Source organism: Microcoleus sp. B13-B6 (genome assembly GCF_036705405.1).
Lineage (GTDB): Bacteria > Cyanobacteriota > Cyanobacteriia > Cyanobacteriales > Microcoleaceae > Microcoleus.
Genome location: NZ_JAUBUJ010000001.1, coordinates 55,636 through 113,306, shown reverse-complemented (window position 1 = coordinate 113,306; position 57,671 = coordinate 55,636). Strand labels below are relative to the sequence as shown.

The following is a 57,671-nucleotide window of genomic DNA, read 5'->3' as shown; positions in this document are numbered from 1 at the left end:
GTATAACTCAGACCTCTATCTCCCAATCTTCCAGACGCAAACCCTCAACACGGCTGAACTCGCGGGTATTGTGAGTTACAAGAATTAGGTTGTTGGCAAGAGCAATAGAGGCAATCAAGAGGTCATTAGGGCCGATAGGTGTCCCAGATGCAGCTAGCCCGGCGCGAATTTGACCGTAAATTAGGGCAGACTGGTCATCAAAAGGCAAACTTACAAACTCATTGAAAAAACGTTCTAGTCTAGCTAGATTGCTATCTTGACGAGAACTTTTAAAAGCACCCCAGTAAAGTTCTGCTTTAACTACAGAGCATATTGCTACATCACCTGACCGAATCATTGCTAGTCGGCGAGATACCGATGAGTTGCGGTCTGGATTTAACAAACGGATGCAAGTATTGGTGTCTAAAAGATAAATCACAGCAATTCTTCCCGGATTTCATATTCCAACTGATCGGGACGAACAAGCGGTTCTCCTTCCCAACTTCCTATTACTGTCTCAAAAAAACCGGGAGACCAGCCTAAATCTTCCGGTTTTTTAGCCTCAGTTGCTGGTGTTATGCGCTGGAAAACTACAATAACTTCTAAATCTGTATCTTTTATCCCAACCGGGACTTGCAAATGCAACATCCCGTCTGATCCGACGTGCGATCGCACTTTAATGCTTTGCATAACTCTTGCCTCCTTAAGTTTGTAGTGAAAATTAATCTTGTCAGGACTTACGCATCTATGCCCAAGAAACCGGGTTTTTTACCGAATCTGTGGGTGAGTGCGAAAGATTTTCGTAAAAAAACCCGGTTTCTGACCACCCGTGCGTAATTCCTACTTGTAATAACCTCAATCTTCATCCCACTTATCTTTAACTGCTTTGCCTTTTAGATTGAGAAACTCAACTGACTGTAATAATTCTAATCCGGTCACTCAGGCTACCTCTATGTTAATGATAGGATAACTTTTGCTCTCCATTCTAACTGATATCTTGCACCATTCTCAATTAGGCTTTTATGAACAGGCAAGATGCCTGTTCCACAAGAACATTGAATTTTTGTGGAACAGGCATCTTGCCTGTTCTTGAGAATGGTGCAAGATATGAGTTCTAATCAATTTACTCCTCGGTTGCTGCGCCAAACCGTATCGAAAAAAGGTCGATCGCACCCAGCCAACCCCAGCAACCTGAACCGCAGGTGAGGCAATCCCCCTGCAGCCCCCGCTTCTCGACGCGGTACAATAAGTGCAATCATACTTAACGCTTATATTGAAAAAGTTACACACAACGCCACAGGAGACAACTGACGCATGGGTAAAGTAGTTGGCATTGACCTCGGAACAACAAACTCAGTAGTAGCCGTCATGGAAGGCGGCAAACCGGTTGTGATTGCCAATGCAGAAGGGATGCGGACAACTCCCTCGGTAGTCGCTTTCACAAAGGAAGGAGAACGCCTTGTGGGACAGATGGCCAGACGCCAGACTGTTCTCAATCCGCAAAACACCTTTTACGCCGTCAAGCGGTACATCGGACGCAAATATACCGAACTGACTCCAGAATCAAAGCGCGTCCCTTACACAACTCGCCGCGACGAAAACGGGAACATCAAAATCAAGTGTCCCCGCCTGAAAAAAGATTTTGCCCCAGAGGAAATTTCGGCGATGGTTTTGCGGAAACTGGCCGATGAAGCCAGCCGCTATCTGGGACAAGAGGTAACGGGGGCTGTAATTACTGTTCCCGCTTATTTCAATGACTCGCAGCGACAGGCGACGCGAGATGCTGGACGAATTGCCGGACTTGATGTCAAACGGATTTTAAATGAGCCGACGGCGGCTTCTTTAGCTTACGGTTTGGAGAGGCGAGAAAGTCAAACTATTTTAGTGTTTGATTTGGGCGGCGGTACTTTTGATGTGTCGATTTTAGACGTGGGAGACGGAGTATTTGAAGTCAAAGCAACTAGCGGCGACACTCAATTGGGCGGCAATGATTTTGACTCCAAAATTGTGGATTGGTTGGCAGAACAATTCTTAGAAAAAGAAGGAATTGATTTGCGACGCAACCGGCAAGCTTTGCAGCGCTTGATCGAAGCGGCCGAAAAAGCCAAGATTGAACTGTCGGGAGTCGGTGTCACCGAGATTAATTTGCCATTTATCGATGCGAATGAAGACGGGCCTTTGCATCTGGAAACGCGACTAACTCGCGGTCAATTTGAGGGGCTGTGCACAGATTTGGTGCAGCGGCTACGGCGGCCGGTGAAACAAGCTTTGGCTGATGCAAGTTTGAGTCCTTCTCGCATTGATGAAGTTGTGCTAGTCGGCGGTTCGACTCGCATTCCTTTGGTGCAGGAAGTTGTTCGCAGTTTGATCGATCGAGAACCGAATCAAAATGTGAATCCCGATGAAGTTGTGGCGGTGGGTGCGGCAATTCAAGCGGGTATTTTGGGTGGGGATGTCCGCGATGTGCTGCTGTTGGATGTGACGCCGCTGTCGCTGGGTTTGGAAACTATCGGCGGGGTGATGAAAAAACTGATTCCTCGCAATACTACTATTCCCGTCAGGCGATCGGACATTTTTTCCACTGCTGAAAACAACCAAACTGTGGTAGAAATTCACGTCATCCAAGGGGAACGGGAATTAGGCAGAGATAATAAGTCTTTGGGACGGTTTAAACTAACTGGAATTCCGCCGGCACCGCGAGGGATTCCGCAGGTGCAAGTAGCTTTTGATATTGATGCTAACGGGATGCTGTTGGTGACAGCTTTGGACAAAACTACCGGCAGGGAACAAAGCATTACTGTGCAAGGTGCTTCGACGCTGAGTCAGCAGGAAGTGAATCAAATGATTCGCGATGCGGAACAGTTTGCTCAAGCTGATAAGTTGCAGCGGGAAAGGGTAGAAAAACGCAATCGCGCTGAAGCTTTAGCTTATCAAGCTGAGCGGCAGTTGCGAGAAGTTGCGCTCGATCGCGGAATGCAGTTTGCTCAAAGAAGCCGCCAGCGAATTGAAACTTTAATTCGGGAATTGCGAGACAGTTTGGAACGCAATGATGAGCGGGGAGTTGACCAAGTTGGTTCGGATTTGCAAGATGCTCTTTACGATTTGAGCCGGGAAGTTTCAGCTTTTGCTGATGATGACGATGATGATGATTTCTTTGAGTCTGTGAAGCGGACTTTTACGGGCGACGGTACCAAGCGGCGCAGCGATGACAACAGCTATTATCAAAATGCTAAACCGTACAGGCGATCGACTGTCGATCCAATTCCCGATCGTCCCTACGATCGCACCGGCGATCGAATGGGCGATCGAATGGGCGATCGAATGGGCGATCGAATGGGCGATCGAATGGGCGATCGTAGAAGCAGTGCTAATCGCCCCACTCGCCCTTATCAAAATCAAAGCGACGATTGGGATGATGACGACGATTGGCTCTAATTAGTGGTTAGTCATTAGTCCCTAGTCATTAGTCCCTAGTTTGAAGCAGGGAAGCAGCATGACTAATGACTAATGACTAATAATTAATGACTAATGACTAATGACTAATAACTAATGACTAATGACTAAATATGCAGAATTTTCGCAATTACTATCTAATTTTGGGAGTGCCCAAAGATGCCACGGCTGATGAGATAAAAAAAGCCTATCGACGGCTAGCCAGACAGTTGCACCCTGACGTAAATCCAGGGGATCAATCTGCTGAAGATAAGTTTAAGGATATTAATGAAGCTTATGATATTCTTTCCGATATCGAGAAGCGCGCTCAATACGATCAGTTTAGTAAATTCTGGAAACAAAAGGGATTTCAAGGAAAGCAAGGGGTGCGACTTCCCAATTTCAAAACTTGGGGAAACACTAAAAATACTCGCAAAAAACCGACCGAAGATGTCGATTTTAGTGATTACTCGGATTTTAATAAATTTCTCGATCAAGTGCTCGGAAGGCGCCGAGAAGTGAGGATGGCGACAGCGAATGATACACAGGGAGTAGCCTCCTCGGAACCGTGGAGTACGGCTTCTAAGAAAACGAGTTATGTGGCTAATTCTCGCCCACCTAGAAGGGATTTTGACGATCGCGAAATGCGACGAGAAACAGACGATCGCGAAATGCGACGGGAAGCAGTCGATCGCGAAATGCGACGGGATGTGGACGATCGCGAAATGCGACGGGAAGCAGTCGATCGCGAAATGCGACGGGAAACAGTCGATCGCGAAACGAGAAGAGACATTGAGGCCAGGCTAACTCTGCCTTTGGAAAGGGCTTATTCGGGTGGTACTGAGCGAATTCGTTTGGAAGATGGGCGAGCGATCGAGGTGACTCTGCCTCCTGCTATGGTATCAGGCCAGCGGATTCGCTTGCGAAATCAAGGTATGGGCGGCGGGGATTTATATTTGAAAATCACGGTTTCTCCCCATCCATTTTTTCGATTGGAAATGTCGGATATTTGCTGCGAATTGCCACTGACTCCCAGCGAAGCGGTGTTGGGGGGAGAGGTGGAAGTACCGACGCTAGACGGCTTGGTAAAGATGAAATTGCCACCGGGAGTAACGTCTGGAAAGCGGTTGCGACTGGCTAACAAAGGCTATCCAACAGGAAATGGCGATCGGGGCGATCAATTGGTAGAAATTCAGGTGTTAATCCCCAAGGAAATTAGCGAGGAGGAACGGGAATTGTACGAAAAATTGCGGCAGATAGAATTTTTTAAACCGCGTCAAAATTTGTCGGTTTAATTCTGTAGCGTGCAATGCACACCAGAAGTTTGGTTGCTATAATCTAGTAGGGTGCGCCTCCCGCACCTGAAGACTTAACTATTACAAATTTACCCTTACCAATATGTTCACATTCATCAATCCTAAAACTGATTTTGCTTTCAAAAAAATATTCGGTTCTGAAAATAGCAAAGACATTCTCAAGAGTTTTTTGAATGCCTTGCTGTATGACAGTCAGCCCACCATCGAAAGTTTGCAAATCCTCGATCCTCATTCACTACCGCTAATTCGAGGTCTTAAGGATACTTACGTCGATATTAGAGCTCAGTTAAATGACGGCACAAATGTAATTATCGAGATGCAGGTTTTGAACGTAGAGGCTTTTGAAAAGCGGATTTTGTACAATGCAGCCAAAGCTTATTCAACGCAATTAGAAACAGCAGAACAATATGTAATGTTGAATCCAGTGATTGCCTTGACCATCACTGATTTTGAGATGTTTGAGGATTTTAGGAAAGTAATTTCGCGGTTTGTCCTGAAAGAAAGAGAGTTCTTGAGCGATTATCCTATTTTCGATTGTGAATTGGTTTTTGTTGAGTTACCCAAGTTCCAAAAAAGTTTGAACGAGTTAGAAACATTAACCGATAAGTGGATTTATTTTCTCAAAACTGCTAGGGACTTAAACGCAGTACCTGCAACAATGGAAGAGGTGCCAGAGATTAGTCAAGCATTTGCAATAGCGACTAAAGCTAATTTGAGCTATGACGAATTAAGCGAGTTGCAAAAACAGGAAATTTACATCCAAGACCGTCGGGGAGAAATCACTAAAGCCGTCAGCATAGCAACAGAAAAAGGCAGACAAGAAGGAATTAAGGAAGGACAAATAGCACTGATTGTTCGTCTGTTGGAACGCCGTGTAGGTGCTGTCACTCCCGAAGTTCAAAGTCTAATTGGGGAATTGTCGATCGACCAATTGGAAAACTTAGGAGAAGCCTTGTTAAATTTTAACGACATATCAGATTTAACAGCTTGGCTGCAAACACAAGATTTACCCGCAGAATAGCCGTTAGCGGAGCCCTCGAAGAGGATCGCACTTTCAGCAATCCCGGATCGCATAAGTAAAATTACTGTTGTGATTATTCCTGAACTAGCAGAGAATTAAGACTAAGGTAATTTTCCCACAATCAGGAGCAGTCTGCCGCGATGACTCAAATGCCCCCTCAATGCAACAATCTGCAAGAGCAAGTTGACTCTTTACTGCAACTGCTGCGTCAGGAATCCTCTTTGCGACAACAAGATATCACGGCGGTACAAGCTTCTCTGAAAAAGGCAATTTCTCCTGAGTTTGAAATTGTGTTTGCTGGCGCTTTCAGTGCGGGAAAATCCATGCTAATTAATGCTTTGCTGGAGCGGGAATTGCTCTACAGTGCAGAAGGGCACGCGACAGGTACTGAATGTTATATCGCCTTTGCTGAGCCGGAAAAAGAGCGGGTTGTTCTCACTTTTTTGAGCGAGTTTGAGATTAGCCAGCAAGCTTCTGTGCTTTGCCATCAGTTAGGTTTAGCTACTGAACTTAATATTAATCAAACAGATGTAGTGTCGCTGTTGTCTCAGGGATGTAACATAATTATTGAAACGGAAGGCGGCGAAAATAAATCCGAGGTTGCCAAAAAAGCTAAGGCTTTGATGCTGCTGTTAGAAGGTTTTGAGGCAAATCGCGATCGCATCCAAACTCTCGAAAACGCTACCTACTCGATGGAACAGTTTAATTTTTCCAATCTCAAGGAAGCTGCTAGTTATGCCCGTCGCGGTAGTAACAGCGCTGTACTCAAGCGAGTTGAATATTACTGTTATCATCCGCTGCTGCAAGATGGCAATATTATTATCGATACGCCGGGAATTGATGCACCAGTGCAACGGGATGCAGAATTGACTTATGATAAGATTGAAAGCCCGGATACTTCGGCGGTTGTGTGCGTTTTGAAAGCGGCTTCGTCTGGGGAAATGACGACGGAGGAAACCGAGTTGATGGAAAAGACACGGGGAAATCCCGGAATTCGCGATCGACTGTTTTACATTTTTAACCGCATTGACGAAACTTGGTACAACACGCAACTGCGACAGCGCTTAGAAAATCTGATTAATTCCGACTTTCGCGATACTGCCAGAGTTTACAAAACTAGCGGATTGTTGGGATTTTACGGGAGTTTGATTCGAGGGACAACAGGGCGCGATCGCTTTGGTTTAAATACAATCTTTGCCAGCAGTCAAGGGCGAGTTTCGGGAGATGATAAATTAGATTCAGATTTTTTTAGTAATAGTGAAGAAACTCCGCAATTTGTTAGTGAATTTAATCGCTACTGTGCGAATTCCGGCAAACTGTCTCCGAGCAAATTTCGCATTTCAGTGAACAGCTACGAAACACCCAATGAAAACTACGTGCGGATTCTTGCAGAACAAGGACAACCATTAATTGCTCAATTAATTCAAGATAGCGGCATCGAAGATTTTCGCACAGCCATCACCCGTTACCTCACAGAAGAAAAACGCCCGCAACTGTTCAAAAATTTAGCTGACGATTTAGAAGATTTGTGCATTCAACTGCGGAAACATTACCAAACAATTCAGCGGAATTTGGACAGCCAGCCCCGCGAAATTGAAGCAATGAAAGCACAGGAACTTTTGCGACTAAATCAAGAGTTGCAGCAAGTCGGACAGGATTTTCGGGAACATATCGCCGAAGAAGTCAATGAAATGATTATGAACAGATGCGATATTTTCGATATAGACTTTCGGCAACTGCAATCTCGGATGATCCGGCGCTTGGATGAATTGTTAGACGGATTTTCTGTTGAGGCGGCTTACGGACGCACTTTGCGGAATCATCCCCGCAATGCCACAGCACCTTTAATTGCTGTTTTAGTTGAAGCGCTTTATTATTTAGCGAATCAGTTGGAAGATATTTTAGTAGAGGCTACTAAGTCACTGGTTGATAATTATTTTCAGTATTTGAAAGATAGCGTTCGCAAGTCGGAATACTATCGATTACTCTATCGGTTGTTAGGGAACGACGGGGGAATTGAACAGCAGTTAGAGGAGTTATCAAAGCGGGTTTCTGATGCTTTGGTAAATGCGGCGGGCGTTGAGTGCGATCGCTACGTGCGAGAAAGTCCCCGTTTTTACGACGAAGGCACATTTTCAATTTATCAATTCCGGGAAACTTTGCAGCAAACTTCTCAAGGTTTCGACTGCGAAAACATGGTGGACGCCCAACCGGCAATTAGGCAATTATTGCGGCTAGATTTTGAGCCAAAAGTATCTAGAACTATTCGGCAAACTTTCCGCCAAACTGTCAACCAAACCCTGAAAGAGCATTTGTTGCCGCTGGCCCAAAAGCAAGCTGATGATATTTTACAGAAATACAGTCAAGCCCGCGATTATTTGGAGCAAACTTTGGCACAGGAAGCGGAGGAAAAGATTGCTGGGAATCTGCGGCGGCAAGCTGAGAATGAGCAGAAGATTCAAGAGTACGATCGGGCGGTTTCTGGGATTAATAGTTGTTTGCAGGCGATGAAGTTGCACGAGCATTTGTTGCCTGTAATTGGACAAAATGATAGCGTGTCGGTGGATGGTGAACAATTGGAATCGGAATGGGGGTAATTGAAATACCGGGCGAATTACATTCGCCCGGTATTTTTGCTTGGTTTGTGTAGACGCGATTTTCCTCGCCCGGTATCTATTCAAACTAAATAATACTTGTACAAGTTTCACCAAAAACCCTTATAATTACAATAGCCAAAACCGGAAATAAAAATGAATGATAACTTTGATTCACTGAAACGTGACGATGTGGTGTCTGTATATTCGGATCACATTTTAGTCACCAACCGCACCTTTACAATAAGTGAGTTTATTGCAGCGATGATGACTCTAATAAAAGCTCAAGCGGGATGGACAGAATTAAAAGAAACTTGGTTTAGAGAAGGAATAGATTGTAAAATACTTAAGCCTGGTGCGAAGAGTTGGCAAAGAGGAAAAGTGAGAATTACTTTAGAGTTTCAGCCTGAAGAGCTTGAAGTTGGAGAAATTGCCGAAACTGGAAAATCAGCAGATACTAAAGTTGTTTCTCCTCTGGAAGATTTGCGTCAAAAAATGCCTAAAGAGAGTTAGCAAAACAAGATGACTAAAACCCCTAGAATCCCCATTCCCCCAGAAGTCAGAAAATATGTATTTACTCGCAATAAATACCAGTGCCAAAGCTGCGGCCAAACCAAACTAGAAACCCAACTGACGATCGATCATATCATCCCCCTAGCGCGCGGCGGCAGCAACGACATCAGCAACTTGCAAACCCTCTGCAGCGCCTGCAACCAAAAGAAAACCGACAAACTAGACCCGCGCTTCCGCCGTCACTTTGACCTTTGATATTTAACAGTATTAGGACTTACACACCGGACTCCAGAAACCGGGTTTTTTTACGAAAATACTTCGTTGCAAACCACAGATTTAGTAAAAAACCCGGTTTCTTCGATCGAAATGCGTCCCGGACTAAATTATTCATCTCTCTCTTCTCTTCCTCTGCGTACTCTGTGCCCTCTGCGGTTAAAAAATCCTACCATCTATAATACCGATAAGGATCATCCCCCTTCTCAAAATCCGTTCTGTAATCCCAGTGATAAAACTCCCGACTCGAACCGCTAAACACAGATCCATCCGCCTTAAAACTAGCCCCTAAATTAGCCAAAATCTGAGCATTTGCCCTGGTTTGCCGCCAGCGAGTAAAACGCAAATAAGTCTTAGTATCAGCATTCAAACTATCCGGTTCAATCTGAGAAAAAATCGCCACACCCTTGCCAACTTTGACCCGACTTAACAAACCGTCAGCACCGACTTCTCCCCCAGACTTAATCAACCAAGTATCATAAAAAGAGCGCGATCGCAAATCTGAGGCACTAACCCCCTTCACCTCATCCCAACTCGGAACCGCCAGCGAACCCCCAAAATCCTGCGCTTGCTGCAAACCCACGCCCAAACCCGCAGCAGGCACTTGACGCGGCAAGAAAAACGCCTTCCCACCAGCATTCAAATAACCGCGCAAATCTGCATCTTTCAGATTCGATTCTCTCCCCACAATCACCAAACCAACATCATTAGAAAGCGAACTAGCGCGCTGATAAATTACCCCCAAACTGTCCAACTTTTGGGCATCTTCATCTCCCCCAATTAAAACCACTTGTTCCGGCTTTCCAAGTACCGGAGAATTCATGCCGTAACTCACAATTTGTTGCACTAACTGCGCCGCCCCAGCATCGACAGAATAATGGTCTTCCAAATCCAACTCGTTTAAAATCAGCCGCCCTTTTCCGTAATCCAATTCCATCAGCGGCGAATAAGCTAAATCAAACTCAGATTCCAAAATGGGGCGCCAACCGCTGCGGTGCGGCTTCTCAATAGAAGCGCTACTGACACCGCCGCGATTTCCCCAACGCCAGCCGTACCAATGTTTATTTGCCTGAGTCAAATTAGGGCCAGTTTGGATCGTATTTGGATAAGCTTCAAGCAGCGTGCTTTCCCCCACCCAATCCCGCAAATCTTCACTGTCTAAACCGCTAATTGCGGGATGGCTGCTGTCAACTGGATAAGCGCGGCGGCTGACATGGCCGGCAACCCGGAAACCCGTATTCTCCAGCCATTCCCGGCGCTGAGGAAACACAATGGCTTTGCCGCCGTTTTGCACAAAACTTTCTACACTTCCCGGCAAATTTTCCCCGCTAGAAAATGCTTCCCTACCGATAATTAATAGCGAGGAGACTTGCGAACCATTCCACGGTACAAGCTGATAACCTAATTGTTTTAACATTGCCGATGTTTTGCCCGCTGGATCGAAAATTGTCACCGAATCTTTGATGTTGGATTGTTTGGGAAAAACGCGGAAAGCAAATGTATCAGAATGCGATCGCTCGCCCACTCGCGCAGTCAAGCGAATTTCGCCGTCAGCCTTGCTAGAAATGGTATTTGGCAATTTTACGTCTATTGGGAAAAACAGCGTTCCTGCCGCCTCAATCCTGCCTTTTCTATCGCCTTTTTTTACTTCTTTACCCCCCACCAAAACCCGCCAATTAAACGAAAATTCTTGCGCCGTCCGCGTATCGTTAATTAACACTACTTGCTTGGCCAGTTTTCCGCCCACAAATAAATTGTGATCTTTCGCAGTAAAAACCGGGCTAGCACCAGCAATCCAAGCCAAAGTCGAGCTATTATTATTCATAATTGCCTCGCCCCCAGGATGAACCGTATAAGCTTCTGGCTGGTAATAATTCAAAAGATTATTCGATACTTGCTTCAAATAAACTCCCCGGCGGCCCGGTTGAAATGCCCCAATATCCACCTTTTTTCTGCCAGCTTCGGAAACTTCCCAACCATGTCCGTCATTCCAAGGAATCATCCCCCCAGACATTCCAAAAGTCCGCCAACTCCGCCAAGTATTTGTACTGAATAACTGCTGCAACTTTTGAAAAGCTGGTGCAAAATCTAACTCGTTTTTAAAATGCCAGCTTTGATATTCCTGACCCTTGACAAATTGCTGGCGAATTGTAGTTTTATAAGCGGCAGTTTCCAACTCGTAAGCCTGCTTGCCAAAATAAATTGCCGCAAACTCAGTCATCCAAGGTTCGCTGAGAATTGCCTGACCAAAACCTTTGCGGCCCCGCATCATCGTTGCGTGCAGAGGAGTGCCAAACTCGACTGCCATGTAGGGCTTTTCCCCGGTTTTGCTCCACTCAGAAATCCACTCTTCCCGTTCTTGCAAGGGAATCATATTTAAATAAGAATTCAGCGCATAAACATCGCCGAACTGTGCGCCTTGGTGTACCATTACAGGTCTGGTGGGGTCAGCGGATTTAATCGTCGCTATAGCGTCATTTCCTAGGGGAGTGTTGACCCGCAAACGCTCGTTGTCCGGCGGACTGAGAGTTCCTTCTACTTTAGTTTGGCCGATGCGACGGGGATTTTGGTCGTCACCGTTGCCGAAAAAATTAGGACTTGTCGCCCACATTAATACTGATGGATGATTGCGGTAGCGGCGCATTTCAGTCACCATTCGGTCTTTCCAGCGGTTTTTCCACAGGGGGTTCTTCCACTTGCCGTTCCAAGCGATAGGACGAATGTCTAAGGCGGGAGCCATAATTGGAAAACCTTTGAGGTCTGCTCTTTCCGAAAATAACTCTCGGAAGTGCCACTTACCCCGTTCGTCGTGATTCCAAGGCCACATTTCTGTTATGTTAAAACCTGCTTTTACGTAGCCATCAATTAGCCTGTCAGCAACTTCAACTGTCCCGGTTTGCCAAGACTCCGAGTGCAAGTTTGGTCGCAGCCGCAATTCGGTTCCGTTTAAGAAAAATTTGCGCCCTTCTATCCAAAATTCGCGGAAGCCAAAAGGTTGGTCGTATTGCGTGTCAATGCCGCTGCCTTTTACTTCTAATTTCAGGGTGTAAAGGTTTGGTTGCCCGACATCCCAAAGACGGGGATTTGACCAATTCCACTGAACTTGTACGGTTTGAATGGGTTTAGCTTGAACCTTGGCAGTGCCTGTAAATTTTTGTTCTACTTTGCCTTTTTCGTCGAGCATTTGCGCGATTATTTCTACTTGACCGCTTTGGGCAACGTCTTTGAGTTCTACATCTAATTTAACTTGCTTCTTTCGGGTGGAAGTTTGGACGAATACGTCCCTAATTAACGGGCCTGGGGGAAGGATCAGAAGCCTTACCTCGCCGATGATTCCCCGCGATTCCAATTTGGATTTTTCTGTGTATATTTCTGTGGGGCCCATGATGACGGCTTTTTCCTTTTCATCAGATACTGCGACCACTAAAATAGATAGGGTGTTTTGACCGGGTTTTGCTGCTTTGGTAATTTCAATAGTGCCGTAGGGCCAGGGTATTTGACCGCAGTTAATGCCGTTGACAAAGATGACTGCATCGGTGCTGACTCTGGCTAAGTCGAGAAAAATTCGGCGGTTTGTCCAGTCGCCGGGAATGTCTATATTTCTCTGATACCAAGCTTTTGATAGTTGTTTACTGTTGAAGTTTTCCCAATCTTTGCCGCTGCCGCGAGTGATGATTCCGGGTACGGATTGGTGGTTTTCTTTTTGCCAGTCTCCCGGCACCCAGATGGAACCCCAATTTGGAGAGACGGGGGGGTTTTGGGGGTTGCCAACTGCGGGGACAAATTGCCAAGTTCCGTTAAGATAGATTTGGGATCGTTTGTTGTCGATCGCCCCGGCGGCCGCGGTGGTAAGATTGGGGAAGCCGATCGATATCGCTGAGCTGCTGGCGAAGTCGGGATTTTGAAGCGCGTAACCGACGAATCCAAAGAGGGTGGCGGCTGCGAAAAATAATCCGATAATTTTGGCCAGCTTGTGATTCACTCGCTTATTTCTCCCAGAAATTAGATAATCTAATTTGTCCCTGGCTCTATGATAGCAGTTGATTCAGCAGAAATCCCCCTCCCAATCTGCCTCTGGGAAGATGGCACAGAGCAGACAAATGTGGTTTTGTATAGAAAAAATAAATACTTAGTTTTAACTAAGTTTTAACAAGGTTGTTTCATCGACATAAGCAATAGTGCGATCGCGCCATCGCTACAGGTCAACAAAAATGAGCCAGTTTGAGGTCTTGCCCTTACCCATTAAATCTTACAGTATTGCTACATTTAGTGCCGGCACGGCTTTACTGCTGACAACTCTGTTACTGTTTTCCTTCCAGGCAGGTTCTGCAATCTTACTTTTGGCTGCTGCAATGATTATCGCTTGGTATGCTGGCTTAAAGTCCGCCGAACAAGAATTAGAAATAGAACGTAATATTATTTACCAAGTAATTGACACGACAGCTTGCTTGATTGTAGTTCTCGACAGCCAAGGACGGATTGTCCGCTTTAACCAAGCTTGCGAAAAAACTACAGGCTACTCGACAGCAGAAGTAATTAATAAATATGTTTGGGATTTGTTCTTAATTCCCGAAGAAATAGATCCAGTTAAAACAATTTTTACCCAGCTAAAAGTCGAACATTTTAACAGCGAATATCAAAACTATTGGCGCACTAAAAACGGCTCTAAGCGCTTAATTTCTTGGTCGAATACTGTGACGACCAATAGCGATGGTTTGGTAGAATATGTGATAGGAACAGGCATTGATATTACCGATCGCCAAGAAGCAGAAATAGCCCTGGCTTTATCCTACACCAAACTAGAAAGCCGCGTCAAACAGCGGACAGCAGAACTGACAGTAGCTAAAGAAGCGCTGCAAGCTCAAGAAGAACGATTTCGCTGTTTAAGTTCCTGTTCGCCGGTTGGCATTTTTATGGCAGATTTTGAGGGGCGCTACACCTATGCAAACCCACGCTGTCAGGCTATTTGCGGCTTGAGTTTGACAGAACTTTTAGGAGACGGTTGGGAGAAGTGCATTCACCCGGAAGACTGCGATCGCGTATTGAGCCGATGGCTGGATTATACTCGGCAAGGTGGGGAATATGCGATCGAGTATCGCCTGCAAACACCAGAAGGGATTGTGCGCTGGATTAACGTTTGTTCATCGCCGATGTTTTCCGACTCCGGCGAACTCATCGGATATGTGGGCACGGTGAGAGATGTCACGGAAAGACAACAAGCGCAAGCAGCTTTGGCAAACAGCGAACAGCAACTGAGAACGCTGCTAGAAAATACGCCAGATATCATTATCCGCACTGACAAAAATCTGCGTTATATTTATGTCAATCAAGCAGTTGAAAGAAGCCAAGGAAAACCAATTTCATTCTTCCTCGGTAAAACCAGTCAAGAAATAGGAATACCGCCGGAACAGTGCCAGATGTGGGATGAAACCCTGCACAAAGTGTTAGAAACAGGTCAAGAAGAAATTATCGAATTTCAGGCTTTATCAATCAACGGCATCCGAAGTTATCAATCCCGCGTAGTTCCAGAATTTGACAAAAATGGCGTACCAGAATCAGCCTTAATTGTCGCCCGCGATATCACAGAAATAAAACTTGCCGAAACTCAAAGATTGCAGTTAACAATCGAGCAAACAGCAAGGGAAAAAGCGGAAAGAGAACAGCAGCGCTCGGCATTTTTAGCTGAAGTCAGCAAAATGCTGGCTGATGCGTTTGACGGGGAAACGGTGCTGCAAAAGGTAGCAGAATTAGCAGTAAATTCGATCGCCGACGGGTGCTGCATTCATTTGACCGAAACGGGGTCAAAAGTGCGTCTAGTCGCTGTGGCTCACGCAGAACCCTCTATGGTTGAGACTATTAATAACTTCAGCATCCGAAGTTCGATCGCCGACAATGCTGTTAACGGCTATCCCGTGGTAATCCGCAGCGGAAAATCCGAATTAATTGCCGAAGTGGATGAGGAAATTTTAGCAGCACTCGCCGAAAATGCAGCAGAAAAGGAAAAATTGCGCTCGCTCAATATCGGATCTCACGCTTGCGTACCGCTGAGAGCTCGCGGGCGGGTAATGGGTTCCATCACTTGCTTTACCTCAAAGTTGGGCCGCCGGTACAGTGCAGAAGACTTGGCAATACTAGAAGATTTAGCATACCGCGTGGCGATCGCCCTCGACAACGCCAGACTTTACACTGAAGCGCAACAAGCACTATCTCAAACATCGCAATCCTTCGCCTTAATTGACTCGCTATTAGAAGCATCTCCCCTAGCGATTTGCTTTATGGATCGCGAAATGCGCTTCATCCGTATCAATCAAGTATTAGCAGAACTCAACGGTTTGCCGATAGAACAGCATCTCGGCCAAGACTTCCGCCAATTGTTGCCAGAACATGCAGCCAAATTTGCGCCGATAATTCAGCAAGTTTTAGAAACGGGCCAGCCTGTTTTAAACTTAGAAATGAGCGGCGAACCTGATGGGAAACCGGGATATTTCGGTTACTGGCTAGCCAACTACTACCCAGTGAAAAATGAAAGGGGAGAAATAATCGGAGCCGGCCTAATTATCACAGATATTACCGCAGCAAAACAAACAGAATTAGCTTTGCGGGAAAGCGAAATGCGCTTCCGCAGTGTGGTAGAATCTAACATGATCGGCATCGGTTTCTGGGAGGCCAACGGCGAAGTTACTGACGCTAACGACGCCTTGCTGGAAATGATCGGATATACGAGGGAAGACTTAGTTTCGGGAAATATCCGCTGGCTCGAACTCACCGCGCCGGAATATCTAGAACTCGATCGCGTCGCCCTCGCGCAAGTCGAAGCATCAGGAAGTTGCGCGCCTTTTGAAAAAGAATATCTCCGCAAAGACGGCACGCGCTTCCCCGTTTTAGTCGGCGGCGGAAACTTCCAAGGATGCCAAGACAAAGGAGCATTCTTCGTACTCGATATCACCGATCGCAAACAAGCCCAAAACCAACTTCGAGAAAACGAAATACGCATTCGCCGCCAACTAGCAGAACTCGACTTAGTTTACAACACCACACCAGTCGGGCTGTGCTTTGTCGATACCAATTTGCGCTACATCCGCCTCAACGAATGCCTCGCTGCGATCAACGGCCGATCGATCGCAGATCACATCGGGCGCACCGCTAGAGAAGTAATTCCCGAAATGGCCGATATGGTAGAGCGGATTTACCGCCAAGTGCTGGCGACGCAAACCCCCGTGCTCGACTTGGAAGTTAAGGCCGAAACCAAGCAACTGCCAGGAGTTTTGCGGGATTGGCAAATCAGCTTTTACCCCGTGATCGATGAATCAGGAACGCTGCTGGGAGTCAGCACTGTGGTAGCCGAAATCACCGATCGCAACCAAGCAAAACGAGTAATACAGCAAAGCGAAGCCATATTCCGGCGGCTGTTGGAGTCAAATATTTTCGGAGTCGCGATCGGCGATTTTAGCGGCCGCATCGCCTACGCCAACCAATCCCTGCTCAACATGGTCGGCTACAACCGCTCAGACTGGCTCTCCGGTCAGATGCGGTGGGACAGAATGACCCCCCCCGAATACCTGCACCTGGACGCCTTAGCGGCCCAAGAACTGCGGACTAAGGGAGTCGCAACTCCTTTCAAGAAAGAGTACATCCGCAAAGATGGCAGCCGCGTGCCGATTCTGATGGGCGGAACCACTCTGTGCCCGGACGATCGCGAACCAGAGACGATCGTCGCATTCTACATCGACTTGACCGAGATATCGCGGGTGGAAGCAGAACTCAAACACAATCAAGAACGGCTGCAAATCGCTCAGCAAGCAGGCAAAATCGGAACTTTTGAATGGAACGTCCAAACCAACGAGATCGCGTCTACACCGGAATTAGAGGCTTTGTACGGGCTGCCGGCCGACGGTATCGACAGCTATGAAAGTTGGGCCCAAATGGTGCATCCAGACGATCGCGCTGTTACCGAACAGCAGGTGCAAGCTGCGGGGGCTTCCGGGGAGGAATTAAACATAGAGTTCCGCATCTGCCGCCCCGACAAAAGCGTGGGCTGGATTGCTTGCAGGGCTAAGGTATTTCCCGACGATCGGGGTTTGCCTTTGCGAATGATCGGGGTGAACGTCGATATCAGCGATCGCAAAGAAGCAGAAGCAGCGCGATCGCACATCCATCAAACTTTAGAAGCTTTGATTGAGGCTTGTCCCCTAGCAATTACCGTTTTGGACTGCGACGACGGCACTGTGAAAATGTGGAACCCAGCAGCCGAGAGGATTTTTGGCTGGCATGAATCAGAAGCGGTAGGTCAATTTGTGCCCTGCGTTCCCGCAGACAAGCGGGAGGAATTCATGGCTAATTTGAAAAGAATTCGCGAAGGAAAGGCGATCGCCGGCATGGAAACCCACCGCCAAAGGAAAGACGGCAGCTCGATCGACATCAGTTTGTGGGCAACTCCAGTCCGCGACAGCAACGGCAATATCAACTGTATGTCGATCATCGCCGACATCAGCGATCGCAAGCAAGTCGAGGCCCAACGCGCTCAGTTGCTCGATCGCGAACAAGCCGCGCGGGCGGAAGCAGAAGCTATCAGTCGCCGGAAAGACGAGTTTCTAGACTCTCTTTCCCACGAATTGCGAACGCCTTTAAATGTGATTCATGGGTGGGCACAGGTCCTGCGCGCCCACCCCTACAACGAAGATAAATTAGCTTCGGGTTTGGAAGCCATTGAGCGTCAGTCGAAGGTGCAAAGCCAGCTAGTGGAAGATTTGCTTGACGTTTCCCGGATTATTCAAGGCAAGCTGATCCTGAAACCCGGCTGGTTCTACATGGTAAAGACGATCGAGGCGGCTCATAATTCAGTTCGTTTGGCAGCCGAGGCCAAGTCTGTCACCGTTTCGTTAGAACTTGACCCCTCAGTCAGCTTGATGTGGGGCGATGCTCAGAGGTTGCAGCAGGTAGTGTGGAATTTGCTGACTAACGCCGTCAAGTTTACGCCTTCGGGGGGAAATGTGCAAGTGCGCTTGTCTGCGGTGGCTGTTAGCGATTCCTCATCACCCAATTACGTGCAAATTACTGTCAGCGATACCGGAAAGGGCATTCCTGCTGAGTTTTTGCCCTTTGTGTTCGATCGCTTCCGACAAGCAGACGGCTCGAAAACTAGGGCTGACAGCGGTTTGGGACTGGGATTGGCGATCGTCGAGCACTTGGTGCAACTCCACGGGGGCACTGTGACTGCGGAAAGCCCCGGTAAAGACCAGGGTGCGACATTTACGGTGACACTGCCACTCAAACAGCCTCGGAGTAAGAAGGGGCACTTGAGATGAGTCGCCGCCGGATATTTTAGTTAGTGATATCGCTATGCCCGTTGAGGACGGCTACTCGCTGATCCGCAAAGTGCGATCGTCCGCATCCGACAAAATCAAGCGCTTGCCGGCCGTGGCGCTGACAGCTTATGCTAGCGAAGAAGACCGCGATCGGGCGATCGCCGCTGGTTACAACTCACATCTTGCACCATTCTCGCTTAACAGGCAAGATGCCTGTTCCACAAGAAAATTCACTCTTTGTGGAACAGGCATCTTGCCTGTTCCTAGACAAGTAATTGAGAATGGTGCAAGATGTGAGTTACAACGAACACTTAACAAAGCCGATCGAACCCGTTCTCTTCGCCACCGTTTTAGCCAAGTTAACAAATTTGCATTAGGGCGATCCGCGAGATACTGCAAACTCTGACTGCTGTATACTAAACAACAAAGAGTGTGAGAGTGAAGGAGCAAAGATTATTCCTACAGCAGCGCAGTTACTCAAATGCTTTGTAGTTTGCTACGAGTTAACAAATATGTATCAGCCTATCTACATAGTGCGGCTCGATGAACGCACAAATAACGTCTACATTTTGGCTGGTGAAACTATCGAAATAGAGATTTATCCTAACGGGCAATGGAGATCCTCTGATGAACCGACCTAATTTTCAAACTATGAGCAGAAAGGAATTGCGAGCTTACGTACTTGCTCACCGAGAAGATAATGAGGCTTTCTATGCTTTTGTCGATCGGCTGCATGAATCTGTAGCCGTAACAGAGGCAGCAGTTGTTAAATGGTTGCACTTCCAGCACCCGAATCAAACTATTAATAAACTTCCCGAAAGCTACTCTAGCTGGGCTTTGACAGATTCAGAGGGAAATCAAACAGAAGTTAAAATTCAAAATATGGGCAGTTCTCTGCCAACCAATAAGCCATTTATAGAGCTTTTAATTAACGACATGATTGCCGAGAGACACAAAGAAATTAGAAAAGTTATCACAGTTTTTGTAAGTAAAAATGAATCAAATGCCAAACAGCTAGAAACAGAACTGACAGAAGCAAATTTTGACAGCAGGGCCCAATCTTCGCTGGTAGTTGGCTATATTGAACCCGGAGGAACATTTCAGAGCCTGTAGGGCGCGCCAATTGCCGGGGGTAAAGGCAGACTATAGCAGTTAAAATACGATCGCCAGCACAATTGGTTCACACCCATGCCCATTTATCACTTCAACCGCCTAACCGCCAAATTTTTTAGCAAGCTGCCGCTGCGAACGGTTCTGATTGTGCCGTTTGTTTTGCAAACGGTAAGTGTAGTTGGGCTAGTGGGCTTTCTTTCTTTCAAAAGTGGTCAGGAATCAGTCGAGGATGTAGCGCATCAGTTAATCGAACAAGTAGGAGAACGTACCCGCGATCGCCTCACGGATAATGATGGGCCCTCGGCAATCAATACCTTTCTGGCTAGGCTGCAATTCTCGGCTTCAGGACAAGCTTTTATTATGGATCGATCGGGCAATCTGATTGCCACATCCACACTAGAAACACCCTTGGTGACGCCAGCCAAAAAGCAACCGACGCCATTGCTAGCCACCAACAGCAAGGATGCGCCAACGCGAGATATTGCTCGACAACTGGCCAACCGATTTGGCAACTTCCGCACGCTGCAAACAACCCAGCGATTTACCTTGGCGAACAAGGGCGATAGGCAGTTTGTCCGTGTCACTCCCTATCGAGATTTCCGTGGCTTGGATTGGTTGATTGTGGTGGTGGTGCCAGAGTCGGATTTCATGGCTCGCATTCAAGCAAATACGCGCAACACATTGTGGTTATTGATTGGTACACTGCCGCTGGCGATCGCGATCGGATTGTTGACTTCCCGTTGGGTAACAAAGCCAATTATGCGTTTGAATACGGCAGCCAAAAATGTTGCCAAAGGAAAATGGGAGCAACCTTTAGAAAATAAACGCTTGGATGAAGTCGGAGAACTCGCCAATTCCTTCAATTTTATGGCCGCGCAACTGCAACAGGCTTTTGCAGACCAAAAATCTTTAAATGAAGCTTTAGCGCAAAGAGAGAGCCAACTCAAGCAATTTATCGAAGCCATACCTGCAGGAGTATCTATCCACGATGCCTCCGGTAAAGTCGTGTACTTCAACGAAACTGCCAAGTATTGGCTCGGCGTAGAAACTATCCCCGATTCGACTTTAGAAGAAGCAGTAGAAGTTTATCAAATCTATCGCCAAAACCAGCTTTATCCCACTGAAGAACTGCCCGCATTCCGAGCACTGCGCGGGGAAACGGTATTCCTTGAAGATGTAGAACTTTATCGAGATGGGAAATTTATTCCTTTTGAGGTGCGCGCCACACCAATTTTCGACGAAGGCAGAAACATTATTTATGCCATCACTGCTTTTTCTAACATCGCACAGCGCAAACAAGCTGAAAAAATATTAACTGACTACAATCGCACTTTAGAAGCCGAAGTGGTCGAACGTACCTGCGCCTTAGCTCGTGCGAACGAACTATTACAATCTGAAATTGCCGAGCGCAAATTGCTCGAACAAAAACTTTCCACTTCTACTGAGCAAGTTGTGAAAATATTTGAGTCAATTACAGATATTGTATTGATTTTTGATATTCAAGAAGAAACTATCCAAATTATACCCACCAAGGGAATTTTTCAATACAACTATCAGACGAATCAGATCGACTCCATCATCGAACAATTTTTTCATGAGCCAAGAGAGGAGATTTATTTTGCTCGAGTTCGACAGGCATTGGAAACCCAACAAACTATTAGTTTTGATTACAGTCTGCCGATTAATAACCAAGAAGTTTGGTTTGCTGCTAAAATTTCGCCACTGTCGGATAGCTCTGCTGTTTGGGTAGCGCGCGACATTAGCGATCGCCAGTTAGCCGAATCCCGACTGCTGGAAGCCCAAAAAATTGCCCGTATTGGCAGTTGGGAATACGATATCGCCACAGAAACAACCACTTGGAGTCAAGAACTATATCGCATTTATGAACTCGATCCGACTCAAAAACCGCTGCCAAACGAACAATTAATCGAGCGCTTTCATCCAGAAGATCGATCGCGCTATCTGACAATGGTGCGCGATCGAGCTATGTCGGGGCAAAGCTTTGAAATTGATCTGCGGCTGCTCCGAAGAGATGGCTCGATCGGTTACATTGAAGTTCGAGGGAAACCTGTTTATGATGAAAAAGGGCATTTGCTCCGTTTGTTCGGCACTGTCTTGGATATTAGCGATCGCAAACAAGCCGAGTCAGCTTTGCGAGAAAGCGCCCAGGGAGAACAAGCCATCGCCCGATCGATCGATCGCATCCGTCAATCCTTAGATATTGACACAATATTCAAAACCACAACATTTGAACTGCGACAAACCCTAAAATGCGATCGAGTCGGTATCTATCGCTTTAATCCTGATTGGAGTGGGGAATTTGTTGCCGAGTCAATGGCTGCGGGCTGGATATCTCTGATGCAACAACCCGACGATTTTAATGTGCCAAACAATCTCGTCGAAGACTCTCGCTGTACCGTGAAAACTATGCAAGCCTCCGGTGAACCAGTGCTGGATACCTATCTACAAAGAAATCAAGGTGGTATGTATGCTAGAGGCGTTCCTTACCGCATAATTGAAGACATATACACCGCTGGGTTGAGTCCTTGTTACCTAGAACTGTTAGAGCAATTTCAAGCTAGAGCCTACGTTATTTTTCCCATATTTTGCGGCAGTAAACTTTGGGGTTTGCTCGCCAGCTATCAAAATTCTGCACCCCGCAGTTGGCGCGAAGCAGAAATCAATATTGGGCTGCAAATTAGCACTCAACTAGGAGTCGCCTTACAACAAGCTCAATTGCTCGAAGCCACTCAACAGCAAGCAGTACAGCTTCAACAAGCTGCCTGGGCTGCAGAAGCCGCCAACCTTGCCAAAAGCACTTTCCTGGCAAATATGAGCCACGAACTTCGCACCCCGCTAAACGCAATTCTGGGATTCTCCCAATTGATGCAGCGCTCTACCAACCTCACTCGCGAACAACAGGAAAATATCCGTATCATCAACCGCAGCGGAGAACACTTGCTAGCTCTGATCAATCAAATATTAGATTTAGCCAAAATAGAGGCGGGACGCATTACAATCAACCCAACAAAATTTCAATTAAGCAGCCTGTTGAACGATCTAGCAGAGATGTTTCAGCTCCAGGCAAAGGAGCGACAATTGCAGTTAATATTTGACTGCTCTAGCGAAACTCCTGAGTACGTGCAAACAGATCAAATGAAGTTGCGCCAAGTTTTAATTAATCTGCTTTCTAACGCCATTAAGTTTACTAAACAAGGAGTAATTTGGTTAAGAGTAAGTGCATTTATAGACCGTGGAAATCAGGATTTACCAATCAGTAATTACCAATTACATTTTGAAATAGAAGACACGGGTGCCGGCATAGCTGCTGATGAGTTAGATAAGCTTTTTCAAGCCTTTGTGCAAACCAAAACAGGAACAAAATCTCAGCAAGGAACAGGCTTGGGGCTGGCTATCAGCCAACAGTTTGTCAAGCTGATGGGCGGCGTGATTACTGTACGCAGTGAAGTTGGACGCGGCACCACCTTCGCGTTTGATATCCCCGTCAGCGCCGTTGATGCCCCGGCGACTCAACCCGTACAGCCACCGCGTCGGGTGATAGCCCTCGAACGCAATCAGCCACGCTATCGTATTTTGATTGTGGACGATCGAGCCGAAAACCGGCAACTGCTGATCAAACTCCTCGCTGCCTTTAACTTTGAACTCGAAGAAGCCTGCAACGGCATGGAAGCTATTGAAATGTGGTCGAGTTTTGAGCCACACTTAATTTTTATGGATATGTGGATGCCCGTGATGGATGGACATGAAGCTACCAAACGCATTAAAGCCACCCTTAAAGGTCAAGCTACGGCAATTATTGCCGTGAGTGCCGGTAACGCCGAGGAAGCGCAAACCGTTACTGTCTCAGATGATTGCGATGACTTTATTCACAAACCCTTTCGAGATACAGAAATTTTTGCCACCCTCCACAAACATCTGGGAGTGCGTTACATTTACGATGAACCGGAGAGTGTTCCCGAGTCAACTCAAATCGAGCCTCCGACTCCAGAGACTCTGGCAGCTTTACCCGCAGATTGGCTGGCAGCTTTAGAGAAAGCCACAATTGAGTGCGATTTAGAGTTAATTCTGATCCAAATTGAGCAAATTCGCGATCGCAATGACGCTTTAGCTAGCGCCCTAGCCGCATTGGCTAACGAGTTTCAGTTCAATCAAATACTAGCGCTCATCCATCCCGAAACGAAATAGGAATGATATTACAGCAGATAGCAGGTTTATGAAGTACACCCCAAATATATCTTATATATCTATCCCCCCGTAGGGACACCGCACCGTGCCCATTGGTGTCCATTTAAGGTAAAACCAATAGTCCCACAGGGATTGAAACTCCTGCCTCAAAGCGAAAGTCTTCGCTATGAGGACTTAGAAGAAGAATTTTTAAACTCATTAGTCGTCTTTGAGAGGACTTTCGCTATAAGCCCCGTGGAATTCATTCCCGCTAAGGACTGCCGGGTAGGCGGAAGGACTGGCGGACAAAAAGCTTAAGTTAACACCTATGGGCACGGTGCGGTGTCCCTACTTCATAAACCTGGGATACTACAAACCTATAAAGGTTATTTAACCAAACTAGATATGAATTACGAACCAACTCCCGTCTTAAAAGGGAATATTTTAATTGTTGATGATATTCCGACTAATTTGCAACTTTTAGCTCAAATACTCTCGCAGCAAGGGTACAAAACACGCACCGCACCCGACGGCCAACTAGCGCTACGGTCGATCGAGTTAACTCCTCCTGACTTAATTTTGCTCGACATCATGATGCCCGGTATGGACGGCTACCAAGTCTGCCAAGCCTTGAAAAATTCTCCCAAAACCAAGGACATTCCAATTATTTTTATCAGTGCTTTGAATGAAGTATTAGATAAAGTCAAAGCCTTTGAAGTTGGTGGTATAGATTATATCACAAAACCGTTTCACGAACAAGAAGTTCTCGCCCGCGTCTCAAACCAACTCGTGCAGCGGCAGTTGTTCCAGCAAACACAATCCTACGCCAACCAACTCGAACAAACCGTAACTGAACTAAAGAAAACTCAAGCTCAGTTAATACAGAAGGAAAAAATGGCTTCTTTAGGTCAGCTAGCTGCTGGAATTGCTCACGAAATCAACAATCCCGTCAGCTTTATCTACGGTAATATTGCTCTCGCGGCGGACTATACACGAGATTTGCTTCGCCTCGTCGAATTGTACCGACATTACTACCCCCACCCCGTTGCAGAAATTATCGGCGAATTGGACGAGATTCAACCCGAATTCATCGCAGAGGATTATCCAAAACTGCTGAATTCGATGACAGAGGGTGCTTCTCGGATTAGCGAAATTGTGATGTCTTTGCGGAAATTCACCCGCCTTGGCGAACAAAAGTACAAGCCAGTGGATATCCATGAAGGCATTGACAATACTTTAGTTATTTTGCAGCACCGGCTGAAGGGAACAAACAAAGCTGGTGAGATAGAGGTCATTAAAGACTACAGCCAACTGCCAAGAGTCACCTGTTACGCCAGTGAGTTAAATCAGGTGTTCATGAACCTGCTAAGTAATGCTATTGATGCCCTGGAAACTCAACCGTCTCCCCGAAAAATTCTCATCAGCACTTCACTAAGTTGTGAGTCAGAAGCGGCCCTGCACAATCAAGATTCAAAATTAGCCATTCACAATTATAAATCCGTTGTTATTCACATTGCCGATAACGGTTGTGGGATGAGTGAGGAAGTGCGCCACCAGATATTTGACCCATTTTTTACAACGAAGCCTGTAGGCCGTGGTATTGGATTAGGGTTGGCAATCAGTCACGATATTGTAGTGGAAAAACATCGAGGTCAAATCAGTTGTATTTCAGCTCCGGGCCGAGGAACCAAGTTAATTGTGCAGATTCCGATATCTGTTAAATTTTAATAACTTTTAAAATGTTAAAATTTAACAGACCCAGAGGATATATCAGATAGATTGTACGCAAGCATCTGTTTAAGGTAAAACCGATAATCCGTCAGTCCGTCAGGGGTTGAAACCCCTGCCTCAAAGCGAAAGTCCTCTAAAAGAGGACTGAATAATTTATTAGTCCTCTTTTAGAGGACTTTTGCTATTAGACAGGGAATTCATTCCCTGGCGGACTGCCGGGTGAGCGGGAGGACTGGCGGACTAAAATCTTAAGTTGAGACTAATGGGCGCGGCGCCGTCTCGAAAGCTGTGGGTAATATTAATTACCATGCTACGGGATTTGATAGAAGTCCTCATTACAAACCGGGGCTGATTGTGGGGAATTGACCAGAGAGCGTATTTACTTTAAATCCAACAATCCGCTCGTTTTCAGCTTGGGATTAAACCGGATTTCTTCAGTTACGCCGCGAGCTTTCAGCAGCGCGAAAATTTCATTTTCCACGCGCCGCGCGACATTTTTCAACAATTTATCTTTGGCAATTTCATCGGCGAAGATACCTTCATAATTTGCCGTTTCTTGGGCAGTCATCACTGTTTTGGTGTCGATGGGATCGTTCCACTTGGCCGCATCGGCACCGTTACCTTGGGGTTGGGAACCGTTTTCGGCAATCCAACTTTCTCTAATGCTTTCTAGGATAGTGCGGCTGGGCTTGTCAATAGTTTGGACTTTCAGCCAGTAGCAATATTGGGTTTGGCGTACCAAATGCTGTTTGAGGCTGAGGTAAATGTCGCGAGAATAGCCGACAAATTGCAGGACTTTCTCGCTGTCAAAAATCGCGTAAACGCCGATTTTTCCCTGGAGAAAATCGGGCAATTTCCCCTCGGAGTCTATGTAGGGAATGAATTCTAAGCTGGCGAGAGATTGAATGTCTTCTGTCATCCGATTTTAGATTTTAGATTTTAGATTTTAGATTAAACCACAGATTAACCAGCCTTTACCTAACTCTTGAAAACTCGATAAATTGCACAGAGGCGGCTGGGTTTAAATATTTTGGCTTGGAACATGAAATTAGGCGGGACGTTGACGATCGCAAAATCGGTCGATTGATGATACTTTTCAAATTCCGCAGGCATTCCCTTGGGCGTCTCGCTGCTGTAAGGGACTGGCTGGAAAAGTAACTCGGCAAACTCAATGCGGGAGCATTGCAATTGTAGCGCTACTTGTTTGACAAAGCTTTCACCGGTTAATAAACCGAACAGTGCAGTTTTAGCATCGGGTTCGAGGACAAAACTGCTATCGTAGCTTTCAATAATCTTAAGACCCATTTTCTGTATACTCCTGACAGACGGCGGTTAACGGTTATCGGTTAAGTGTTTTGAGCGATCGACTTAATCCTGAATTTTACCTGAGACTGAGCGTTTTAAACGCAGAAGGTCAATCGATTTTAGATTTTAGATTTTAGATTTTAGATTAAAGAATTGAAGCATTGACTTGCGCGAGAGAAATTCGGGGGCTCCTTTATCGGATACAGGTTTTTTATTTCTGGACGGATGAATCACGTGGCGGGTATCCTCGATGCTTTCGGTCAATCGATTTTAGATTTTAGATTTTAGAATTGAAGCATTGACCCCACGGATCAAGTCGGGGGCTTGTATCCTGGATGCTTTCGGTCAATAAAAATACCACAATCAGGAAATTTTGACCACTAGCCCTGATTTATTTGCCGATCGCTTTTATCATGTCGGTATCGCCATCTATCCGACTACGATTAAAAGGCTATGCAGAAGATTGAAAAAGCATCATTCCCAGCTTCCAGAAGTACCCCGAACCAGCCGGACTGGCTAGAATTGGTAGAATACGCCTCTGTTGCTGGTTCAGCTATTGGCACGATTGCTGCAGGATTGTCGGGCCAAATTGTCTACGCTGCCGCCCCCTTAACCGCAGCACTCTCCATAAATCTCGCCAATCGCCAGCGTTTCGAGCAACAAATGCAACAAAAGGCAAATTCTGCGATCGCGGAGGTACAGGCCTCCGTAGAACCTCGCTCGCAGCAAGTTCAGATACTACCTGGAGAACCTGCGGAACTCTACACCGCCGTCTCCGACTTGCAGCAAAAACTCCTGGGCTTGGAATCCGGCGTCATCGCCGAGGTACAAGCTGCCGTAGCCTCCCTCGAACGCCAAGCCCAGGCGCTGCCTGCAGATTCTCAGGATTTCCACACGCAACTGTCAGATTTGCAGCAAAAACTCCGCATTTTGGAAAATAGCGCCCTCAGAGAGCATGATTGGGAAAATGTCAACGTCCGATTTTTATTGATGGGCGAACAGTTAACTGAAGTTAAAACTATTACGGCTCAGTTACAGGAGCGATCGAACGAAGTAGACTTGGATCAAATCCAAGGTTCTCTCAAGCAATTGCAGGACTTGCTCGATCGACCCACAATAGACACAGGGATGCTGCAAACCGAGATTCAGAATTTGCAGCAGCAAGTGTCCGAGTTGCAGAGACAAAATCAAGAAATTGTCAAGCCTTATTTGCAGCGTCTGACTCGTGCCGTGAAGAAACTGAGTCAGTAGTCAGTAGTCAGTAGTCAGTAGTCAGTAGTCAGTAGTCATTAGTTAGTAGTCAACTGTCAACTGTCAACTTCAACTGTCAACTGTCATTGTAGCCTTAACCTTGTTCCCAGGCTCTGCCTGGGAATACATACCCGGAGGCTCTGCCTCAATTACCAATTACCCGTTAATAAATTTTTGCCAAGCTTGCCAGAAAACATAAATCGATAACACTGCCAAGAGCGATCGAAAAGCTAAACTAACAATACGATCGGGCAATCTCGGCAAAAACCGCGTACTCACCTGCGCGCCCAACAAACCGCCGCCGCCAAGAATTAACCCCACAACCCACAAAACATTCCCGCGCGCCGCGTGTCCCGCCGTCGCAGAAATTGCCGTGATGACGATGACGCCCAAGCTGGTTTGAATTGCGGTTTTAATGCTTTCTCCTAACAGCAAAATTTGCAGGGGAACCATAATCACGCCGCCACCTACGCCGAACAAACCCGCTAATAAACCCGCCGCACTGCCAGTAGCAATTTTAGCAAAAGTTGGATGGAATATAATATTTGAATTATTGGGTAATTCGTGATTGGTAATTGGTAATTGAGCATTTTCTCCTTGTCCCGCTTGTCCTCCCAGTTCCCCTTGTTCTAGTTCCGCTTTCTTCTTAGCTGTCAGGCGCTTGCGAACTTCAATCAAATAAATATTCAGCCACAGCAACAGCCCAAAAGTAACTAGCACCAAGTAAGGCGGAAATATCGTCGCCCAATAAACACCGATTTGTGCTGTAATGACGGCAGGAAATCCGATGCCGGCGACTTGGCTCAAGCTGAGGTAGCCCATGCGCCAATTCTGGATGCTGCCAGAAATAGCTGTAATGACGATCGACAAACCGCTAGTAGCAACCGCTTCCACGGGAGCGTAATTGAGAGCCACCAACAAAGGCACGAGCACCGTACCGCCGCCGATACCCAAAAATCCAGCTAGAATTCCCGCAAAAATTCCCGCCGCACCCAACATCAATAATTCAGTGATAGTCATTAGTCAGTAGTCAGTAGTCAGTAGTCAGTAGTCAGTAGTCATTAGTCAGTAGTCAGTAGTCATTAGTCATTAGTCAGTAGTCATTAGTCATTAGTCAACAGTGAACAGTCAACAGTCAACAGTCAACAGTCAACAGTCAACAGTCAACAGTCAACAGTCAACAGTCAACAATCAACAATCACCAATCAAATTTTAAGAATCATTAGTCGTGCCGTCCGGCATAATTGCCCGCCTCAAATCTGCATCGCGGAAGTTAGTTCGATTGAGATTAGCATCAATCAAAACCGCTTCCACCAAAACCGCCCCGCTGAAATTAGACCAGCACAGCTTTGCCCGGTACAAATTAGCACCGCTCAAATTAGCTCTTGCCAGCGTTGACCAACTAACATTAGCAACTCTCAAATTAGCATTGCTCAGATTAGCGTCGGTGAGATTAGCTCCAACCATCGTTACTTGGCGCAAGTCTGCACCAGCCAAGTTGGCCCCGCTCACCATCGCCCCGCTGAGAATTGCCTGATTTAGGTTAGCTCTTTCTAAAAGCGACTCGCTGAGGATGGCATTTGTCAGGTTTACCGCTTTGAGAGTTGACCAACTCAAATTTGCCTTCATCAAATTAATGCGAATCATGCTAGCGTCCGTTAAGTTGGCCGCAAACAAATTCGCTTCGGTAAAGTTGGCTTCGGTCAAATTAGCTTCCGTCAAATTAGCCTTAGTCATGTTGACTTCTCTGGCCATTGAGCCGCGCAGGTTTGCTCCCATCAGGTTAGCCCCGCTGAGATTGGCACGGCTCAAATCGGTACCGATGAGATTTGCTTCGCTGAGGTTGGCTTCCGTCAAGTCCACCCCTGCCAATTTCACCTCGCGCAAGTTCGCTCCCGTCAGGTTAGCGCCTTTGAGGTTTGCGTCTTGGAAATTCGATCGGGTAAAGTTAGCCTCGCTGAGGTTTACCCCTTTTAAGTCGGCCCCGGCGAGGTTAATTTCTCGAAAATTTCTTTCTCCGGCCGCATATTGCCTCAGAATTCGATCGGCCTCCATGTCATTAGCCTCGCAATTTTTTTTAAACGTTAGAGTGATGGGTGTTACCACATCATCCCAGATAACCACGGTATTCACTCTGCACGCTGTAGTATCTGTAGAATTTTTCCCTTGCTTTCCGGACACTGCTGTGCCACTGCCTCCTAAAAGGTCTGACAAATATCAAAGCTTCTGAGAAAATCAACAATAGGGTAAAACTCTCGGCGCTCGGCACTGAGTCAGTCGATTTTAGATTTTAGATTTTAGATTTGCTCCACAGATTCATCTGGGAGCCGGAACTTTGGTCTAAAATTATGGGCTCACCACGACGATTATCGGAAACTTGTATTCGTTTTTGGGCGAGCTGGCAGTTGACAACTGACAACTGTCAACTGTCAACTGTCAACTATCAACTGTCAACAGAGAAAGGAAATTTTAAAATGCCTGAAAATTTGAGAAGCCAAGCTGTGACTGGAGGCGTGCAGCGCGCGCCCAACCGAGCAATGCTGCGGGCAGTCGGTTTTGGTGACGGCGATTTCACTAAGCCGATTGTGGGGATTGCCAACGGGTACAGCACGATTACGCCCTGCAATATGGGATTGAACGACCTCGCTTTGCGGGCTATTGCGGGTGCAAGGGAAGCCGGCGCCATGCCACAGATGTTCGGTACGATTACTATCAGCGACGGGATCTCGATGGGAACTCAAGGGATGAAATATTCTCTGGTGTCGAGAGATGTGATTGCGGATTCCATCGAAACTGTTTGCAACGGCCAAAGTATGGACGGGGTGCTGGCTGTCGGCGGTTGCGATAAAAATATGCCGGGGGCGATGATTGCGATCGCCCGCATGAACATTCCTGCTATTTTTGTTTACGGCGGCACGATCAAACCCGGACACCACAACGGACAGGATTTAACCGTTGTCAGCGCTTTTGAAGCCGTCGGCCAATTCAGCGCGGGCAAAATTGACGAAACAGAACTCAATGCAGTCGAACAAAAAGCTTGTCCGGGTGCGGGTTCCTGTGGCGGAATGTTCACAGCAAATACGATGTCTAGCGCTTTTGAAGTGATGGGCATGAGTTTGCCTTATTCTTCGACAATGGCTGCTGAGGATGCCGAAAAAGCTGACAGCGCTGCCGAATCAGCAAAAGTGCTGGTGGAAGCTGTCCGCAAACAGTTGTTACCGAGCCAAATTTTGACACGAGCGGCCTTTGAAAATGCGATCGCGGTCATCATGGCAGTGGGCGGTTCAACCAACGCTGTGCTGCATTTATTAGCCATTTCCAATGCGATCGGCGTTGAGTTGTCCCTCGACGATTTTGAAACTATTCGAGCAAAAGTACCAGTGCTGTGCGACCTCAAACCCAGCGGCAAATACGTAGCAACCGATTTGCACAAAGCCGGCGGCATTCCTCAAGTAATGAAAATGCTGCTAGAACAGGGTTTGCTGCACGGAGACGCGCTGACAATTACCGGTCAAACTGTTGCCGAAGTGTTAGCAGATATTCCAGCCGAACCCCGCACCGACCAAGATGTCATCCGCCCTTGGAACAACCCGCTTTACGCCCAAGGACATTTAGCAATTCTCAGGGGAAATCTGGCAACAGAAGGAGCCGTTGCTAAAATTACCGGCGTTAAAAAACCACAAATTACCGGCCCAGCGCGCGTATTTGAATCTGAAGAAGATTGTTTGGATGCAATTCTAGCGGGCAAAATTCAAGCCGGAGATGTGATTATCATCCGCTACGAAGGGCCCAAAGGCGGGCCGGGAATGCGCGAAATGTTAGCACCAACTTCGGCAATTATTGGCGCTGGTTTAGGCGATTCTGTCGGGTTAATTACTGACGGCCGCTTCTCTGGCGGAACTTACGGCATGGTTGTCGGTCACGTTGCACCAGAAGCACAAGTTGGCGGGACAATTGCTTTGGTAAAAGAGGGCGATTCGATTACGATTGATGCTCAAAATCGCTTGTTGCAGCTCAATGTTTCTGATGCAGAATTGGAGCAGCGGCGGGCTCTTTGGCAGCCTCCTAAACCTCGCTATACTAGGGGCGTTTTGGCTAAATATGCTAAGTTGGTTTCTTCTAGCAGTATCGGTGCTGTTACTGATTTGGGTTTGGGTTGATAATTCTTGTGATATCCCCGACTTCTTAAAGAAGTCGGGGATATGCGTATTATGTTTTTAGGTTGTGCTTACCGTAAAGGTGGTTGTTTCCTACAAAATACGATATGATTTAGTTTTTGGTAACTCACATGAAAAATAAATGATCAGAGATCCAGAAGATCCAGATTTAAGTTGGGAAGATTACGAAAAATTACTTGCAGCCAATCCAGACAGACCGTTTTATGTCCCTGGCAAAACCTTTATAGAACAGTTTTATAAAGCTCAAGAGCGCTGCGACAAATACGAACGCCGAGCACAACATCACAGTGATTGTACACTCGGAATTTACTGGACTTGTGAAGAGGATAAAACTGATGAATAAACAACAATACAGACTACGTTCGCTGCCAAAAGACCACTGGATACTGGCACTGTGCCTAAACCTAGTGTACAAACGAGAAATGACCCCAGATAAGGCGATTGGTTGCATAACTGAAGCCAATATCCCATTCGATTTGATGTACCAGTGGAGTGCCAAACGGGAGGAGATTGATGTTTTGGCAGTATTTTATATGGCTCGACTTGAAGATATTCCACTTACAGACGAGCAACATCTGTTTCTGTGGGATTTGTTTGGGAATGAAAGCTTGTTAGGCATGGGAGCGGGTAGTATTCGAGACTACGAAAATATTTCGGTTCGCGCTCACATAGAAAAAGTCAATGATGCGCCGCCAAAACCGAACTGGTATGTCAACCTTGGAAAATCCCCGCAAACTGTATCCTCACACTAACAATACCATAAGGTGACGAGAAGGAACGGATTTAATCAATTTATAAAATTGGTATATAGCAACCTTCTTGGTAATTAGGATGTTTTTAATTGCTGAAACCATTGATTTGATTGCTTCTTCCTTATTCCTTTAAATCCCCGATTTCTTCAAGAAGTCGGGGATTTGGGTGTTATGTTTTGTCAACCATCAACAATTAACTGCGCTGATTCAAAAAGCGGCCTGCCATCGACATGGCGTCAGTAATATCTACGTCGCCGTCTCCATCTGAATCTAAAAACGTATTCAAAACGGGATTGCTGCCTTGGGCTGGGTTTTGGGCATTGCTGCCGGTTTTTAGCAAATTCAGCACCAGGGGCACCAAAACAGGTATCATCGCCTGCACTGTGGCGTTATTCAAACCGGTTCTGTGGGCGATATCGTTCACTATCTGCGTCAGTTGGCCTGCGCCGAACAAACTCTGTACCGCTTGCGGATTGGGATTTGTGCCGCTAAATTGGTTGACAACTTGTTGAGCTTGTGCGTCTCCCGACTGCGATCGCACGTTTTGCAATGCCGATCGCACGTATCCGCCCAAAACCGACATTGCTAGCTGAGTGGTGCCCGTATTGACGCCCTGGTTGCTGCTCAACTGTTCTACCGCACCGAGAATGTTGCCCAACTGATTGGGGTTTGCTTGTTGGTTGGGATTGTCGATCGCGCTCAAAATTTGGTCAAATAGTCCCATAATTTTCGCTCCGTACAGTGATTGCTCAACTTTAAATTATAGCAAATCCTGTTTTTCAAGATTATGGAAAATAGTTTTTATTTTGGTATTATCACTCATTTAGTGGGGTAGCGACAGCCAGTCAATCGATTTTAGATTTTAGATTTTAGATTTTAGATTTTAGATTAAAGAATTGAAGCATTGACCCCACGAATAAATTCGGGGGGCAAGTTTCATCGGATACAGGTTTTTTATTTCTCCACGGATGAATCCGGGGGATTGTATCCTGGATGCTTTCGGTCAGTAAGCAATCTCATACCATTTTAGATTTTAGATTTTAGATGGGGAATGAATTCTGACATCCGATTGCGGAGCTTGCTTGCAGTTGCATTCTTTTTTGAAACAGGGATAAAAACGAATAATATCAAATCCGTTAGCATCGGAATAGTAAATTCGAGTTCACTGTTCACTGTTGACGGTTGACTGTTCACTGTTCACGGCGTCAACAGTCAACATCATAAGGAGTGTAACCGGAAATGATATAATTTTTAAGTTTTTACAGTTCCTCTTTTTTTGGGCTGGGTTGGCACTTTCTCGTTGCCTTGGGAATTATATTCACGAGCAACTGGAGATTGTAAGAGCGTATTTTGCATTAAATCCTCATGCTTAATCGGCAGGGCGATCGCAAATTCCGTCCCCCTTCCCACCTCCGACCAAAAGTTAATTGTCCCCCCGTGTTTCTTAACGATAATTTCGCGACCAATTGCCAATCCCAAACCCGTACCTACACCTCTCGGTTTAGTAGTAAAGAATGTTTCAAACATTTTTTCTTGGCTCTCTGGTGCTATTCCCGTACCGTTATCAGAAATTCGCACTATCACTGAGTCGTCGTCCAAGTATTCTGTAGCAATCACAATCCTCGGCGAAAAACTCGGTGCTTCCTGGAGTGACTCCGAAGCCGATCGTTTTTTCGCCTTCTCAGAGCTGGATTTCTCAATTTTTGCTTTCTCTTCCACAGCATCTAGTGCATTGTTGAGAAGATTCACAAATACCTGGTAAAGCAAACCCATATAGCCTTCCACAGTCGGAATATTGCCGTAATGTCGCACCACTTCAATGCCCTGTTTGATGCGGCTGTTGAGAATCAGCAAACTGCTGTCTATGCAGGCGTGCAAATCGACGGGATGAGGGGCTGCCTCATCGAGGCGAGAAAAATCTTTCAAACTTAAGATAATAGCTTTGGCTCTTTCAGCGCCTACTTGCATTGAGTCCAATATTTTGATCAAATCTTCTTTGAGAAAATCGATGTCTATTTCTTCGCCTTTCGCCAGCACAGCGGCAGGGGGGTTGGAAATTTCGGTTTCGTAAGTTTTGAGCAAATCTAAAATATCTTCAACATAATTTCTGGCAGGATCGATATTGGCATAGATAAAATTGATTGGGTTGTTAACTTCGTGAGCAACGCCGGCTAACATCCGCCCCAAAGTTGCCATTTTCTCATTTTGAAGTATCTTGCTTTGTTGTTCAGATTTCAATTCTTCTAGCAACTGATTTACTTTCTGAATCAGTTGATTCAGCGAAGCTGCCAATACTCCTACTTCATCGGTGCTGGTAACTGGTACTTGCAACTGAAAATTAGATTCTTCAGTCACTTGCTGAGCGATTTTAGTTACAGCGGCGAGGGGTTTGGCGATCGCCCGACTGGTGAAGCCCGCCAGCACTGCTGCAACGACGATCGACAGTGCCATGCTACCCAAAATTATTTGCACCCGCAGCGCCTGCGCTCGCAGCACATCCTTCCGCCCTGCATCTTCTTGCACTTGGGCGCGATCGATAATTGCTGCTATATCATTAACCGCCCTATCTAGTTGCAACCCAATTTTATCTCGCTCGAAATTCAACAGCAACTTACGTTTAATACTTTGTTGAGCGGGGTTGTTTGGCAACTTACTAATTTTATTATTAACTATTTCTAGTGGAGAAATATAATTGGCTAGTAGCGAATCCCCAGTTTTTCTAATTTTTTCTATTCCTTCAATCTGTTCTAGATTGTTAGGCTTTTTAAATTCTGAAAACAACACTTTTAAAGTGGAAATATTGTTTTGTAACTGTTGGTATTTACGGTCAAATGTTTGGGGATTATCTAGCCCGTAAATCAGCCATTCTTGGCTATTTTGCGTTCGCAGTAAAGCCACCTGCAACTTATTTAAAAGCTGACTTTCTCGATCGATGTGTACTTGATTATTAGTTATTCGATAGTAATGAGTGCCCACCAACATCCCGACAGCCGTTCCCCCAATCGCAACACAAAGAGCCAGTGCGTACCCACGGCAGATTTTGTCGTGAATACTGAGGTTGCGGAAGGAACGGGCTATGTGAGCGAAATAATTGGGCTTTGGTGGTTGAGTCTCTTTGATTTTATGCTCGCAAGAGGTAGAGAGTTCTTGTGAAGGCTGATTTAGAGGTTTGAGCTGCATAGATGCTAACCTGTGAATAATTCACGCACTGACAATTCAGTCTAACTTAACTCGCTGCTGATTTGAGAGTACCGCATTGATATTTAATGTAATAATTTTTGTAAATTAGGACGCTCTTACCTTGCCTAAGAAACCCGGTTTCTCGTTTCTACTTTCGGAGATTCCAGGAGGCACTGGTGTTGAAAAACCGGGTTTCTGTTAATATAGCGCCCATCTATTGAGTTGCTTCAGTAGAAACATTGTCTGTATTCACTTGTTTTTTTAACAGAGTTCGTTTTCTTCACGCCGACTTACTTGAACTCTATTTGATTTGTGACAGGGTTTGAGCTCATCGCTTGTATTCCATTTATTTTAATCAGCTAGTTTTTCAACAATAATTATAAAAAGATATCGTTCGGGTAGTTCTTGTAGAATAAGGTTTAACCTAGCATCTCTCAATCCTTATACTTGTCAAGTAATTCGCTTACAAAATGCAAGAGTTTTTGTTCATTGCTTAATCCCACCACACGAGATATTGCTGGTAGTTTTTTACGCTTAATATCAGAAAATCCCCACAGGAAAGTAATTAAACGCCTCATAAATTCTCACTTCGGGGAAGAGTGTTCTGTATGCTCTGTATAATTCACAGTAATCGTCAATTGTCAACAAATTTTATCGTTACGGCGCGTTCTCCGAGCTTTCACTTAGTCCAGTAAAGGGTTGAGGGCACTTCCTGTTTTTATCATCTCATGAAAATGATGAAAGAGCGTTACCTGAGAGTTACAGAATTTCCCTAAGTCATTTCCGGCAAAAGCGAACTGTAAGTAAATATAATATTTAGAGAATGTCGTGCAGCTAAGTAACTCTTCTCCGTACTAGGGCTCGCCCCACGCTACGCTATCAGCTCACGTGTTTAAGGCGAAGAGTTTAACAAAATAATCAGCAATAAAACCCTATAAACCCATGTTCAGTCGTACTACGGCTCTCACTCCAATAGAACTCAGGACTGCCATCATCCGGGAGCCCTTGGTGGTTTCGCCCGATACGACGGTGATGGATGCGATCGCCCAAATGAGCGGCGTGCGATCGCTCTGCAACACCGCTAGAACGGCGGATGGTCAACTCGAAGACCTCCACTTAGAGGCGCGATCGAGCTGCGTGTTGGTAGTGGAAAACGAGCAATTAATCGGCGTACTGACCGAGCGAGACGTGGTGCGGCTGAGTGCCCAGCAGCGTTCCTTGGAGAATTTGGCGCTCCGGGAGGTGATGGCACACCGCGTCGTCACCCTCCGCGAGTCCGCCTTCACCGATTTATTTTTGGCGATTAATCTGCTCCAGCAGCACCACATTCGCCATTTGCCCATCCTGGACGAGTTCGATCGCCTAGTGGGCCTAGTGACTCACGAAAGTCTGCGCCAAATATCTCGACCGCTCGACCTGCTGCGGTTGCGTATGGTAGCAGAAGTGATGACCCGCGAAGTGATTTGTGCTGCGCCAGATTGTTCCCTACTGGCGATCGCCCAACTTATGGCAGAGCATCGCGTCAGTTCCGTGATGATTGTACACCCAGGCGGAATCTCTACTGAACCGCTACAAATGCCAGTGGGGATTCTCACCGAGCGGGATATTGTGCAATTTCAGGCCTTGGGCTTGAACATGGAAACCTGTCGGGCTGAGGCGGTGATGAGTACACCGATTTTTAAGGTCAAGCCAGAAGAGTCGCTCTTGACTGTGCAGCAGATCATGGAGCAGCGATCGATCCGTCGGTTGGCGGTGACAGGGGAACAAGGGGAGTTACTGGGTATTGTCACCCAGACCAGTTTGCTGCAAGCCCTCAACCCGCTGGAGCTATACAAGCTGGTCCAGAAGTGGGAAGAGAAGGTGGTGCGCCTAGAGGCGGAAAAGGTGGCGCTGCTGGCAAATCGCAACCTTGAGCTCGAGCAACAGGTGGAAACTCGGACAGCCGCTCTCAACACCAAGGTACAACGAGAGAAATTACTCGCAGACTTGGCCTCCCAAATTCGCTCGTCCCTAAGCCTGCAAACGATTTTGGATACGACTGTGCAGCAGGTGCGGCAAGTGCTGGGCTGCGCTCGCGTCAATATTTGGCGGTTTGAAGCCAATAGGGAAATCATTGTCGTGGCAGAATCCACCGACTCGTCCCTGTCTCTGTTGGGCGAACGGGTCAATGAGACCTGCTATAAGCAAGACAATCCTGAGATTTATCGTCAGGGATATGTTCGCGTCGTACCAGATATCTCCACAGCCAACATATCAGACTGTCATCGGCAGATGCTGAGCCGCCTCCAGACAAAAGCCAAACTTTTGGTGCCGCTACTGTGTGGCGATGAGTTATGGGGCTTGCTCAATGCCAGCGAAAGCCAGCACGCCCGCGCCTGGCAACCGGAAGAAGTCGAACTGGTACAAGCCTTATCAGTGCATCTGGCGATCGCCATTGGGCAAGCCACGATCCACCAAAAATTGCAGAAGGAACTGGTAAAGCGACAGCGGATCGAAGCCACCCTGATCGAGAGCGAAGAACGCTACGCCGCCCTTGCCGCAGCCGCTCCGGTGGGGATTTTTCGCACCGATGCGGAGGGGCTATGCACCTATGTCAACGATCGCTACTTTCAGATCAGCGGACTCACACCAGGAGCCACTATCGGACAGGGATGGCAACGAGGAGTGCACCCCGACGATCGCGATTGGATCATTGCCCAATGGGAGCAATTCATCCAAGGTAACGACTCTTTTGAACTCGAATATCGCTTTCAACGTCCCGACGGTGAAGTAAGGTGGGTTTATGGGCAGTGCGTCGCCGAACTCGATGCCAATGGACATCGGAGCGGCTCTATAGGCACCATTACCGACATTAGCGATCGCAAACGAACAGAAGCCTTCCTGCAAGAGAGCGAAGAACGCTACGCCACCCTCGTGGAAGTCGCACCAGTGGGGATTTTCCGCACCGATCCTGGGGGCAACTGCATCTATGTTAACGATCGCTGGTGTCTGATCACCGGACTCAGCCCAAAGGCCGCCATCGGGGAAGGATGGCGACAAGGGCTGCACCCCGAAGATCGCGACTCGATCGCGGTCGAATGGCAAAAATCTGTCCAAGAAAATCGCCCTTTCGGGCTCGAATATCGCTTTCAACGTCCCGACGGTGCTGTGGCTTGGGTATATGGGCAGTCCGTTGCCGAACTGGATGCAGACGGGCAAGTAGTTGGCTATGTAGGCGCTATTACAGACATTAGCGATCGCAAACTTGCCGAAACCGCCCTGATCCAGAGCGAAGCCCAGAGCCGAGCCATATTAGCAGCAGTTCCAGACTTCATGTTTCGCATGGGTGCCGATGGTATTTATCGGGGGAGGGTGACAGCCCATCGTCCGCTCGACTTCCTGGGTACAGATTTCGATAGGCCTGGTGTGGCGATGGTGGATCTTATTTCAGGAGAAATTGCGACCCGACATCTACACCACCTAGAGCAAGCCTTACGCACAGGAGAACTGCAAGTTTATGAACAGCAGGTGCACATTGGCCCGCGCCTGCAATATGAAGAGGTCAGAATTGTCAAGAGCGGCGAAGATGAAGCCTTGTTTATGATTCGAGACGTTACGGATCGCAAACAGGCCGAGCGACAACTGTACCAACTAAACCAACAGCTAGAAGCCAAAGTCGAAGAACGCACCCAAGAGCTTTGGCAAGTCAACAGCCTGCAACGCGCCATCCTCGATGGTGCTGATTACTCCATCATCTCCACTAACCCAACAGGCATCATCCAGACCTTTAATGCTGGAGCCGAAAGGATGCTCGGTTACAGTGCAGCAGAAGTGGTCGGCAAAGGTACGCCCGAACTCATCCACGATGCAAATGAGGTAATTGACCGGGCAGCATCACTCTCTGCCGAACTAGGGCAAAATATTCCCCCCGGCTTTGAAGTTTTTGTTGCCAAAGCACGCCAAGGTGTTCTCAGCGAAGAAGAGTGGAGCTATATCCGCAAAGATGGCTCTCGATTTCCTGTGTCGCTATCCATCAGCGCCCTCAAGGATGTCAATCAGCAAATTATCGGCTTTTTAGGTATCGCCAAAGATATTAGCGATCGCAAACGTGCAGAAGCAGAACTACAGAAAGTATCGGATCGCCTCGCTTTGGCCCTCAAATCAGGGGCGCTCGGCTGTTGGGACTTCGATCTTGTACACAACACCGTCTTGTGGGATGAGCGGATGTACGAACTGTACGGTGTCACAAAACAATCTGATTCCCTTGTGGTTTACGACATTTGGGCAAGCCGGCTACATCCCGAAGACCGCACCGCCACCGAAACATTGCTCCAGCAAGCCGTCTTAGGAGAGGCAGAATTTGATACCGAGTTTCGAGTGTTGCATCCCGATGGCAGCCTCCACTTTATTAAAGCCTATGCTGTCGTCGTGCGAGATGCCCAAGGCAATCCCCAGAGCATGATTGGGCTCAACTTTGATATTAGCGATCGCAAACAAGCTGAACTCGAACGACAGCAGTTAATTCAAGAATTATCAGCCTTTAAACAGGCCTTGGATCAGTCTGCCATCGTGGTCATCACCGATCGCGAAGGGGTGATATCCTACGTCAACGATCGCTTCTGTGTAGTCTCTGGCTACTCCCGCGATGAACTCATGGGCAAAACCCATCGCCTAGTCAACTCTGGCTATCATCCCCCTGCGTTTTTCCAAGACCTGTGGCAGACCATTGCTAGCGGTCATGTTTGGCGCGGTGAAATTTGCAACCAGGCAAAAAACGGTAGCCTGTACTGGGTTGCCAGCACCATTGTCCCCTTTTTGGACGAAGGCGGGCGACCTTTTCAGTATCTAGCCATTCGCTTCGACATTACCGATCGCAAGTTGGCCGAAGCAACGCTTCGGCAGGAAAATACTTTCCGTCAACAAATTGTAGAAAACATGACAGAAGGGCTGTGCGTTTTCTATGAAGTTGAGGAGTTTCCCTTTCTGTGCTTCACAGTCTGGAATCAGCAAATGCAAGCGATTACGGGTTACACCTTAGAAGAAATTAACCGTCTGGGGTGGTATCACAGCTTGTACCTGGATAATCAAGAATCTCAAAAACAGACGATTGCCGACCTGAAAAAGATGCGACAAAGGGGCAACTTAATCGCTCTGGAAAGGGAAATCCGGCGCCAAGATGGACAGTGCCGTACTATCTCCATTTCCACCTCTATCCTATCGATGGATGATAAACATCTCTATGTGCTTGGCCTGATCCAAGACATTACTGAGCGTCAACAGACAGAGCGAGAAAATCGCCTGTTGAAAGAACGCCTCGAATTTCTTCTAGCCTCCAGTCCCGCCATGATCTATAGCTGTAAGCCCTATGGGGACTATGGAGCAACCTTCATGAGCAAAAATATCGAAGCCATTTTGGGCTACAAACCAGAAGAATTTTTATCGGAATCTGGCTTCTGGGCTAACCATATTCACCCAGAAGATGCCCCTAGGGTTTTTGCACATATATCCGCTCTCTTTGAACACAACACTCATCAGCATGAATATCGATTTTTGCATCGCGATGGTCACTACGTTTGGCTACGGGATGAGCTGCGCCTGGTGCGAGATGAACAAGGCAAGCCAACCGAGATTATTGGCTATTTTGCAGATATTAGCGATCTCAAACAAACCCAAGAAACCCTAAAAAGACAACTGGCGGCAATTGAGGCGGCGATCGACGGCATTGCGATTATCCAAGGAGAGACCTACCTCTATGTGAATCAAGCCCATCTAACACTGTTTGGCTACGAACATCCCCAAGAACTGCTGGGCAAAACCTGGAAACTTTTGTATTCCCAACAGGAGTTAGAACGGTTTGATCGGGAAGTCTTTCCGGTGCTGATGCGCGATCGTGCTTGGGAGGGAGAGGCGATCGCCACCCGCAAAGATGGCTCTACCTTTGCCGAAGGGCTATCCCTCACCCTCACAGACGATGGATTATTGATTTGTGTATGCCGGGATATCAGCGATCGCAAACAGATCGAAGCCGAATTAGCAGAGAGTGAAGCTAAATTCCGGCGGCTGGTAGAAGGGGCTAATGATTTGATCTGGTCATGTGAACCCGATGGCATACTCACTTATGTGTCACCGCAATTCACGACCATGTTTGGCTGGGATGAGCGTGCATGGATTGGTGAGTCGTTTCTACATCTGGTGCATCCAGACGATCGCTCTTTGCTGGTTACATATTATCGGGAGAATCTCAAATGTGGTAAAAAGTCAAGTGATTATGAGTTCCGAGTTCGCCACCGAGATGGCAATTATGTCTGGGTGAGAAGCAGTCCCACACCCGTTATAAATGCTGAAGGGGAATTGATTAGCATCCAGGGAATTTTATCGGATATCAGCGATCGCAAACAAGCTGAACTCGCCAGGGAAAGCAGTGAAATCCGCTTCCGCCGGGTGTTTGAGTCCAGTGTGAGCGGCATGATATTTGCCGATTTTCAGGGGAACATTATCGATGCCAACGATCGCTTCTTACAGATGGTTGGCTACACGAGGGAGGAACTAAATGCGGGGCTAATTCATTGGGATGCCATGACCCCCCCCGAATATGTCCACGCTGATGTTGTAGCGATGGAGCGCGTGATGCAGGATGGCACGAGCGAGCCCTGGGAAAAGGAATACTACCGTAAGGATGGCAGCCGGATTTCTGTCCTGATGGGAGCCGCACTCCTCCCAGACTCAGACGATCAAACTATTTGTGTATTAGTAGACATCACCGATCGCAAACAGGCCCAGAAGGCTTTGCAGGAATCTCAGCAGTTTCTGCAAACGGTACTCGATACCATCCCGCTTTCGGTGTTTTGGAAGAATCGAGAGTCTGTTTTTTTAGGATGCAATCAGCAGTTTGCCAAAACTCTAGGCTTGCCATCTACGACTGAAAGTATAGGTAAAACAGATTTAGATATTTGCCACGCAGAAGTCGAGGCGAACGGTTATTGTGCGATGGATCGGCGGTTAATCGAAACGGGTGAAGCTATATTAGGGATCGAAGAAACGCTAACCCTACCCAATGGTAAACCAATATTTCTCGAAACCCACAAGGCTCCCCTGCGAGACTGCTCAGGTAATATTATTGGTCTGGTAGGCACGTTTCAGGATATCACCCATCGCAAAGAATCCGAACTGAGATTGCAACAACAAGCAAAACAGGAGCGTTTGCTGGGAGCGATTACTAAACGGATGCGATCGTCTCTGCATCTGGAGGAGATTCTCAATAGCACTGTTGAGGAAATCCATCAGGTATTGCAATCAGACCGAACCCTGGTTTATCGGGTTTATCCTGAAGGGACGGGGGCTGCCATTGCTGAATCTGTTTCGCCAAATACGTCTAAGCTCTTGGATATCCTCTTCCCTGAAGAGGTTTTCCCCGAAGAGAACTACGATCGCTATATCCAAGGAAAAGTTTATGCCCTCAACGATAGGGAAGATGAAAACGAGTCAATCTTACCCTGCTTGGTTGAATTCCTCGCAGAAATCCAGGTCAGAGCCAAACTCGTAGTTCCAATTATTCAGAATCAAATCCTCTGGGGATTGCTGATTGTTCATCAATGCGATCGTCCGCGCCAATGGCAAGAGTGGGAAATCAATTTACTTAAACAAATTGCTAATCAATTAGCGATCGCCATTCAGCAATCTTACCTCTACGAACAGGTACAATCAGAGCTGGCTATCCGCAAGGAAACAGAAAAGGCGATCGCTTTACAACTGCAACGGCAGCGAACTTTGGGAGCGATCGCCCAGCAAATTCGCGAATCGTTGGATATTAACGAAATTTTGGCGACTGTGACACAGCAAGTCAAAGAAATCTTGCAAGGCGATCGAATCATCGTAATCCGGCTATTTGACAATGGCAGAAGTCAAATAGTTGAAGAATCTGTGTTGACCGAGTTTCCCGCGCTCAAAAACCTTTACTGGGACGACCAACTGTGGTCTCAAGAAATCCTCAACCACTATTGCCAGGGCAATCCCCGTATCGTCCCCGATATAATCACCGATATGGGGACTAATTGCTTGGTGGAATACGCAAGCGTTGGTCAAGTCAAGTCCAAAATGGTTGCACCTATCCTGCAAGAAGTCCGAAGCAGCGAAAGCCATAGAGGGGTTGCCCCCGGGCAAACCAACAAGCTCTGGGGGGTTTTAGTTGTCCATGCTTGCCGAGAAAAGCGAGTCTGGCAAGAGTCGGAAGCACAACTCCTGCAACAAATTGCTAACCAGTTGGCGATCGCGGTTCAACAAGCTAGCCTATTTGAGCAGTTGCAGCAACAACTCACCGAACGGCAACAAGCCCAGCAGCAACTCACCGAGCGCAACCAACAACTGGGAGCCTCTAACGAAGAACTGGCCCGTGCTACCCGTCTCAAAGACGAATTTCTTGCCAACATGAGCCACGAACTCCGCACGCCCCTTAACGCCATTCTGGGCATGAGCGAGGGGCTACAAGAGCAAGTATTTGGCATCGTCAACCAACAACAAATCAAAGCTTTACAAACCATTGAGCGCAGTAGCTCTCACTTGCTAGAGTTAATCAACGACATTTTGGATGTCGCCAAAATTGAATCCGGTCAAATGGAGCTCGATTGCACCCCAGTTTCAATCAATCATCTCTGTCAATCCAGTCTGCCATTTATTAAACAACAAGCCCTGCAAAAACGCATCCAACTAGAGATTAAAGTGCCACTCAATCTGCCCGACTTATTGATGGATGAACGGCGGATGCGCCAAGTCTTGATCAACCTGCTCAACAACGCGGTAAAATTCACTCCTAGCGGAGGACGCATCACCCTAGAAGTCAGCCGTCAACAGCGCCGGGCCGACCCAGATTCTGCCGATTCCCCACCCCATTTTTTGGTCAAAGAGACTCTGCGAATTGCCGTCATCGATACAGGTATTGGTATTGCCCCAGAACATATCAACAAACTGTTTCAGCCCTTTATCCAAATCGATGGCGCCCTGAATCGTCAATATCAGGGGACAGGCTTGGGGCTTGCCCTGGTGAAACGCATTGTCGAACTCCACGGCGGGCAGGTGTTGCTCACCAGCGAGGTGGGTGTAGGAAGTTGCTTCACGATCGAACTCGAGGGCAGGCACGGGGGCATCGAATTGGAGGGCAGGCACGGGGGCATCGAATTGGAGGGCAGGCACGGGGGCATCGAATTGGAGGGCAGGCACGGGGGCATCGAATTGGAGGGCAGGCACGGGGGCACTGCCCCTACTGGTGCGCCCTCCTCTGTTGCCCTGGAATCCCAGACAGAGCCCCGCATCGAACCCAGCGGGCCCCAACAGCAGGGAGGCTCTCCCTTAATCTTGCTGGCGGAAGACAATGAAGCCAATATCACTACGATTTCGAGCTACCTGAAAGCTAAAGGCTATCGCATTCTCTTGGCTAAGAATGGAGAGGAGGCGATCGCCCTGGCCAAGTCGGAAAACCCCAATCTAATTCTGATGGACATTCAAATGCCTGGTATGGATGGTCTAGAAGCTATGCAGCAGATTCGCTGCGATCCAAACTTAGTTGATCTGCCGATCGTTGCCCTAACTGCCTTAGCCATGACGGGCGATCGCGATCGTTGCCTTGCCGCCGGAGCCAATGATTACCTCACCAAACCCGTCAAGCTGAAGCAATTGGCAAGCACTATTCAACAACTTTTAGCTTCTAAGTAAGGATAACCCGTGAATAGACCATCCGTTTTAATCATTGACGACGAACCCAATAATTTTGATGTAATTGAAACCCTCTTGAGTGAGCAAGACTATCAATTGCATTACGCTGCCAGCGGGCAAGAAGCGATCGCATCCCTCGACATATTTGATCCCGATCTTATTTTGCTGGATGTGATGATGCCAGGAATAGATGGTATCGAAGTTTGTCGGCAAATCAAAGCCATGTCAAAATGGCAAGCCGTTCCCATCATTATGGTGACAGCATTAAACTCAAAATCAGACCTTGCCCGTTGTCTCACTGCCGGCGCTGACGACTTCATTAGTAAACCTGTAACTGCTCTTGAACTGCGTGCCCGAGTTCACTCCATGCTGCGAATTAAGCACCAGTATGACGACCTGCAAAGCTTACTAAAATTGCGGGAAGATATGGTTAAAATGGTAGTCCACGATTTACGCAATCCCCTGGCTGGTATCTTGCTTGGCTTGGAACTCCTAAAAAGCATAGAGTATCCTAGAGAACAACAACAAACCCAACTGGAGCGACTTTACTCATCAGCACAAGCTATACAGCTATTAATTGATGATTTATTGCAAATGGCTTTACTCGAAGCAGGTGAAAATCGTCTCAATTACGCAGAGGTTTATTTGTGCGATATCATAGAGTCTGCCATATCAAACTTTGAAGTAATCGCTGCTAAAAAAAATCAGTTGCTGGTCGCTCAGTTACCTGAAGAAACCAGTAGGAAAGTCTCGGTTGATGCCACCCTGATACATCGAGCGCTGGATAATCTCCTCTCGAATGCCATTAAGTTTTCCCCACGCAATAGTCAAATCATAGTGAATGTAGAATTCCTCACATCTGGCCATGCAAAAATCCAGGTTATCGACTCTGGACCGGGTGTTCCTGATACATTGCGACACAAGATTTTTGAGAAATACGAGATTGGAAATCTGATGTCGGAGGTCTCTCAAATAGGGTTGGGTTTAGCTTTCTGCAAAATGGTCGTTGAGGCACATGGGGGCGAAATTGGTGTGAGAAGCAACCAACCAAAAGGTGCCATTTTTGAAATCACTTTGGCAGCCTAGCTGACGGGTATCACCTGAACTCATAAAACTTTCTACATTATTGGAGTCGTTAAAATTATGTCTCAATTCTCTATCTTAATTGTTGATGATGAGCCGGATAACTTTGATGTGATTGAAACCCTGTTATCAGAGCAGGATTATCAATTGCATTATGCTGCCAGCGGGCAAGAAGCGATCGCATCCCTCGATATATTTGATCCGGCTCTTATTTTGCTGGATGTGATGATGCCGGGAATAGACGGCATCGAGATTTGCCGGCAAATCAAAGCCATGCCAAAATGGCAAGCCGTTCCCATCATTATGGTGACAGCATTAAACAGAAAGTCAGACCTTGCCAACTGTCTAACTGCCGGAGCCGACGACTTCATCAGTAAACCTGTAAATGCTATTGAAATGCGTGCTCGCGTGCATTCCATGCTCAGAATCAAGCAACAGTATGATAATATCCAGAACTTATACCACATCCAAGAAAATACCATCAATGCCTTGGAAAGCACCCTCAATGAGCTGCGTGGGAACTTAGCTTCTAGTCTATCCCACGAACTGAATACGCCCCTCAATGGCATCTTAGCCACGATCGGGTTGCTCAAGGACGATATCGAAGACATGGATATCGCCGAAATCCGTGAGATGTTAGGGTGGGCCGATGAATCTGGCCGTCGCCTAGAAAAATTAACGAAAAAATTCCTGATTTATTTAGAATTAGAACTATCCGCAAGTCGCCAGCACAAGATCGAATCTGCCCAAACTCTATTTTCAGCTTCCGCCATTGAAGCCGAGTTGAAATACCAGGCTCAGAGCGTCAATCGTAGCAACGATATGTTGTTCACTCTTGAGGAAGCGGAGATCGCTCTATCAGAGCGATATCTATCAACGATTCTCCATGAATTAATTGATAATGCACTGAAATTCTCCTCACCAGAGACAACCATTAAAGTTAGTAGTCAAGTCCTAGGGGAGATGCTGCATTTATCTGTACATGACTCCGGGCAGGGCATGACAGAAGAGCAAATTGCTAAAATTGGTGCCTTCATGCAGTTTGAGCGCAAGAGCTATGAGCAGCAGGGTACCGGTATCGGCTTAAAAATTGTCCAGAAAATTGTCGAACTGGCAGGAGGAGAGTTCTCAATTACCAGCATCTATAAAAAGGAAACAACGGTACATCTCACTCTGCCGATTGTCGGCAAATAGCAATCGATTCCGGTGCAACCGGAATCATTGTTGACTGTTGACTGTTGACGGTTGACTGTTGACGGTTGACTGTTGACGGTGAGTCAAAAAAATGAAAATTGCGCGAATTATTTGTTGGCATCGGGATTCGACTTTACGCCCGACGATGAAGGGCGGATTTGATATCATATCATGTCCGATTGATTAACCATAATATCCCGGTCGGGGCGGGTTTTTGAGATTGTCAATTCTTGGCAAGTATTGTTGGTGAACCCGCCCCTACGAAAATCGCGGTCGATCAACCGGATTTGATATCATTCCGGCGCAGCCGGAATTGATATGAGAAGGAATAAATTTGCTTTGCCTGGGAATGGCAACACATCAAAAAAGATGAACGAGCAGGACAAATATTTGACTCGGAATTAGAGCTTGCTTCTGCGGTAATTCATGGGGTATAAGGTAAAGAAAAAACCGTACACAACCTTACACAACCTATTAAATTTAACTCGAATCACCATACTTAATCTTTTGTTACATACTGGCGAATTTTCCCACCGACTTACTGAGTTCTCGTGCAAGCTACAATTGCAGCAAGAGGGCGATCGCACTTTATCTGCACCCGCTACCACTAAAACCGTTCGTAAAAACCTACCCAAATCTGGACAGAAGTAGAAACTTCTACCCGGAGTAACGAACGTGCAGGTTAAGGCTTTCCGAAGCCTACGTTGGGAGGGTCATGACACCAGAAAATAAACGCCAGTTTTCTGCCCTGTCGAACTAGGTTAAAAAGTCGTGGTGAAAGGTTTATAAGCCCGTGCCTAGTTCCGAACAAGCCCTCTCAACATTACCGAGGCAAACATTACTTAATTGGATGACAGAAGATGTCAAACTACGTTTTTCTCATTGACGCTCAAAAAACACCGATGAATCCAATTCATCCAGTACAGGCAAGGAAATTATTAGAGCAGGGTAAAGCTGCTGTTTTTCGCAGATATCCCTTTACTCTAATTCTGAAACGAGCTATCGATATTCCAGTTGTTCATCCTCTTACTCTCAAAATCGATCCGGGTTCAAAAGTTACGGGATTTGCTCTTGTAACCGACCGGGATGAGGTTATTTGGGGGATGGAATTGAAGCATCGCGGGCAACAAATTAAACTAGCTCTTGACTCTCGTAGGTCTTTACGGAGAGGTCGGAGAAACCGCAATACACGCTACCGCCAGCCGCGTTTTCTGAACCGTTCGCGCCCTCAAGGGTGGCTAGCACCAAGTTTAAGGCATCGGGTTTTAACCACAGAAACTTGGGTCAAGCGTCTGTGTAAATTTGCTCCTATTGGTGAAATCAGACAGGAGTTAGTTAAGTTTGACACGCAAGCGCTAGAAAATCCAGAGATTAGCGGGTGCGAATACCAACAAGGCACTTTGTTTGGGTACGAGAGCCGCGAGTATTTATTAGAAAAGTGGCAAAGAAACTGTGCTTATTGCGGGATTGAAAATGTTCCTTTACAGATCGAGCATATTCACCCTAGAGCGAAAGGAGGTAGCAACCGTATCTCTAATCTGTGCTTAGCTTGTGAGAAATGCAACATCAAGAAAGGAACCAAATTAATTGAGCAGTTTCTCTCAAAAAAGCCCGATTTACTAAAGCGGATCTTAGGTCAAGCCAAGCGACCTTGTTTGGATGCAGCAGCCGTTAATGCTACCCGATGGGCATTGTTTAATCAACTCAAAAAAACAGGTTTGCCAGTCACAACAGGTACAGGAGGACAAACCAAATACAACAGGACTCGGTTGGGATTGCAAAAAACTCACTGGCTGGATGCAGCTTGTGTGGGTATCACCCAAACGCTGCAAGTCTTAACAGAGCGCATTCTCAATGTCACTGCAACTGGTTTTGGTGGAAGGCAGCGCTGCCAAACGGATAAATATGGCTATCCAGTCAAGCATCGCCCGCTGCGTCCAATTTTTGGCTTTTGTACTGGCGATATTGTTCGAGCCGATGTGCCGAAAGGTAAGTATCAAGGAACATTTACAACTAGAGTCTGCCCTATGTCGGATGGAAGAGGTGAGTTCATTATCAACAAAAAACGGTTTTCAGTAAGGCTCGATTACTGTAAAGCCATCCATCGCAAAGATGGTTACAGTTATGTCTGATATCTGAACAAAAATGGTAGTAATGTCCAGGTATGGGTAGAGATTATCGAGCAGTTCTTAACCCCGAAAGCTGCCAATACGCTACAATAACAACAGCAAAACTTCACACATTGAAAATGTCCCAAGTTCTTACACTCTCTTGCAAATTGGAAGTATCGCAGCAGCAGGTTGAAAAGCTGAATGCGGTACTGACTGCCTTTGCAAAATGCTGTGAGTACGTGAACACCCATACACCCGAAAAGCTGACGAATCAGATTGCTGTTCAGTCCTTGATTTACAAGGAAGCGCGATCGCATTCTGGGCTGTCTGCTCAAATGACGATTCACGCAATTCGTAGAGTTTGCGCTAATCGCAAAACGGCAAAGCAAAAGGGTAAGCCCGTTAAGAAGTTTGCCCCCACTTCTGCCACTTACGACGCGAGAACTTTCACATAGAGGCGAATCGGATTGGTTGGTCAGCTTGACCATGCTCAAGGGCAGAGAAAAGTTTAAGCTGCACATTGGTAATTACCAAAAACACTTGCTGCAAGGACAAGACCCCAAAACGGCAACTTTGGTAAAGCGCAACGATGGTAGCTTTTATCTGAACATTCAGCTTGAGTCTGAGCCACCAGAGAAACAAAAGACTGATGATGTCTTGGGTGTTGATTTGGGACGCACAGACATTGCTTGTACATCTGCTGGAGAGAAATTCAGTGGCAAACAGGTAACACAAGCCAGAGACAGATATAGCCGTGTACGGGCTTCGTTACAGCGTCAAGCGTCCAAAGGCACAAGGTCTACTCGTAGAAGGGCGAGACAGATTTTGCAACGGTTGAGTGGACGAGAACGGAGATTCCAGACATGGCTGAACCATACCATCAGCTATCGACTGATCCAGCAAGCCAAGACATCAAATCAGGCTATTACCCTGGAAGACTTGACCGGAATCAGAGAGCGTACCAATGAACTGCCACGGTCTAAAACAGAACGGAGACGCAGCAATAGTTGGGCGTTCTACCAGTTGCGCCAATTCCTGACCTATAAAGGCGTGAAATTTGGCGTTGATGTAAGACTGGTTGATCCGCGCTATACCTCCAAAACTTGTCACTGTTGCAAGGTGATTGGCAATCGCCAAGGTAAGCGGTTTGAGTGCCTGAATGAGCGATGCGGATGGATTGGCGATGCCGATGTGAATGGAGCAAGAAATATTGCTACATTGGGGCAGATCGTAAACCTGCCCGGAGGTTCCGAGATAATGTCCTGCTCTTTGCAGGAAGTTGTCTTGAGGGCTACTGAAAGCCCGCACTCTATGCAAAGCATGAGTGTCGGGTAGTTTACAGCATAACCCTTTTATTTGCCACTCCCCTCATGCCTTTGCCGCGCCTGTTAACCTTAATTGCTGCTTTCTGCCTCACCCTGGGGCTGATTATTGGGCTGGTGAGTTCCTTAACAGGGCTTTACAGTCAAGTTGCGTGGTCTGCTTCTCCGCTGCTGGCTAATTTGCTAATTTTCCTGATAATTGTACTTTTGGGAACGCTAATTTTTGCGCTGGTTTACTATTTTAGGCTGCTGCAACGCCCTCAGAAAGTTAAGGGAAAACGGCCGATTACTCCGAAGATTCCTGTTGTGAAAAGTGAAGCAGCTTCGGAAAATCTCAAAGCAATCAGGCAACAAGTCGATCGCATTCAAGATGAAGTAGCGCGGCAAGCTTTGCTGTTGAGAGCCCGCGAAATTGAAGCTAGCATGGCTCGCGGCAGCGTTCGAGTAGTTGTTTTCGGCACCGGTTCTGCGGGCAAAACTTCTGCTGTGAATGCGCTGGTGGGGCGGATGGCGGGACAGGTGGGTGCGCCGATGGGAACTACCGAAGTTGGAGAAACTTACACTCTGAAATTGAAAGGAATCGATCGAGAATTAGCAATTACGGATACCCCAGGCATCTTGGAAGCGGGAGTAGCGGGAACATATAGAGAGGAATTGGCGAGGCAGTTGGCGGCGAGGGCAGATTTGATCTTATTTGTTTTGGACGGCGATTTACGCAAATCCGAGTACGAACCGCTGCGGACTTTGGCGGAAATTGGCAAAAGGTCGATCGTGGTTTTTAATAAAGTTGACCTTTATCCCGACACCGACAGAGATGAAATTCTCGATCGGCTGCGGCAGCGAGTCAAAGGTTTTGTATCAGCAATGGATGTAGTAGCAATTAGCGCCAATCCGCAAAAACTTGTCCTAGAAGACGGCACAATTTTTCAGCCATACCCGGATATTATGCCATTAATTCGGCGCGTCGCTGCGATTTTGCGAGCCGAAGGCGAAGACTTAATTGCGGACAATATTTTGCTGCAATCTCAGCACTTGGGAGACCAAGCGCGCAAGTTAATTGACGCTCAAAGAAGGCGGCAAGCTGATAAGGCAGTAGAGCGATTTCAGTGGATCGGAGCCGGAGTAATTGCTGTAACGCCTTTGCCAGTTGTGGATTTACTGGCGACAGCAGCAGTTAACGCTCAAATGGTAGTAGAAATTGCTAAGATTTACGGCTGCGAATTAAATATCGATCGCGCGAAAGAATTGGCATTGTCTCTAGCAAAAACCCTAGCAAGTTTGGGAATTGTTGAAGGTGTAATTCAAGTAGTATCAAGGGCGCTGCAGTTAAGCGTAGCCGGGTTTGTACTTGGCAAAGCAATTCAAGCAGTCAGTGCGGCTTATTTAACCCGAATTGCCGGGAAAAGTTTTATTGAATATTTCCGCCATGACCAAGATTGGGGCGATGGTGGCATCGCCGAAGTTGTGCAAAGGCAGTTTCAGTTAAATCGGAAAGACGAGTTTGTCAAAGCATTTGTCAAAGATGCGATCGCCCGCGTTGTCGAACCTCTGAACATTTATCAGCAGGAATCGGAACCCGAATTAGAAATGTCAGCGGAATTGGAACCAGAAATAGAACCAGAATCCTTGTATCAGCCGCCGCAACAAGACGATTGGGAAACTTACAGCAACAAACGAAACGATGAGTGGTAATTGGGAATGGGGAATTGGGAATGGGGAATTGGGAATTGGGAATTGTCAACTCTCAACTAAGAGGGCGGGCACAGGGGCACCGCCCCTACCAACTGTCAACTGTCAACTGACTAATTTCGCCCCACCAACAAATAAACCATCATTTCTCCTTTACCTTTAATCTCAACAGCACCGCGCTTTTTAAACCAAAATTTATCTTTCAAACGATCGTAAACCGCAGCAGTCACCTGAATTTCCCCCGGAATACCGCTTGATTCCATGCGCTGAGCAACATTTACTGTATCCCCCCACAAATCGTAACTAAATTTAGTTAAACCAATGACTCCCGCCACTACCCCACCAATATTTATCCCAATGCGGAGACTAAAGTTGTGATTGTTTTCGACATTGAAGCTAGCGAGAGCAGCTTGCATATCTAGTGCCATTTGGGCAATGGCAAAAGCGTGATTTTCCTGCGGTTCCGGCAAACCGCCAACTACCATGTAAGCGTCACCCATAGTTTTGATTTTCTCCAAACCGTGCCGTAACGATAACTCGTCAAATAGACTAAAAATTTGATTCAGAACTTTCACCGTTTCTGCCGCAGTTTTTTGAGAGGCAAAATTCGTAAATCCCACCAAATCGGCGAATAAAACACTGACATCCGAAAAGCTGTCAGCAATTATGCTTTGTCCCTCCTGCAAGCGCTCTGCAATCGGTTGCGGCAAAATATTTAATAGCAACTCTTCAATTTTTTCTTTCTGAGACTTGGTTGTTTCCAAAAGCAACCGCGTTTCCCTTTCTGCTTGTTCCCGATAGGCGATTTCCTGCTGCAACATCATATTTTTATCCCTCAGTTGCAACTCTAGTTCCCGCAGCCGCAATTGATTTTCTACCCTAGCTATCACCTCTACGGTTTGAAAAGGTTTAGTAATATAGTCCGCCCCGCCAGCCTTAAAGGCTTTCACCTTCTCAGAAGCTTGTACCACAGCACTCAGAAAAATAATGGGAATGCCAGAAGTGCGATCGCTCGCTTTCAAGCGACTGCAAACTTCATAGCCATCCATATCGGGCATCATAATATCCAGCAAAATCAAGTCAGGCTGAGCCAAATCCACAGCATCGAGTGCCAGTTGACCGCTAGATGCAGCTTCTACTTTATAGCCTTTCCTGGATAAGATCAGCTCCAGTAACAATAAGTTGTTAAGACTGTCATCCACAATTAAAACACGGCCCTTTAATTTTTCTGAATATGGTTGATTCATCGGCTTGCTCCGGGCTTAGTTAAGCTTAATAAAATTAAGATTTGTTTAAATTTATAAATTACGCACGGGTGCGTCCAAACCTATTTTTTTTCACAGAAAAACGCATTGCCGAAGGCAAGCAAAAGGAAAAAAAACAGGTTTCTGAGGGCATGATTGCCTCCTGAACTCACATTTATTATACTAATTTGTCAAAACAGCGAAAGCTGGGGCTAAAACTTCATATTGCGGATAAATTCGATCGCCCTGGGCGTCGATTGATGGACTGGCGAATTGATGCACTGCTTGCTGGCTGGTTTTGAAACCAAAAATATCCCACAAGCCCCACCGCTGCAATTTGCACTACAAAAGACAAAAGAGACTACCCGGACACTTTGCAGGGATAATTTGCCCGAAATTCTGACAAGAGTTGGATTCAAAAGTACGATCGACATCTTGGGCGGTTGAGAAATGGGCGTGATTTTTTAATCAGATGCTCCCTGAGTCTCCGGTGCCGCATTATATTAAGAAATATAACAATAATTTTACAGATTGGGGAGACTCCGGGGGGGATCAAGTCAATCGATTTTAGATTTTAGATTGTAGATTTTAGATTTGAAGCATTGACCCCACGGATAAATTCGGGGGCTCCTTTATCGGATACAGGTTTTTTATTTCTCCACAGATGAATCCGGGGGCTTGTATCCTGGATGCTTTCGGTCGAACCGAGCGATCGGATCGAACACAACTTTGATAAGATGTAAGATTGACAACAAAATTTGCTATTGTGCGTCCGGGTAAAAACAATGAGCGATCGACCAATTATTCTCGGTATTGTCGGAGACAGCGCAGCGGGCAAAACCACCCTGACGCGGGGAATTGCCCAAGTATTGGGGCCAGAAAATGTCACTGTGATTTGCACTGACGACTATCATCGCTACGACAGAAAGCAGCGGGCAGAAATCGGAATCACAGCATTGCATCCCGACTGCAATTACCTCGACATCATGCAGCAGCATCTCAGCCTGCTGCGTACCGGACAAGCAATTCTCAAACCCATCTACAACCACACCACAGGTACATTCGACCCACCGGAATACATCAAGCCCAGCAAATTTGTCATAGTTGAAGGTTTGCTGGGTTACGCAACCCGAACAATCCGCGATTCTTACGACGTAAAAGTGTATCTTGCTCCTCCCGAAGAGTTGCGAAGTCAGTGGAAAGTTAAGCGCGATGTCATGAAGCGCGGTTATACTGAAGAACAGGTGCTTGCAGAAATAAAAAAACGGGAACCGGACTCTGAAGACTTCATTCGTCCTCAGCGCAAATCGGCCGATGTTGTAGTTAGTTTTTACCCGCCCGAAGCGGACAATGAATCGAATTTGAGCGTCCGTTTAGTGCTCAGACCTACAATTCCTCACCCTGATTTTACTGAAATTTTAGGTCGAGGCAGCGAGAGTTTTAAACCTGCAATTCGCTTGGGACTCGATCGGGATATGGGCAAACCTGTTGACGTTTTGGAAGTAGACTCCCACGCTACCAGCGAGCAAGTAAACGAACTGGAAATGATGTTGTGTAGCGAGTTGCCACACCTGCGGGGATTTTGCTCCGCCCAAGGCAACCCGGAAATTGGCAAACTTATCGGCACAACGGGCGAAGTTTTGCAAAGTTACCCGCTAGCTTTGACGCAGTTGCTAGTTGCATATCACATGATGAAAGCAATTCATGTCTATTAGTTAGTTGGCAGTTGTTGGTTGTTAGTTGTTGGTTGTTATTGCAAGGATTAATAACCAATAACCAATAACCAATAACTAATGTAGTCGCAAAGTCGGGTTAGTAGTGCCTAATTGCTGAAGTGGCATGGAGACTGGCAACTGACTTTGAGGTGCGGGCAGCATTTCGCCTCGGAAGTCAAGGAGGGTGACGAGCAGCAGGTAGGCAACTGCTAAAACTATAGAAATCACCCCAGTGATAATAGCAATAATTTTTGAACGATCCATATTTAGCAAATTTTAACTACAGCTAATATTAGTTTAACATTAAAAATAGCAATTATTACTTAACTTGTGCAATAGAATATAATCAGGTGCTAGTTATTTCTGTGACAAAAATGGAACCTCTTGTAGATGCGCCAAATCCCATAGAGATGCCCAGAGCTACCCCAGTGGTGGAAACATTTAATCTGGGGAAGTTCTACCGTACCGGCTTCTGGATGAATGAAAAAATTGAATCGCTCAAAAATTGCACTCTGACTGTCTCTGAGGGGGAAACTTTTGGGTTATTAGGGCAAAATGGAGCGGGGAAAACTACGCTGCTGAAAACTTTGCTGGGTATAGTGCGCCCCACTTCTGGCCGGGCGCTGCTGTTGGGGAAGCCTTTGGGCGATCGCACTGTGAAGCAGCGAGTCGGCTATTTGCCAGAAAATCCCTATTTTTACGATTATCTCACGGGCTGGGAATTCTTGCAATTTGCGGCGGGGTTATTTCAAATTCCCCCCTCGATTCAGCGGCAGCGAATTCCGAATTTGCTAGATTTAGTTGGGCTATCTCAATCGGCGGCAATTAAAAAACAGTTGCGCCAGTATTCTAAGGGAATGCTGCAACGGATCGGCATGGCTCAAGCTTTGATTAACAATCCCGATGTGGTATTTTTAGATGAGCCGATGTCGGGTTTAGATCCGATGGGGCGCTATCAGATGCGGGAGATAATTTTATCGCTGAAAAATCAAGGAAAAACGATTTTTTTTAATTCGCATATATTGTCTGATGTGGAGAAGATTTGCGATCGAGTGGCAATTTTGGCGAAGGGTGAGTTAATTTGCATTGGTGCGATCGACGAACTCCTCGGCAATACTGAAACTTACCGGGTTGAAGGTAGGGGCGGACACTTGAATATCCTGAAAAAATGGATACCGGATATGGAAGTTGATGATGATTTGTGGTACGGCCATTTGCAGGGCACTCCGAAGGAGTTTATTTCTAGTCTGAGCGGTACGGGAGGGCAGCTAATTGGGATGAATTTGGCTAAGCCTAGTTTGGAAGATTTTTTTATGCAGCAACTGCAAGAAAGAGGGATTTATTCTAGTGGTTGAAGTATCTTAAAAGAGGTAGATTGGGATTGATGGTGGCGCGGGGGCGGGTTTACGAGATTGTGGGTTTTGGGCAATTATTGTCGGTCAACCCGCCCCTAAAAACTTATTGATAATGGTGCAATATATCAGTTTAATTTCACATTTTT

General features: G+C 46.7%; 38 protein-coding genes. 25 read left to right on the top strand and 13 right to left on the bottom strand.

Annotation, left to right across the window (positions count from 1 at the left end):
* Window positions 1-7 precede the first annotated feature (7 nt).
* The 3 genes from vapC to QUB35_RS00445 all read right to left on the bottom strand — a co-directional run bounded on the left by vapC (window position 8) and on the right by QUB35_RS00445 (window position 1,238).
* Window positions 8-418 carry a type II toxin-antitoxin system tRNA(fMet)-specific endonuclease VapC gene (gene vapC, locus QUB35_RS00455; protein WP_333138315.1) on the bottom strand — a complete coding sequence of 137 codons (411 nt, stop codon included), beginning with the start codon at window positions 416-418 and terminating at the stop codon, window positions 8-10.
* The gene (locus QUB35_RS00450) at window positions 415-669 is read right to left on the bottom strand and encodes a hypothetical protein (RefSeq protein ID WP_333138313.1); all 255 of its coding nucleotides are present in this window, start codon (window positions 667-669) and stop codon (window positions 415-417) included. The genes vapC and QUB35_RS00450 overlap by 4 nt, the downstream gene beginning before the upstream one ends.
* 428 nt (window positions 670-1,097) lie before the next feature.
* Window positions 1,098-1,238 carry a hypothetical protein gene (locus QUB35_RS00445; RefSeq protein WP_333138311.1) on the bottom strand — a complete coding sequence of 47 codons (141 nt, stop codon included), beginning with the start codon at window positions 1,236-1,238 and terminating at the stop codon, window positions 1,098-1,100.
* A gap of 55 nt (window positions 1,239-1,293) precedes the next feature.
* On the opposite strand from QUB35_RS00445, the gene dnaK reads away from it, so the two are divergent.
* The 6 genes from dnaK to QUB35_RS00415 all read left to right on the top strand — a co-directional run bounded on the left by dnaK (window position 1,294) and on the right by QUB35_RS00415 (window position 9,110).
* The gene (dnaK, locus tag QUB35_RS00440) at window positions 1,294-3,414 is read left to right on the top strand and encodes a molecular chaperone DnaK (protein ID WP_333138309.1); all 2,121 of its coding nucleotides are present in this window, start codon (window positions 1,294-1,296) and stop codon (window positions 3,412-3,414) included.
* A gap of 131 nt (window positions 3,415-3,545) precedes the next feature.
* Window positions 3,546-4,706: a J domain-containing protein gene (locus QUB35_RS00435; protein ID WP_333138307.1), complete on the top strand. Its 1,161-nt coding sequence runs from the start codon at window positions 3,546-3,548 to the stop codon at window positions 4,704-4,706.
* A gap of 103 nt (window positions 4,707-4,809) precedes the next feature.
* Complete coding sequence (locus QUB35_RS00430; RefSeq protein WP_333138305.1) at window positions 4,810-5,748, top strand: Rpn family recombination-promoting nuclease/putative transposase; 939 nt, start codon at window positions 4,810-4,812, stop codon at window positions 5,746-5,748.
* 140 nt (window positions 5,749-5,888) lie between these two features.
* The gene (locus tag QUB35_RS00425) at window positions 5,889-8,345 is read left to right on the top strand and encodes a dynamin-like GTPase family protein (protein WP_333138303.1); all 2,457 of its coding nucleotides are present in this window, start codon (window positions 5,889-5,891) and stop codon (window positions 8,343-8,345) included.
* A gap of 153 nt (window positions 8,346-8,498) precedes the next feature.
* On the top strand, window positions 8,499-8,855 hold the full coding sequence (locus QUB35_RS00420) for a KGK domain-containing protein (protein WP_333138301.1): 357 nt from the start codon (window positions 8,499-8,501) through the stop codon (window positions 8,853-8,855).
* Between the two features lie 9 nt (window positions 8,856-8,864).
* Window positions 8,865-9,110 carry an HNH endonuclease gene (locus tag QUB35_RS00415; RefSeq protein WP_333138299.1) on the top strand — a complete coding sequence of 82 codons (246 nt, stop codon included), beginning with the start codon at window positions 8,865-8,867 and terminating at the stop codon, window positions 9,108-9,110.
* A 187-nt stretch (window positions 9,111-9,297) separates the two neighbouring features.
* Here QUB35_RS00415 and QUB35_RS00410 read toward each other — a convergent pair whose 3' ends face one another.
* Window positions 9,298-13,110 carry a glycoside hydrolase family 2 TIM barrel-domain containing protein gene (locus tag QUB35_RS00410; RefSeq protein ID WP_333138297.1) on the bottom strand — a complete coding sequence of 1,271 codons (3,813 nt, stop codon included), beginning with the start codon at window positions 13,108-13,110 and terminating at the stop codon, window positions 9,298-9,300.
* Window positions 13,111-13,339: 229 nt separating this feature from the next.
* Here QUB35_RS00410 and QUB35_RS00405 point away from each other — a divergent pair, with 229 nt between their 5' ends.
* The 6 genes from QUB35_RS00405 (at window position 13,340) to QUB35_RS00385 (ending at window position 25,459) form a co-directional block, all read left to right on the top strand.
* Window positions 13,340-18,433, top strand: coding sequence for a PAS domain S-box protein (locus QUB35_RS00405; RefSeq protein WP_333138295.1), 5,094 nt, complete (start codon window positions 13,340-13,342; stop codon window positions 18,431-18,433).
* 34 nt (window positions 18,434-18,467) lie between these two features.
* The gene (locus QUB35_RS00400) at window positions 18,468-18,839 is read left to right on the top strand and encodes a hypothetical protein (protein ID WP_333138293.1); all 372 of its coding nucleotides are present in this window, start codon (window positions 18,468-18,470) and stop codon (window positions 18,837-18,839) included.
* A gap of 7 nt (window positions 18,840-18,846) precedes the next feature.
* On the top strand, window positions 18,847-19,074 hold the full coding sequence (locus QUB35_RS39055) for a DUF6888 family protein (protein WP_445252107.1): 228 nt from the start codon (window positions 18,847-18,849) through the stop codon (window positions 19,072-19,074).
* Window positions 19,061-19,546 (top strand): DUF6887 family protein, encoded by a 486-nt coding sequence (locus QUB35_RS00395; RefSeq protein ID WP_333138291.1) that lies wholly within the window; start codon window positions 19,061-19,063, stop codon window positions 19,544-19,546. Before QUB35_RS39055 ends, QUB35_RS00395 begins: the two co-directional genes overlap by 14 nt.
* 75 nt (window positions 19,547-19,621) lie before the next feature.
* Entirely contained in the window at window positions 19,622-23,752 is a 4,131-nt protein-coding gene (locus tag QUB35_RS00390) for an ATP-binding protein (protein ID WP_333138289.1), read from the top strand.
* A 384-nt stretch (window positions 23,753-24,136) separates the two neighbouring features.
* The gene (locus QUB35_RS00385; protein ID WP_333138287.1) at window positions 24,137-25,459 is read left to right on the top strand and encodes a response regulator; all 1,323 of its coding nucleotides are present in this window, start codon (window positions 24,137-24,139) and stop codon (window positions 25,457-25,459) included.
* A gap of 382 nt (window positions 25,460-25,841) precedes the next feature.
* Here QUB35_RS00385 and QUB35_RS00380 read toward each other — a convergent pair whose 3' ends face one another.
* Together QUB35_RS00380 and QUB35_RS00375 are read right to left on the bottom strand one after the other, a co-directional pair.
* Window positions 25,842-26,381 (bottom strand): GIY-YIG nuclease family protein, encoded by a 540-nt coding sequence (locus QUB35_RS00380; RefSeq protein WP_333138285.1) that lies wholly within the window; start codon window positions 26,379-26,381, stop codon window positions 25,842-25,844.
* 59 nt (window positions 26,382-26,440) lie between these two features.
* The gene (locus QUB35_RS00375; RefSeq protein WP_333138283.1) at window positions 26,441-26,767 is read right to left on the bottom strand and encodes a hypothetical protein; all 327 of its coding nucleotides are present in this window, start codon (window positions 26,765-26,767) and stop codon (window positions 26,441-26,443) included.
* A 453-nt stretch (window positions 26,768-27,220) separates the two neighbouring features.
* Here QUB35_RS00375 and QUB35_RS00370 point away from each other — a divergent pair, with 453 nt between their 5' ends.
* On the top strand, window positions 27,221-28,018 hold the full coding sequence (locus tag QUB35_RS00370; RefSeq protein ID WP_333138281.1) for a hypothetical protein: 798 nt from the start codon (window positions 27,221-27,223) through the stop codon (window positions 28,016-28,018).
* A 156-nt stretch (window positions 28,019-28,174) separates the two neighbouring features.
* Here the strand turns inward: QUB35_RS00370 and QUB35_RS00365 are convergent, their stop codons facing one another.
* On the bottom strand, window positions 28,175-29,038 hold the full coding sequence (locus QUB35_RS00365) for a sulfite exporter TauE/SafE family protein (RefSeq protein WP_333138280.1): 864 nt from the start codon (window positions 29,036-29,038) through the stop codon (window positions 28,175-28,177).
* 192 nt (window positions 29,039-29,230) lie between these two features.
* A complete protein-coding gene (locus QUB35_RS00360; RefSeq protein ID WP_333138539.1) occupies window positions 29,231-30,073 on the bottom strand; it encodes a pentapeptide repeat-containing protein in 843 nt (280 codons plus the stop codon).
* Window positions 30,074-30,492: 419 nt separating this feature from the next.
* On the opposite strand from QUB35_RS00360, the gene ilvD reads away from it, so the two are divergent.
* The 3 genes from ilvD to QUB35_RS00345 all read left to right on the top strand — a co-directional run bounded on the left by ilvD (window position 30,493) and on the right by QUB35_RS00345 (window position 32,948).
* On the top strand, window positions 30,493-32,178 hold the full coding sequence (gene ilvD / locus QUB35_RS00355) for a dihydroxy-acid dehydratase (protein WP_333138278.1): 1,686 nt from the start codon (window positions 30,493-30,495) through the stop codon (window positions 32,176-32,178).
* Window positions 32,179-32,317: 139 nt separating this feature from the next.
* Window positions 32,318-32,539 (top strand): hypothetical protein, encoded by a 222-nt coding sequence (locus QUB35_RS00350; protein WP_106332686.1) that lies wholly within the window; start codon window positions 32,318-32,320, stop codon window positions 32,537-32,539.
* Window positions 32,532-32,948, top strand: a complete 417-nt coding sequence (locus QUB35_RS00345; RefSeq protein ID WP_333138275.1) for a hypothetical protein — start codon at window positions 32,532-32,534, stop codon at window positions 32,946-32,948. Before QUB35_RS00350 ends, QUB35_RS00345 begins: the two co-directional genes overlap by 8 nt.
* Window positions 32,949-33,141: 193 nt before the next feature.
* Here the strand turns inward: QUB35_RS00345 and QUB35_RS00340 are convergent, their stop codons facing one another.
* The gene (locus QUB35_RS00340; protein WP_333138273.1) at window positions 33,142-33,672 is read right to left on the bottom strand and encodes a hypothetical protein; all 531 of its coding nucleotides are present in this window, start codon (window positions 33,670-33,672) and stop codon (window positions 33,142-33,144) included.
* 527 nt (window positions 33,673-34,199) lie between these two features.
* Window positions 34,200-36,128: an ATP-binding protein gene (locus QUB35_RS00335; protein WP_333138271.1), complete on the bottom strand. Its 1,929-nt coding sequence runs from the start codon at window positions 36,126-36,128 to the stop codon at window positions 34,200-34,202.
* Between the two features lie 942 nt (window positions 36,129-37,070).
* Between QUB35_RS00335 and QUB35_RS00330 the strand changes: the two genes are divergently transcribed.
* The 7 genes from QUB35_RS00330 to QUB35_RS00300 all read left to right on the top strand — a co-directional run bounded on the left by QUB35_RS00330 (window position 37,071) and on the right by QUB35_RS00300 (window position 53,214).
* Entirely contained in the window at window positions 37,071-45,812 is an 8,742-nt protein-coding gene (locus QUB35_RS00330; protein ID WP_333138269.1) for a PAS domain S-box protein, read from the top strand.
* A 9-nt stretch (window positions 45,813-45,821) separates the two neighbouring features.
* Window positions 45,822-46,898: a hybrid sensor histidine kinase/response regulator gene (locus tag QUB35_RS00325; RefSeq protein WP_333138267.1), complete on the top strand. Its 1,077-nt coding sequence runs from the start codon at window positions 45,822-45,824 to the stop codon at window positions 46,896-46,898.
* 57 nt (window positions 46,899-46,955) lie between these two features.
* Window positions 46,956-48,089, top strand: a complete 1,134-nt coding sequence (locus QUB35_RS00320; RefSeq protein WP_333138265.1) for a hybrid sensor histidine kinase/response regulator — start codon at window positions 46,956-46,958, stop codon at window positions 48,087-48,089.
* Between the two features lie 860 nt (window positions 48,090-48,949).
* The gene (gene iscB, locus QUB35_RS00315; protein WP_333138263.1) at window positions 48,950-50,221 is read left to right on the top strand and encodes an RNA-guided endonuclease IscB; all 1,272 of its coding nucleotides are present in this window, start codon (window positions 48,950-48,952) and stop codon (window positions 50,219-50,221) included.
* A gap of 116 nt (window positions 50,222-50,337) precedes the next feature.
* The gene (locus QUB35_RS00310) at window positions 50,338-50,655 is read left to right on the top strand and encodes a hypothetical protein (RefSeq protein WP_333138261.1); all 318 of its coding nucleotides are present in this window, start codon (window positions 50,338-50,340) and stop codon (window positions 50,653-50,655) included.
* Window positions 50,612-51,535 (top strand): transposase, encoded by a 924-nt coding sequence (locus tag QUB35_RS00305; RefSeq protein ID WP_333138259.1) that lies wholly within the window; start codon window positions 50,612-50,614, stop codon window positions 51,533-51,535. The genes QUB35_RS00310 and QUB35_RS00305 overlap by 44 nt, the downstream gene beginning before the upstream one ends.
* Window positions 51,536-51,570: 35 nt before the next feature.
* Complete coding sequence (locus QUB35_RS00300) at window positions 51,571-53,214, top strand: GTP-binding protein (RefSeq protein ID WP_333138257.1); 1,644 nt, start codon at window positions 51,571-51,573, stop codon at window positions 53,212-53,214.
* 110 nt (window positions 53,215-53,324) lie between these two features.
* Here the strand turns inward: QUB35_RS00300 and QUB35_RS00295 are convergent, their stop codons facing one another.
* On the bottom strand, window positions 53,325-54,458 hold the full coding sequence (locus QUB35_RS00295) for an adenylate/guanylate cyclase domain-containing protein (protein WP_333138255.1): 1,134 nt from the start codon (window positions 54,456-54,458) through the stop codon (window positions 53,325-53,327).
* A gap of 180 nt (window positions 54,459-54,638) precedes the next feature.
* Window positions 54,639-54,791 (bottom strand): hypothetical protein, encoded by a 153-nt coding sequence (locus QUB35_RS00290; protein WP_333138253.1) that lies wholly within the window; start codon window positions 54,789-54,791, stop codon window positions 54,639-54,641.
* 449 nt (window positions 54,792-55,240) lie between these two features.
* Between QUB35_RS00290 and QUB35_RS00285 the strand changes: the two genes are divergently transcribed.
* A complete protein-coding gene (locus QUB35_RS00285; RefSeq protein ID WP_333138251.1) occupies window positions 55,241-56,170 on the top strand; it encodes a phosphoribulokinase in 930 nt (309 codons plus the stop codon).
* A gap of 75 nt (window positions 56,171-56,245) precedes the next feature.
* On the opposite strand, the gene QUB35_RS00280 is transcribed toward QUB35_RS00285, so the two are convergent.
* Window positions 56,246-56,434, bottom strand: a complete 189-nt coding sequence (locus QUB35_RS00280) for a hypothetical protein (RefSeq protein ID WP_333138249.1) — start codon at window positions 56,432-56,434, stop codon at window positions 56,246-56,248.
* Between the two features lie 110 nt (window positions 56,435-56,544).
* Between QUB35_RS00280 and QUB35_RS00275 the strand changes: the two genes are divergently transcribed.
* On the top strand, window positions 56,545-57,525 hold the full coding sequence (locus QUB35_RS00275) for an ABC transporter ATP-binding protein (protein ID WP_333138247.1): 981 nt from the start codon (window positions 56,545-56,547) through the stop codon (window positions 57,523-57,525).
* Window positions 57,526-57,671: the final 146 nt, after the last annotated feature.

Coding starts and splice junctions, on each gene's coding strand:
- QUB35_RS00450 (WP_333138313.1), bottom strand. CDS start 669: ATGCAAAGCATTAAAGTGCGATCGCACGTCGGATCAGACGGGATGTTG.
- QUB35_RS00445 (WP_333138311.1), bottom strand. CDS start 1,238: ATGATTGCACTTATTGTACCGCGTCGAGAAGCGGGGGCTGCAGGGGGA.
- dnaK (WP_333138309.1), top strand. CDS start 1,294: ATGGGTAAAGTAGTTGGCATTGACCTCGGAACAACAAACTCAGTAGTA.
- QUB35_RS00435 (WP_333138307.1), top strand. CDS start 3,546: ATGCAGAATTTTCGCAATTACTATCTAATTTTGGGAGTGCCCAAAGAT.
- QUB35_RS00430 (WP_333138305.1), top strand. CDS start 4,810: ATGTTCACATTCATCAATCCTAAAACTGATTTTGCTTTCAAAAAAATA.
- QUB35_RS00425 (WP_333138303.1), top strand. CDS start 5,889: ATGACTCAAATGCCCCCTCAATGCAACAATCTGCAAGAGCAAGTTGAC.
- QUB35_RS00420 (WP_333138301.1), top strand. CDS start 8,499: ATGAATGATAACTTTGATTCACTGAAACGTGACGATGTGGTGTCTGTA.
- QUB35_RS00415 (WP_333138299.1), top strand. CDS start 8,865: ATGACTAAAACCCCTAGAATCCCCATTCCCCCAGAAGTCAGAAAATAT.
- QUB35_RS00405 (WP_333138295.1), top strand. CDS start 13,340: ATGAGCCAGTTTGAGGTCTTGCCCTTACCCATTAAATCTTACAGTATT.
- QUB35_RS00400 (WP_333138293.1), top strand. CDS start 18,468: ATGCCCGTTGAGGACGGCTACTCGCTGATCCGCAAAGTGCGATCGTCC.
- QUB35_RS00395 (WP_333138291.1), top strand. CDS start 19,061: ATGAACCGACCTAATTTTCAAACTATGAGCAGAAAGGAATTGCGAGCT.
- QUB35_RS00390 (WP_333138289.1), top strand. CDS start 19,622: ATGCCCATTTATCACTTCAACCGCCTAACCGCCAAATTTTTTAGCAAG.
- QUB35_RS00385 (WP_333138287.1), top strand. CDS start 24,137: ATGAATTACGAACCAACTCCCGTCTTAAAAGGGAATATTTTAATTGTT.
- QUB35_RS00380 (WP_333138285.1), bottom strand. CDS start 26,381: ATGACAGAAGACATTCAATCTCTCGCCAGCTTAGAATTCATTCCCTAC.
- QUB35_RS00375 (WP_333138283.1), bottom strand. CDS start 26,767: ATGGGTCTTAAGATTATTGAAAGCTACGATAGCAGTTTTGTCCTCGAA.
- QUB35_RS00370 (WP_333138281.1), top strand. CDS start 27,221: ATGCAGAAGATTGAAAAAGCATCATTCCCAGCTTCCAGAAGTACCCCG.
- QUB35_RS00365 (WP_333138280.1), bottom strand. CDS start 29,038: ATGACTATCACTGAATTATTGATGTTGGGTGCGGCGGGAATTTTTGCG.
- QUB35_RS00360 (WP_333138539.1), bottom strand. CDS start 30,073: ATGGAGGCCGATCGAATTCTGAGGCAATATGCGGCCGGAGAAAGAAAT.
- ilvD (WP_333138278.1), top strand. CDS start 30,493: ATGCCTGAAAATTTGAGAAGCCAAGCTGTGACTGGAGGCGTGCAGCGC.
- QUB35_RS00350 (WP_106332686.1), top strand. CDS start 32,318: ATGATCAGAGATCCAGAAGATCCAGATTTAAGTTGGGAAGATTACGAA.
- QUB35_RS00345 (WP_333138275.1), top strand. CDS start 32,532: ATGAATAAACAACAATACAGACTACGTTCGCTGCCAAAAGACCACTGG.
- QUB35_RS00340 (WP_333138273.1), bottom strand. CDS start 33,672: ATGGGACTATTTGACCAAATTTTGAGCGCGATCGACAATCCCAACCAA.
- QUB35_RS00335 (WP_333138271.1), bottom strand. CDS start 36,128: ATGCAGCTCAAACCTCTAAATCAGCCTTCACAAGAACTCTCTACCTCT.
- QUB35_RS00330 (WP_333138269.1), top strand. CDS start 37,071: ATGTTCAGTCGTACTACGGCTCTCACTCCAATAGAACTCAGGACTGCC.
- QUB35_RS00320 (WP_333138265.1), top strand. CDS start 46,956: ATGTCTCAATTCTCTATCTTAATTGTTGATGATGAGCCGGATAACTTT.
- iscB (WP_333138263.1), top strand. CDS start 48,950: ATGTCAAACTACGTTTTTCTCATTGACGCTCAAAAAACACCGATGAAT.
- QUB35_RS00310 (WP_333138261.1), top strand. CDS start 50,338: ATGTCCCAAGTTCTTACACTCTCTTGCAAATTGGAAGTATCGCAGCAG.
- QUB35_RS00300 (WP_333138257.1), top strand. CDS start 51,571: ATGCCTTTGCCGCGCCTGTTAACCTTAATTGCTGCTTTCTGCCTCACC.
- QUB35_RS00295 (WP_333138255.1), bottom strand. CDS start 54,458: ATGAATCAACCATATTCAGAAAAATTAAAGGGCCGTGTTTTAATTGTG.
- QUB35_RS00285 (WP_333138251.1), top strand. CDS start 55,241: ATGAGCGATCGACCAATTATTCTCGGTATTGTCGGAGACAGCGCAGCG.
- QUB35_RS00280 (WP_333138249.1), bottom strand. CDS start 56,434: ATGGATCGTTCAAAAATTATTGCTATTATCACTGGGGTGATTTCTATA.
- QUB35_RS00275 (WP_333138247.1), top strand. CDS start 56,545: ATGGAACCTCTTGTAGATGCGCCAAATCCCATAGAGATGCCCAGAGCT.